Genomic DNA, 48332 nt, shown 5'->3' with positions numbered 1-48332 from the left:
GCCAGGTCGGGCTCGCGGCCGGCTCCGGCGCGGCTTCGGGCTCGTCCGTCGGGGCGGCGCCGCGCGAGGACCAGGCCGGCGCCGGCTCGAAGTCGGCGGGCTCGGGTTCGGCCTCCGGCACGGGCGGAAGCGCCGGCCCCTGGTCCAGCCGGCGGGTCAGCAGCAGCGGCGGCTCCTCGTCCGGCGCGGGGCCGAGCGGCCCGGTCGGCAGGCGGCGATAGGCGGGCCCGGACACCTCGCCGAGACCCTTCGGGCCGTCGAGCCGCATCGAGGCGGTAAGCTGCAGCGTGCCGGTCCGATCCGACCCGCCGCGGCCCGCACGCTCCTCCGCGTCCATATCTCGGATCGAGGCGAGGATCTTCGCCTCGGACGCGTCGCCGGCCTCGTTGTCCTGCATGTCGGTGCTCCCGCATGGCCTTTCGGCCGTCGCCGTCATCGTCGCCGTCCGCGCGCCGCGTCCCCGGCCGCCGGCACCCGGAGGGGGCGCGGGCGGCGGGGTCGGCCGGTCACGGCCGGTAGCGGCCGCCCCATTTCACCGAGTCGTCCTGATACCAGCCGTTCGGCACCCGCTCGACCTCGGCCGGATAGGCGTCGGGGTCGTAGCGGGCGACGTCGAGGCCCAGATGCGCGACGGTCAGCGCGCCGACCGAGGACAGCAGCGTGTAGCCGGCCACGTATTCGTCGCGCAGCGAGGAATAGAGGTCGGCCCGCGCCAGCTGCAGCTCCTGGTCCGCGTCCAGCACGTCGAGCGTGGTGCGCGCGCCCAGCGTCGCCTCCTCGCGCACGCCGTCGAAAGCGATCTGCGCGGCCTCGATCTGCTGGCGGGCGGCGGTGATCGAGATCCGCGACACCTCGAGCCCCGACCACGAGTTCGACACCTGCTGGCGCACCTGGCGGGCGATGGCGTGGATCAGCGCCTGGCGCTGCGCCAGCCTCGCCTGGGCTTCGCGCACCAGGGACGGATTGCGACCGCCCGACCAGAGCGGCACCGAGGCGCGCACGCCGATGGAGGCGGAGTTGCTGTCCGACGTCCCGCCGTCGATCAGCACCGAGCCGTCGGAATAGGCGACGTCGCCCTCCAGATCCACGGTCGGCAGCATCCCGCCCAGCGCGCGCTTCACTTCGTATTCGGCCTGGCGCACGTCGTAGCGCGCGGCGACCAGCAGCGGATGCTCGGCTTCGGCCAGCGCGATGGCCGCGGTCTCGCTCGCGGGCAGTTCGGGCAGCGGCGGCGGCGCGGCCAGATCCTCGGGCAGCTCGCCGACGGCGGCGAGATAGGCCTGCCGCGACCGCGCGAGCGCCCCGGTCTGGGCGGCGAGGGTGGAGCGCGCGGCCGCGAGCCGGGCCTCGGCCTGGCTGACATCGGTGCGGGTCACCTCGCCCACGTCGAAGCGGTCCCTTGCGGCGCGCAGCTGCTCGGAGATCACCCGCACGTTGGAGCGCGCCACGCCGACCAGCGCGATGTCGCGCCGCACGTCCTCATAGGCCGTCACCGCAGCCAGCAGCACGTCCTGCTCGGTCGAGGTCAACGAGGACACGCCCGACGACACCGCCGCCTGGGCCGAGCGGGAGCCGTTATAGGTGCGCCCGCCGTCATAGAGGTTCAGCGAGCCCGACACGCCGAGCGAGAACGGGTCGGTGTCGTCCCGGCTGCGCGGCCGCAGCGCGGAGCTGCGGCTGTCGGTGTTGCGAAATCCGTAGCTCGCGGTGGCGTTGGCCGCGCCGAGCCCGGCGCTGCGCTCCTGCACCTCGTCCTCGGTCAGCGCCTTCAGCCCGTAGCGTTCGGCCTGCAGGCTGGGGTTGTTGGCGTAGGCCTTGGCCATCGCGTCGGCCAGCGTCTCCGCGCCGGCCGGCGCAAGGCCGGCCACGAGCGCGCCGAGCGCCAGACCCAAAGTCGTGATTTTCATGCCGGTCATCCCGCCGATTTCAACGTCGTCCTGCCCGGAACCGGCCCCCCCGGACCGGCGCTCCGACCAGACCCTACCTGAGGCGCCCCTGCCCGGAAAGGTCAAACCGCCCCGGTGGGATGCGCGTCAAAGCGCGCTCAGAAATCGAAGGCCGGCGCCTTGGCGAAACCGGAGAGCACGGGGGCGGCGGCGTCGAACACCCGCCATGACGACAGGGCGCCGTTGGTCTTGGTCAGCACTTCGCAGCGGCCATAGGCGCCGGACATGCGGATCAGGACCAGGCGGCCGCCTTCGCGCAGCTGGTCGGCGATGGCGTCGGGGACGGTCTCGACCCCGCCCTCGATGAAGATGACGTTGTAGGGGGCGTGCTCGGGGGCGCCGGCCTCGAGCGGCGCGGTCACCACTTCGGCGTTGTGCACTTCCAGCTCGGTCAGCGCGGCGGAGGCGGCGCGGGCCATGTCCTCGTCGCACTCGACCGCGATCACCGCGGCGCCGAGTCGCGCCAGCACGGCGGTCGAATAGCCGAGCCCGCAGGCCACATCCAGCACCAGGTCGTCGGGTCCGATGCCGGAGGCCTCGATCATCTTGGCGAAGGTGCGCGGGTCGAGGATCACCCGGTCGGCGGCGAGACGCAGATGCTCGCCCGCATAGGCGACGGCGCGCAGGGCCACGGGCGCGAAGCGTTCGCGCGGGATCGAGAGCATCGCCTCGATGATCGGGTAGGAGGTGACGTCGGAGGGGCGCACCTGGTTGTCGACCATGGCGGTGCGGGCGGCTGCGAAATCGCTCATCGGGCTCTCCGATCCTGCGTTGAAGCTTGATCCGGGCCCCTCGCGGCCCCTTGACGACGCGATGCCACAAGACGGCGCGGCGCGCAATGCGGCGGGACGCGGGCGGGGGCGGTCGCGGGCGGCGGCACGGGGCGTTTCGGGTCCCGCGTCCGGCCCCCGCGCGCGCCCCCGTCGGCCCCCGCCGCCGGGCCTTGACCTGTTTGCGCGCACCCCCTAAACGCTGGCCCCGGATGGCGACGTGGCGGAGTGGTTACGCAGCGGATTGCAAATCCGTGCACGCCGGTTCGATTCCGGCCGTCGCCTCCAACACTTAGCCACATCGACCGGACGAGTTTTACAGGGTGTTTTACACCCTTTGTTCACGACTCGTCCCCTGCCCCGGCTCGCCGTGCCCCATCCAGCTTTTGCCGAATCCGGTCGGTAAGCTCGGGGGCCACGACGGCGTAGTGCTCGATCACCTGAGATGCGTATCTGAGGGACCATCCCATATGCGATGCGATCTCGCCGAGACTGAGATCACGGTTGAGCAATTTGGTGACCACGGTTCCCCGGGTGTCTTTCCACTGAAGTTCTTTCCTCAGCCCGGCCTCATCGATCCAGTCGCTCATATACTGAGAAGCCCGTTGCACGGTGAGCGGACGTCCGATTTCGCCTACCAAAACGAGCAGTCGATTTGCAGGGATATCATCCAAAACAAGACCCAGAGCTTTACTCACGGGTATTGATGCGGTGGCACCGCGTTTGGATGTCCGGATCATGATCCGGCGACCTTGGGGAGTAGCATCGACATGCTGGCGGGACAGTCTGACGATGTCACCGGGCCTCAACCCGGTCTCAAGCGAAACGGTCAGAATGCGCCGAGCGAGGGGTGGGGCGACCTTCATGAACGCCTCGATATCTTTGTCGGTCCAGATGATGTTCGCTCGGTTGGAATGATAGAGTTTCGCGATCCGCTCGCAGTAATGCGCATTGATCTCGCCATTCTCGCGAGCCCAGTTCAGGATTCTCACACCGACAGTGACGGCGTAGTCGGCCTGCTTGGGACTATGTCCCCAGTTGTTACGCCATTGCATGAAATCGCGTCGAGTGCGCTGATCCTCCCAAGCGCGAATGCTGAGTTCACCAAACTCCTCGACGAACCTCCCTGCCCATTTCCGGTAGTCCTCTCGGGTCCGCTCCCGTTTACTCGTGAACTCCGGACTTGATAGAAAGCGATCCACCATGGCCTCGGTCGTCGAAGCGTTGATGGGTTTGGCCTCCTTCACCGCATCCAAGGCTTCGCGATAGGAAAGATGGTAGGCTGGACTTCCAAGAGGAGAGTCGCCGCTCTTCCAGAAACGTGGTCCTCCACGGAACAGGTAGTGATACTCGACTCCCCGGGCGCGGACCCGGTGAACACCTTCAAGACGCACCACAACCACGTCCCGCCCTCCACTCGTCCAGAGATTTCCCGTCACCGACCGGGGCCTGTTGGGGTGGATCAAAAAATTCGACCCGGAACCCATCTTGGCTCATGTTGATGGCAGTCGGCCTCAGTCCGTTGTTCCGAAGAGCGTTCATCATGATGGAGACCGAATCCGCAAACAGTTTGGCTTGGTGCGCTGTCGGCAATGCTGGCGCTGGGCGACGGCTCATACTGACACCACCACCTTCGTGCACGAGCAGCGATCAATAGGACGAACAGCCCTCTCGCACGCAGTAACTCGTCGACTTAGTTGCGTGCCCGCGCGTGTAAGCTCCGCGTATTCCTTCAGTCTATAGAAGGAACATTTGGACCGCAGGAGCACGGACCATCGAACAAAAATCTGCATTTCAGACCCTGCATCATCAGGGTCCGGGGTTTCCACGCCCGGCACCAGTGACCGACGCGCACGACCAGGGTCGCCCGCATGCTGGCGAACGATTGCAAAAACTTAGCTTGCCCTGAACGTGGTTCGGCCCGGTATTGTTTCGGGCAAGGGGACGCCGCTAATCGGCGAGACATGGTGGCAGGGCTGTGTCGCTTCAAGGGAGTCGGCGAAAAAAATGCGCTGATGCAGGGACATGCGCCCCCACGCCCGGCACCGGCGCGACCTCAGCTATTCAGCATTGTCGCTGAGGTGACCATGAAGCCCGCCAGACTGGCTGAGAAGGCCGCTGAGGCCGATCCTGACCGGATGACGCATTCTCTCCACCTACCAGTCCATCGGGGTTCTGGAGGCCTCTCAGGAGGCCGGGCTTCCGGGGCTCGATCTGATCATCTGCAACGAGGCCCACCGGACCACCGGGGCCAAGCTGGCGGGTGTGGATGAATCGAACTTCGTGAAGATTCACCCCGATTCTACGGGTCAATACTTGAAAGCCTGAATCTTCACCCATCTACCGGTCCCGGAGGTGGGTGATGGTTCTTGTGTTTTTTCTGATTGCGGTCGGTGGTTTCCTCACCGGCCTTTCGTGTCGCAACCGATGGTCGGCGGTGATCTCTTCCGGGATAATCGCCTGCCTCATTCCTTTCGCAGTATGGTCAATCCTGACGCTGGTTGAATCCTTGATCGTCGACGTCGCGCCCCTGCTGCCGGATATTATCCCGCATCGTCCCGACATCACTGTGCTGGCCCTGTCCTCCGCCCCGCTGGCGGCCCTCTGGGCGGGAGGATGGATAAGAGACCGACGATCCCAGCTTCGCCTGCACCGGATCACCACGATGGACCCGCGGGGGTTCGTAGAGGAGATCGACAGGTTGGCCAATCACCCCGGACTGGCCGGACACGATTGGCTGGAGAACCGCTGGTCCAGGTGGACGCAGCAGCAAAAGCGAGCGTGGGTCTCGCGCCGCATGACCTCCCTCCGCGCTCTCCACCGCGAGAGCGCCGGGTTGGGCTTCTCTCGCCTCGGACGCAGGGCGGCGGATGGCTTAAGTGTATTTGATACGCCGCCGGAGCAGAAGTGATTGTAAGCCGTTCTCCTGGGCTCTGGGCCGGACGCCCTTATAGTCCCGTTGGCAGAATTTGCATCCCCACTACCGCCTCAAAGCCGCAGAGACATAGTCGGCATGCTGGGCCGGAGAGAAGCTTACCGCGGCACCGGGATCGGCCAGGAGACGTTCGACCTCCCGTCGGTATACCTGCACGACCAGGTCCGCGACCTTCTCGGGAGATGGTTTGACCCGCATGGTTCTGGCGGTCTCCAGCACCAGCAGGACCGCCTCATGCATCCGGTCCTGATCGACCATCCCGGGCATCCCGGTGAGTTGTCCTTCGAAGATATCCTGAATCTTGACCTGATATAGTCGGGCGAGCACCTCGATCCGATCCGCGGCGACGCCGGAGACCGCGGTTTCCATCCGGGAGAGCGATGCGGTCGAAATCCCCAGGTGCCGGGCCGCCTCGTCCAGCGACATGCCGCGAGCTTCCCTCGCCTTGCGAAGGGTGGAGGCGATCCGGGCTCTGGAGGGTGCGTCAGCCATGAGGGTCGGATTGCATAAAATGTAATTCTCCGCCAGCCCCGTCGGGGCATCGAGAAGAACCCGAAGGGGTTGACGAATCCTTACGAAAACCGCAATTCGCAAATCATGAAGCTAGGCGATTGGTTGCGGATGAATGGGGTTCCTGCGGTGCGCTTCGCCGAAAGCGTCGGCACGACGCCTGCCACCATCTCCCGCGTGGTGAACGGTCAGGTGGTGCCGCGACGGGCGTTGATGGCGGCGATCATCGAGGCCACCGACAGGCAGGTCACCGCGGGAGACCTTGTCGGGATCGGACCAACGTCAGGTGAGCGTGATCGAGGGGGGAAGGCGTGACGAACGCTTCGGAAGACGATCAGCCCGCGGGCTGCGTGCAGGGATGTTTCGCGATCATCGTGCTGCTGATGACCGGAGGGTCGCTGCTGGTCCTGGTATGGCTGCTGTTCGGGGGCATCGTCACCGGACTGATAAACATCGTGGCATATCCGGGATATGAATCCTGCCAGACGCAGGTCCGTGCCGGGTTGAGAGAACCCAGTTCGGGAGAATTCTCGTGGCCCCCTACGACCCGTGAGCACCGATCCGATCCGAACCGGTGGGCCTACATGTTCGAGGTCAGCGCCCGAAACGGGTTCGGAGGTCGGAATACCCGGACCATGACCTGTGAGATCGATGATACCGGCGAGACCATGCGGGTCTATGTGCAGTGGTAGCCGGGGGCGTGACCGACGAGTTCCATCACCTCTGATCAGCGTTCAGGAACGCACGAAGTCGCTGGACATCAAGGTGGCGCGGCAATCCGACCCCTAGCCAACGAAAAAGATTCAGGGTGCCGCCGTCGCCCCCGACGCCGGAGCTACCTATCTGCGGGGGAGAGACACGCTCATTTCCGCAGACAGGAGATTAATCATGGAAAAAAAGAAGAAGGGTGATCTATGCGTTACCCCGAACCTTCAGGCGATCTACGAGCAGAGGCTTTCAGCGACGGACGGAAAAGTCGAACGGGCCTTGGGTGTCCGCGGACCCTTCTCGGAATCGTTCAAGAACCTGATCAGAAGCGATTGCGAGGGGATTCTTCAGAGCGAGTTCCTTGTCAAAGACCTGAAGATGTTCAAGCTCACCCTCAATGCACTGAACCGCGACCCGCATCATAACCGAGCCCGCGACCTGAGCGAGATGTTCAGCGGCGATCCGGGGCGCTCCGGATACGATAGTATCCTCTGCCCCCTCGCCCGGCAGGTCCATGGGCTGAATCTCATGACCGGGGCCACCCGGTATTTCTTTCCGGAGGTTCGGAACCAACTCTATTTCCTCACGGTGGTAATGGACTTCGCCCCCGACCTGGAAACGCTGGCCAAGCAAATCGGTGACGCCCGTCTGTCGATGGAGAAGATCGGCGAGGCCATGACCAATAGCCGACGCGGCATCGTCATGTTCGGCACGTTCGAGCCCGACCTTCGTTCCGGGGAGGACTTCATAAAACGAAAAACACTCAGCAAGGCTGCCGGAGACCTCGGCTGGGTGGTGGACGATGCAGGTGGATGGGTGCTCAGCAGCCACCTCCTTGTTCGGGCCGTGGATGTGGCCCCACTGAAGGCGGCTCTTAAGAAAATCTTTCCAGCAAATGGCTGGCGGCGAGTTCATTTGAGGCCATTTGATAAAAACAAGACCGTTCTGGGGAACCTTTTGAAGCTGGTGAAATATGTGTCCAAGGCCAGCCCATCGATAGGTGCTCTCAATTCTGGAAAGGTGAAAATGGACCCAAGCAACCTTAATCGGAATCTCAGAACAACCGTTCTCGGTCCTCAGGTGCCGGTGTCGTCCATCCCCGATGAAATAGACCGCGATCATGCAATCCGTCAGTTGGCGATATTTCTCCACGATACCGGGTTTGATAAACTGACGTTTTCCTACGAGTCCGGGTATGCTCAGGAATGGTATACTCACGAGGAGACGTTAATGTTCCTGAATGAGGGATGGCTTGAGAACTTGCACGGCTACTGCAAGGTCGAAGTTCACCGCAGCGACGACACGCACGGACCGAAGCCACGGCGCGTCACTCGGGAGCTTACCTACAAGTCTGCGGACGTGCCCGAACCGACCCGCGTCTATGTAGGGACCTCCGTGGGTATCAGCTTGGCCATCTGACCCACATCACACGAGCATCACCCCGCCGGTGCCACATCCCGGCGGGCGGGACAGTGACGGTAGACGGTGGCCACGGAAACCCCCAAGACGGTGGCGACCTCGGTGGCCGGACGCCCATCCTCCAGCAGGTTCCGTGCCGCGGCGATCTTCTCTCCGGTCATCTTCACGGGACGACCCCCAACCCGTCCTCGTTTCCTGGCGGCGTCCAGCCCGACCCGGGTGCGTTCACGGATCAGGTCTCGTTCGAACTGCGCGATGGCACCGAACACATGGAACACAAGCCGTCCTCCGGGAGTGGAGGTGTCGATCTCCTCGGTCAGACTCCGGAGTCCGATCTGGCGATGGTCCAGGTCCGCGACCAGATTGGTCAGATGCGGCAGAGAGCGGGCCACCCGGTCCAGCTTGAAACAGACCAGCACATCCCCGGGGCGGGCATACTCGAGAGCCTCCCGGAGAACCGGACGATCCTCCCGTGCACCCGATGCGACCTCGGTGAAGACCTTGTCGCAACCAGCATGGTGAAGGGAATCCAACTGACCGTCCAGAGACTGTTCTCGAGTGGAAATCCGCGCGTAACCTACCAGCATGGCCACCCCTTCGATTCTCGAAACTCAACTTATTATACCAGGATCGACGATAAGTTTTGAGAGTATATTTTGAGAATGGATTGAGTTCACTGTCGGGTGTGCCCGATGGGTGCCGTTTTGATTATCGAAAACGACCGATATCGCTCCGTCACCCGGTGGCGGTCGCTGAAAGTGGTTGCCACACTGACGGCCCTTTATTAAGGCATTGGACTAGGCGGGGAGAGGTCTCAGATGTCACGTATTGTATCCTTCGTTAGCGAAAAGGGCGGCGTCGGCAAGACAACGGCATGCTATCACGTTGCGGTAGGGCTCAATCGCTACCACAAAAAGCGCGTTCTTGTTGTTGATGCTGACTACCAAAGGGGCGGCATCTCGGGACGCTTCTTCCCCGATGTCATCGAAAGCTTCGCAACTGGCGAAGTGGATGGCACAACATTGTTCCATAAATTTCAACAACTATACAGCGCCAGCACTCAAACACCTGCGGTAGATGTTCGCGTGTGGACGCGCGGTCACGCCAAAGTCGACGTAATACCGGCAGACCCGCGCCTCGCTACTGTGAGCGTCGACAAGCTGCCGAGCAGTAACAATATTCGCGACAACAACTTGAAACTTCTACAGCACTTAAGAACCATTCGAATGTCGCTGAACGCCCTTTCAGGGAACTATGACTACATTCTAATCGACAGTCATCCCGAGGTTTCCGACGTGTTGCGCGCTGTTATTTTTGCGTCTGACTATTGCGTCTCTCCAGTTAAGCTCGACCGACAGTCATCGATAGGCGTTGCGACCATTATTGGTGAGATTAACAACGTAAACGCGGACATCGAGATGATAAGAAGTGGCGTATCGGCCTTTGATTATTCGGACACGCAGTTCGCTGGTTCGATTGGCATGATGGCTCGTGAGTATGGTGAGGCCCTGAAACAATCAGAACAGACTGAATACAACAGGTTGCGACGCACTGGTGGTGTGTTTTCGAACTACATCACCGAGGGCGATGGGTTGAGGCAGGCGGCTGCCAGTCGAATTCCAGTATACGATGTAAACACAGCAAATGGCGAAAAGCAGGCAGGACAATTTCGTGCTCTCCTGCAAGAGTTTCTGGAGAAGTGCCCGTGACCTCCGAAGATGTAAAGAAGCTCGTCGAATGGTTAGGTTCCGAAGGGGCGATGGCGGGTCTTGAACGAAGCCAGCTTACAAATGCTGAGTTGATGGTCTTGGCGCGAGAGGCTGGCGTTGAGGTGGAGAAGAGAACTCCACGACGCCAAATTGTGGTTGAACTTGTAATGAGTGACATCAAAAGAATAGAGAAAGATACCGATTACTTGATCGGAATGTCTACCGATGAGTTGCAGCGTTACTTCTCGGACCGCCAAGTGTCAAGCAAAGAGATTATGGAACTTCTGCGCAGCTTGGAGATCGCCCCAACTGGAAAGGTTAGAGGCAAGATTGCTGATTATGCAGCGAGAGAGATCGGTGAGCTTGGGCTGTTTCAAAGGATCGCCAAGGGCGGAACAACCAAGCAATCCTCAGACAAGAAGTAGGTGTCGCAATCGTTTCTGACGCCGGTGCGAGTTTACACCGGGACTGTAAGCCATTGGCGCGGCTAGGGCTCATAGGGGTCGTTGTTTTCAAGATTATTCAATACTTCCACAGCTTTATGTCGGATTGCAAATCCGTGCACGCCGGTTCGATTCCGGCCGTCGCCTCCATCCCCCCGAGCCATTTTGGGTAGAGCCACCCTGGATCCCGTCGCCCGACGGATCGCCGCGCCCGCCTGCGCGGTGTTCGCGACTCATTCCGGGTCCTTATCATCGGCTCGCCGAGGCGTCCCAAGCGGAGTTGGGCGAATTTCGCCGGGTTTCGACCTATCGGGCGAGGGTGTGGGGCGCTTGCGGTTCTCCGTGCGGCCGGGAGCCCCGATCCGGCCGCGAGCCCCCAGCGCAGAGAACTTTTCGTTTTTCGTCAACCCTATGGCCGGCCCGCGTCGGCGCCGGCCGCCGACGCTGCGGCCCGCAGGCGCGGGCCTCATCGCAGTCAAACTGGGAAGGTCCCTTTATTATAAGGGTTTCAAAGATTTGCGTGCCGCTCGATCACATGCATACTGGTTCCCGATCCCCGGCGACGCCCCGCCGGCCCTCGACTCGGAGCGCCCCATGCAGACCTTCGAACCGACGCCGCCGACCTCGCAGCCGAATGACGGCCAGCCGACCCCGGGCCTGTTCGGCGCCCTGCTCGAAGCCCTGGTGCCCCCCCTGCCCCCGATCGACGCCGAGGACGATCCCGACCACAAGGCGCGCGAACTGGCCTTCTACGAGAGCCTGGCCTTCTCCGCCTCGATCTGAGCGGCCCACGTCGCCGCGCCGGCCGGCGCCCGCATTCCCGACCGGGTCCGCCGGGCAGGAACGGACGGCGCGGGGCAATCCTCACGGGCAATGCAGCCCCCTTCCGCGGACTAGACCTGCATTGGGGCGGCGCGCGCCCCGCGCGCCGCCGTCCCCGACCGGCGCGGCTCGGCGCGTGACCCGAGCCCGGTCCCTCGCGCGCGCCCCCTCCCCGGCGGTCCGAACTCCCGCAAATTTTCTTGACGTCCGCGTCGCGCGATGCGTCCATTTCGCATTGCAACATGCGCAGGACGTGCAGCGAGGGATCGACCATGGCGATGAGCGGATTGGGCACGGAGGCGCAGCTCAGGGATCCTGACTACATGCCGCCGCTGGCGAAGGCGGCGCCGCTGGGCGTGCAGCATGTGCTGTCGATGTTCGTCTCGAACGTCACGCCCGCCATCATCGTCGCGGGGGCCGCGGGCTTCGGCTTCGGCACGCCCGGCGTGGGCGAGCTGGTCTACATGATCCAGATGTCGATGCTTTTCGCCGGGGTCGCGACGCTCTTCCAGACCATCGGCTTCGGCCCCGTGGGCGCGCGCCTGCCCATCGTGCAGGGCACCTCCTTCGCCTTCCTGCCGGTGATGATCCCGCTGGTGGCGGGCAAGGGCGTCGACGCCATGGGGGTGATCGCCGGCGGCGTGCTGGCGGGGGGCCTGTTCCACGCATGCCTCGGCACGGTCATCGGCAGGCTGCGCTTCGCGCTCCCTCCGCTCGTCACCGGGCTGGTGGTGCTGATGATCGGCCTGGCCCTGGTCAAGGTCGGCATCCAGTACGCCGCCGGCGGCGTGCCCGCCATCGGCACGCCGGACTACGGCTCGCTCCGCAACTGGACGGTGGCGCTGGTCGTGGTCTTCGTCACGCTGGGGCTGAAGTTCTTCGCCCACGGGCTCGTCTCGCTCGGCGCGGTTCTGGTCGGGCTGATCGCGGGCTATGTCGTGGCGCTCGGCCTCGGCATGGTCAGCTTCGCCAATGTCGGGCGGGCCGGCTGGTTCATGGCGCCCGATCCGTTCCATTTCGGGCTCGACTTCACCACCTCGGCGATCATCGGCTTCTGCCTGATGGGCGTGGTCTCGGCGATCGAGACGGTCGGCGACGTCTCCGGCATCTGCAAGGGCGGCGCGGGGCGCGAGGCGACGACCAAGGAGATCTCGGGCGCCACCTACGCCGACGGTCTCGGCTCGGCCATCGCGGGCGCGTTCGGGGCGCTGCCCAACACCTCGTTCTCGCAGAATGTCGGCCTGATCGCGATCACCGGGGTGATGAGCCGGCATGTGGTGACCATGGGCGCGCTGTTTCTGATCGTCTGCGGACTGGTCCCCAAGGTGGGGGCGGTGATCTCCACCGTGCCGATCACCGTGCTGGGCGGCGGCGTCATCGTGATGTTCGGCATGGTCTGCGCCTCGGGCGTGTCGATGCTGGCGGACGTGAAATGGGATCGCCGCGCGATGGTGATCTTCGCCGTCGCGCTGTCGGTGGGGCTCGGGTTGCAGCTGGAACCCGACGCCCTGCAGCACCTGCCCGAGACGCCGCGGATCCTGCTCGCCACCGGCCTGCTGCCCGCGGCGCTGATCGCCATCGTGCTGAACCTGGTGCTGCCCACCCCGCTGACCGAGGACCAGACCGAGGAGATGTCGGGCGGCATGGCCGGTCGCGGCAACGCCTGAGGCCGGGTTTCGGGCCCGTCAGACGCCGCCGCGTCCCCGGACGCGGCGGCGTCTTCATGCGGGGCGCCATGGCCGGGGACGCCCGGCTCCCGACCCGACCCGACCCGGCCCGGCTCCGACCCTGACGCCGGAGGCCGCGCGCGACGCGGCTGGCGCACCGCCCGACCGACGCGCTACGCTGGCCGCCGAGGCCCCCGAAAACGGCCCGGCCCCCGAACGCCCCGAGACGAGGACGCCATGACCGCCGAACCCGCCCGACTGCACGACCTGCTCGCCCCCGCCCGCGCCCATGGCCGACCGGCCTTCATGGACGAGAGCGGGGCGCCGGTCGTCGCCGCCGCCTTCGACGCACGCGTCGCGGGAACCGCCCGCTGGCTGGCGGCCCAGGGGCTCGGGCCCGGGGATTGCATCGCGGTCTGGCTGGACAACGGGCTCGACTGGCCGGCGCTGCTCTTCGCCGCCGCGCGCGCCGGCATCCGGGTCGCGGCGGTCAACACCCGCTACAAGGCTTTCGAGCTGGAGCATATCCTCGCCCGATCCCACGCGCGCATGATCGTGCTGGGAGCCTGCGACCGGTCCGACCACCTCGCCATCCTCGCCGGCGCCGAGGCCGCGAAGCTCCCCGGGCTCACCGCCATCGCCGTGCGCGGAATCCTGCCCGACACCCCGCCCCTGCCCGGCCGCGCCGTCGTCGCCTTCGATCCGGAGCCGGCGGAGGCGGGCCCTGACGCGACCTCCGACCCCGACGCGCCCCTGATCTTCTTCACCACCTCCGGCACCACCTCCGCGCCCAAGCTGGTCACCCATTCCCAGCGCACGCTGGCGCTCCACGCCCATCGCTGCGCCGCGGCCTTCGGCTTCGACGCGCCCGGCGCGGGCTTCCTCGCCGCCATGCCGTTCTGCGGGGTGTTCGGGCTGTCGTCCTTCCTCGCCGCGGTCGCGGGCGGCGCCCCCGCCCACATGATGGCCCAGTTCGACGCAGCCGCCGCCGCCCGCATCATCCGCGAACACGCGCTGAGCCACATCTTCGGCTCCGACGAGATGTTCCGCCGCCTGATCGAGCTGGACGAGCCCGCCCTCGCCGCCGCCGCCTGCTGCGGCTTCGGATCCTTCACCCCCGGCCTCGGCGACATCCTGCGCGGCGCGGCCGAGCGCGGCGTGCCGCTGCGCGGGGTCTACGGCGCCTCAGAACTCCACGCCCTGTTCAGCATCCAGCCCATGTCCCAGCCGGTGGCCGAGCGGCTCAAGGGCGGCGGCGTCCCCGCGTCGGGCCCCCGCGCCGAGATCCGCGTCCGCGACCCCGAGACCGGCGCGCTGTTGCCGCAGGGGGAGACCGGCGAGCTGGAATTCCGCTGCGATACCTCGTTCCTCGGCTATTTCGAGAACCCGGAGGCGACGGCGAAGGCGGTTGATGCGGAGGGCTTCTACCGCTCCGGCGACATCGGCCATCTGCGAGCCGACGGCTCCTTCGTCTATGCGGCGCGCGGCGGCGACGCGATCCGGCTGTCGGGGTTCCTCGTCGATCCGGCCGAGATCGAGGAGGCGCTGCGCGGCGTCGCCGGCGTCGGCGACGCGCAAGTTGTGGGGATGGAGATCGGCGGCCGCCTGCGCCCCGTGGCCTTCGTGATCCCCGAAGGCCCGTTCGACGAGACCGCCGCCCTCGCCGAAGCCGCCGTCCGTCTCGCCCATTTCAAGGCGCCGGCGCGGCTCTTCCCCATCGACGCCTTCCCGGTGACGCAAAGCGCCAATGGCGTGAAGATCCGCAAATCCGAGCTGCGCGACATGGCCCGCGCCCGTCTCGCCGAGACCGCCGGAGCCTGAGCACGGCGCGTCCCGCGGCCGGCCCCACCCGGGTCGAATCCGTCGCGATCAACCCCAAGGCGATCCCGACATGGCGAGGTTGTGGTCGGATTTGGACCATGATACGTCCGCTGGGGGCTGGATAAGCGTGGCGTCGACGCCTATCTGGGCGGTGAGCCGCGGCGGCGCTCCGGTGAGAATGCGGCGCCCGACGCGGCTCGGGCGAATCGGCCCGATGCGGCCGGCCCGGCCTCGCCGCCTTCGCGCAGCACGCGCCGAAGCGGCAGCTGCGGAACGACGGCGAAGGAATGCGGACATGGCCCAACGCCTCTACCAGTTCGTGATCTGGACCTACGCGGCCGCCTATATCTTCGCGCTCAGCCTCTTCGTCATCGGCGCCTGGGGACTGATGGGGGCGGAGCGTGATCCGCTCGCGGGCGCGTACCTGATCCCGCTCGGCCTGCCCTGGACGCTGCTGTGGGAGAACGGCGAGGGGCCGCACGGGCCATGGCTCGCGCTCACCGCGCCGTTGGGCAACCTGCTGCTGATCGGCGCCGTGCGGCGCACATTCGCCGCAGGCTGAACGGCCGGCGCTCGCCCGCCGCTTCCCCGGCGGCGGCAGACCGGCGGAGCGGGCGCCCTGCCGCTCAGACCAGCGTCAGGCCCGCCACGAAGTCCCGCGCCGCCGCCGGCAGATCGCGCAGGTCGCGCGACTTGCGCAAACGCTCCAGCGCCGCGCGGCCCGCATCCATCTCAGCCACCGGCGCCGCCAGGCCGACCTTGCCGAGATCGGGGAAGAAGCCGCGCCGCCCCGCCCGCTCGCCCAGCCAGGCGTCGATCGGGGCGAAACGCTCCGCCATCAGCACGCGGTTCTGCGGCCCGAACATCTCGATCTCCCGCGCGCCGACATCGGTCAGCTTGTCGCCGACCTTGATCAGATGGTCGCGCAGCAGCCGGGAGCTGGTCTCGTCCAGCTCCGCATTCGCCCGCCGCGCCACTTCCATCAGCGCCGGATGCACCGAGGGATTGGCCGAGCGCACCTCTTCCAGCCCGTCAGGCAGCTCCACCCGCGCGCGGGCCGCGAAATCGGCGATCGAGCCGCCCGCGGCCAGCACGTCGGCGTAGTCGCGCAGGTCGAATTCGGCGTTGGGGAAGGCCGCGAACCAGGGCTCCAGCATCCGGCGATAGTCGAAATGGATGCCCTTCCAGTAGATGTCGAGCCCGCCCGCGCGCAGCGGCGGCAGCGTGTGACCGAATTTCAGGCGCTGGCCGTGCCAGGACACCAGATAGGTGTCGGGCCGGCGCAGGGTGCACAGGATCCGCACCCGTTTCGCGCCGGGCAGCGCGGTGGCGAGTTTCTCCAGCAGCGCCGGGTGATCGGCCCCGAAATTGGCGAAGACCTCCGAGCACAGCACCACGGCGCGCGGCTGCAGCGCCTCGACCTGGGTGCGGATGGCGCGGAACATCTGGGCGCTGTGCGGCAGCTTCGGATGCCAGGGCGGGATCGCCCGGCCCGAGTCGTCATGCATCAGCCGGAAAGCGAAGGCGTTATGCGGCTCGCGTTCGTTCAGACGCAGGGGCGCGCGCAGCTTCTTGGCCCCGATCGCCCCGCGCGGCGCCGGGCGCCCCGATGCGACCGCGGCGGCGAGGTTGGCCGCAAGGCCCTGCGCCTCCACCGAAGGATACAGGATCCCGGCCCGCGCCAGCGCCAGCCAGTTGCGCGCGAGGAACAGCTGCAGCGCCGACGAGCCGACCTTGTGGTGGCCCATGAACAGGATCAGGTCCATGCGCGCGCCTCCTCGCCGGCCGCGTCCGAAGCCGTGCGGCCGGTCATGCCGGCGCGCGCCGCTTCGCGGGGCGCCGGGCCTCGGCCGCGGCGTCCTCGGCCTGGGTCTCGTCGTCCTCGTCGTCGCCGTCCGACAGCACGCCGGCCGCGGTTTCCAGCTCGTCGATCCGCACGCGGGACCGGGCGGCTTCGCGCGCCATTTCGCGCAAGGCGCGGGCGACGGCGGTGCAACGGCGCAGCTCCTCCGCGCTCAGCAGCTTTTCAGGCGCGATCACCTGCGGCTTGTCCACCGCCTCCGCCGCCGCCCGGTCGAAGGCCTTCTGGAAATCATCGCCGCCGAAGAACTCCGCGTCGAGCGCGCGGGCGTCGTCGATGTAGTCGGCCCGCACCTCGGCCAGCAGCGCCCGGTCGAGCCGCAGCTTGTCGCCCCCGCCGGGGGCGGTCCCGCTCAGCTCCTGCAGCGCCCAGGACAGATGGCGCACCGCCTGCGAGGGCAGCTTGCCGCCGCGATGCATCGCCAGCACGAAGGCGAGATCGCGCGCGCCGAGCGAGGTGTTCGCCGCCGCCGTCTTGCCCACCGTCACCGGCGCCCCGTCGAGCGCGAGCTCAAGGAAATCGCGCACCACGTCGCCGCCCGCGAGCCGCGCGCGCACCATCGGCCGCACCGTGTAGCGGTCGCCGAACACGTCGCGCCAGCGTCGCAGCCTGGGGGCGTATTCGAACAGGCCCTTGGCGCGCGAACTGGCATGGAACGCCTTCAGGCTGCCCACCGCATGGCCCAGCTTGGCGCGTTCCTGAAAGCTCGACACCAGCCGCTCGGCATGGGGGCGCACATAGGCGACCACCCGCACATCCGCGGCGTAGTTCGGCAGACGGCGGCGCAGCACCCGCTCCAGCATCTCGGGGTCCGCGTATTCGAACCACTCCCCCGACACGATGGCGAGATCGGCGTCCGACGCATCGAGACGGGCGCCGAGCTTCTTGAACGACGCCGCCCGGCGCGCCTTCAGCCGCGGCTTGAAGAGCGTGGCCGCCAGCGCGCAGTGATGCAGCCGACCCGGCTCGACCGGATAGAGCACGGACCGCTCGGGGCTCTCGAAGGCGCCCGCCTGAAGCACGGTCTGGATCGAGGTGCTGCCGGTCTTGCAGTCGCCCACATGCAGGCAGAGACGTTTGGTCACGGAGCTCCTCGCGCTTCGAGCCGGGACCGGGGGCATGGCCCTGCGGTCCGGTGGGACGGATGCGGGCGACGCGCAGCCTCGTCCACTCGCCACGTGCTAGGCCATTGCGGGCCACGTCTCAACCATGCTCGCACGCGCGCCGCGTCAACAGGCGGGTGGGGGCGACGAGATCTCGCGGGCGGGCGCGGCGAAATCCGGGCGCGGAAGCGGCGAAACCCCGGCTCGGAGATTGGTCCAGGCCGAAACCAGCGCGTTTCGGGGCGACGCGGGCCGGGCGCGGGGCGCGCAGGGCTTGCCGCGTCCCGACGCTTCGGACTACGAGACGCAGGGCGTGCCGAACGTGCGCCGGGACGTTTCGGCGCGGCGCAAGACCCACGAACAGGCGAGACCCATGGATCAGACCTCTTCCGACGCCGTCGCCGCCGATGCGCCTTCCGCCGCCGCGGAGGGGTCGGGAACGGTCGAGATCCTCGTCCAGCGCCTGCTCGCCCCCGAAGCCGGGATCAATTCGCAGCCGCGCCTCTTCCATCGCGGCGTCGGCGGGGCCGGCTGGGATGCGGCGGAGGGCGGCTACTTCATCCGCCCCGACGCCCGCCTGCGCTTCGACAGTTGGTTCAACGCCTTCCCGGCCTCGGGCTACGATCTCGGCCCCGGCGACCGGGTGGTGCTGCGCCTGCGCGGCCGCGGCGCGGGGATGCTGCGGGTCGGCATGACCCGGCTCGACCGCGACGACGAGCTGCTGGTCACGCGGTCCTTCGATCTGCGGGCCGGCGAGCCGCTGGAGATCGAACTGCCGCGCCTGGTCGACCCCGGGCTCGTGCATTTCCGCATCGTCGCCAGGCGCGCCGTGATCCTGCGCGAGGCCGACTGGCTGGTCCGCGCCCCCGCCGCGCGCGTTCGCGACGTGCATGTCGCCGCGGTGATCACCACCTTCCGGCGCGACGCGGAGGTCCAGGCCTCCTGCGCCCGGCTCGACGCCTACATGAAGGCCAATCCGGACGTGGCCGAGCGGTTTTCGCTGACGGTCGTGGACAATGGCGGCGCGACGGACGCCGTGCCCTTCGACGGCGCGCGGGTCATCAAGAACCGCAATCTCGGCGGGGCCGGGGGGTTCACCCGGGGGTTGCTGGAGGCGAAGGACGGCGGGCGCGCCACCCATGTCCTCTTCATGGACGACGACGCCGAGTTCTTCGCCGAGAACCTGCGCCGCACCATCGCCGCCCTGCGCCTCGCCCGCGACCCGCGCGCGGCGATCGCGGGCGCGATGATCCCGGCCAAGGAACGCTGGAAGATCTGGGAGAACACGGCGCTTTTCGACAAGCTCTGCGTTCCGCTGCAGAAGGACGTGAACCTGCGCCGGTTCGAGCAGGTGGTCGGCACGACCCGGCCGCTGGGTCAGCTCGAGAACCGCTATGCCGGTTGGTGGTATTTCTGCTTTCCGCTCGCCCAGGTCGAAAAGCTGCCCTTCCCGTTCTTCGTGCGCGGCGACGACGTGTTCTTCAGCCTCGCCAATGACTTCGACATCCGCACCCTGACCGGCGTCGCCTCGCACCAGGACGATTTCGTCTCCAAGCGCAGCCCGCTGACCGCCTATCTCGACAGCCGCTACCACGTCATGCAGATGCTGCTGCACAAGTCGCTCCCCGACGATGACAAGACCCTGCGCAACCAGCTGTGGTTCCTGTTCCGGCAGTGGAACGAGAGCTACCATTACGGCTCGGCCGCCGCAGTGATCCAGGCGATCGAGGACGTGACCCGCGGGCCCGAATTCTGGGACGAGGACCCCGAGATGGTCGCCAAGCGCGCCCAGATCAAGGCGCTGGCGCCGCTGGAAAGCGACGTGCGCCCGATGCGCTGGCGCCGGGCGCGGGTGACCCCGGTGAGCGAGAAGAAGCACACGTCGGGCATCTGGAAACTCATCCGCAAGCTGACCGATAACGGCCATCGCGCGCCGGATTTCATGTTCCACACAAAGCTCGCCCTGTTCCCGCTGGAGGGCAGGTTCCGCACCAACCAGGTGTTCCTGCGGCGCGAGGCGCTGGTGGTGGATCCGAAATCCGGCCTCGGCTATCGGCTGAAGCGCGACCCGGCGCGGTTCTACGCGAACAACGCGAAATTCGAGACCGCTTTCGCCGCTTTCGTCGCGCGCCTGCCGGCGCTGCGCGAGGCGTTCGGGCGCGAAGATCTGCCGCTGATCGCCGAATCCGCCTGGCGCAAGCGTCTGGGCATGGATGCGCCGCAGGACTAGGGTCTGGCCCCATAAGCGGGATTCCCCTGACGGCGCAGATTTGATTCAACCTCCGAGAGGAGGAGGTTTCGATGCGCCGCCATGAACTGAGCGACCGGGAATGGGCGATCATCCAGCCGCTGCTGCCGCAGAAGTCGCGCGGCGTGCCGCGGGTGGACGACCGTCGGGTGATCAACGGCATCCTGTGGAGGTTCCGCGCCGGAACGCCGTGGCGGGACGTGCCCGAGCGCTACGGCCCGCGCACCACGCTCTGCAACCGCTTCACGCGGTGGCGTGCGGCCGGGGTCTGGGACAGCATTCTGGAAGCGATCTCAGAGGCCTGTGACGGCGACATCGTGATGATCGACAGCTCCTGCGTCCGCGTCCACCAGCACGGGGCCGCGGAAAAAAGGGGGGGTCGGACGACCGCGACCATGGTTGCATGGGACATTCCCGTGGCGGGCTGACGACGAAGATCCACGCCCTGGTCGACGCAGAAGGCCGCCCCATCCGCCTGAAGCTGACGCCAGGCCAGGCGGGCGACGCGCCGGTGGGAACCGAGTTCGTCGCTGATCCGGACCCCGGCGCGACCCTGATCGCCGACCGCGCCTACGACACCAACCCGATCCGCGACGGCGCGAAAGCCCGAGGCGTCTGGGCGAACATCCCGCCCCGCGTGATCCGCAAGGATGCTTTCAGCTTCAGCCCATGGGTCTATCGCCAGCGGAACCTGGTCGAGCGCTTCTTCAACCAGATCAAGCAGTTCCGTGGGCTGGCCACGCGATACGACCGAAGACCCGAAAACTATCTCGCAGCCCTCAAGCTCGCGGCCGTCCGAATCTGGATCGCGTCGATATGAGTCCGCTCCTTAGGCCGGCGCGGGCGGCTCAGAGCTTCCCGGCCTCCGCCAGCCGCTTGCGCCGGCGGACCCGCTTGCGCCAGCCGAGATCGCCCCATGCGGCCTCTTCGCGCACTTCGCCGACCTTGCGGCCGGCCTGGCGCCCGGCTTCGGGGCCGAGCCGCGCAGGACGGGTCCGCACCAGCCCGGCGGCCTTCTGCGCCTCGCCCATCCGGCCCAGCATCTCCAGCACGATCCGGCGCAGGGCCCGACCGGTCTCGGGGTCGAGCCGGTCGGTCGCGGTCTCGGGCCAGGCCGACACGTCATCGGAAAAGCGCAGCGGCGCGCCGTCGGGCCCGCGCCATTCGGCGAGCCGGGCGTTGGCGGGCTCGCAACGGGCGAGCAAGGCCGCCGCCTCCGCGCGCGCGGGCGCGAGCGGCGGGCTGTCCTGAGGCGCCGCAGCGGCGATCTGGCGACGTTCGCGCGCGCCCAGCCCCGCCTCGCGCGCCTCGAGCGTCATCAGCGCTTTTGCGGAACAGATCCCGCGACGCGGGCGCAGCGGCGGCTCGGGGCCGAAAGCCTCCGCAGGCGTTCCGGCGAGCGCGGCCAGCACGGCGCCGAGCCGCGGCGCTTTCGCCGGCTCGGGCGCATCGCGCGGATCGATCATCGCCTGCACCGCATCCGCCCCGAAAGCGTCGCGCCACATGGCAAGCCGGGCGGCATGGTCGAGCCGGGCGGCGATCTCGGGTCGCCAGCTCGGCAGCGCCCGCGGCTCGGTCCCCCAGGCCCGCGCCGCCGGGGTCAGCGCGCGCGGGGCCGAGGCCGGCCCCCGCTGCGCCACCAGCATCCGGTCCTGGCGCGGCAGGCAGGCGACGATGTCCACCCGGTCATGGACCTCGCGCAGTCCCTTGGCGAACGCGGCGATCACCGCCGGATCGTCCAGCCACCACAACCGCTCGCTCGACCCGATGTTCATCTCGGCCCGCGGCGCGCAGAGCGCCAGCGCCCGGCGCAGGCCGAGCCGCGCGCGGAACCCCGCGCCCTGCCCTTCCAGAGCCACCATCGCGTCGAGATTGGGCCGTCCGCCCACCAGATCGGAGGCGTCGAGCCAGGCGACGCCGGCCCGTTCCAGCGCCTCCGCCCTTCGCGCGATGCGGAGCTGGAGGGGCGCGGCCCCGGCGGCGGGCGCGCCGATATGCAAGATGAGACGGGTCATGAACCGGCGTTCCCCTGAGCGTCGCGGACGGATCCGCGGGCGAGGTCCGAGTGACATGGCCCGCCCGACGCTGTCAATCTCACGGCCTGGCCCGGCGCGCCGCGCTCGCGCGCCTGCGACCTGGCCCCTCGGTTGCCGCCCGCCGGCGCCGCTGCTAGGGTTCGCGCGCCTGTCCAGGGGGCGGGGATCGGCATATCGCACGGGCGGCGGGAACGGGGATCCATGGGACGCATCTGTCTGGTCGGCGCAGGTTTCTCGGGCGCCGTGATCGCGCGGCAGCTGGCCGAGGCGGGGCTGCCCTGCCTGGTCATCGACGAGCGCGACCACCCCGCCGGCAACTGCCATACCGAGCGCGACCCCCAGACCGGCGTGCTGGTCCACCGCTACGGCCCCCACATTTTCCACACCGGCGACGAACGGGTCTGGGATTATGTGAACCGCTTCGGCGAATTCATGCCCTTCGTGAACCGGGTGAAGACCACGGTGGGGGGCGCCGTCTACCTGCTGCCCGTCAACCTGCACACCATCAACCAGTTCTTTGGGAAGACCTTCTCGCCGGCCGAGGCGAAGGCGTTCATCGAGTCCCGCGCCTCGATGGAGATCGAAGACCCCCAGAGCTTCGAAGAACAGGCCCTGCGTTTCGTCGGGCCCGAGCTTTATAAGGCGTTCTTCCACGGTTACACGCTCAAGCAATGGGGGATGGAGCCGACGCATCTGCCGGCCTCGATCCTCAAGCGCCTGCCGCTGCGCTTCAACTATGACGACAACTACTTCAACCATCCCCATCAGGGCATGCCCCGCCACGGCTACACCCCGATTGTCGAGGCGATCCTCGACCATCCGCTGATCGAAACCCGGCTGGGCGCCCGGTGGGAGGACCAGTCCGAGGCCTTCGACCACGTGTTCTACTCCGGCCCGCTGGACCGCTGGTTCGGCTACGATCTAGGCCGGCTCGGCTACCGGACCCTGGATTTCGAGGCGGAGCGCGCGACCGGCGACTACCAGGGCTGCGCGGTGATGAATTACGGCGACCCCGACGTGCCGTTCACCCGGATCTCGGAGCACAAGCACTTCGCCCCATGGGAGAGCCACGAAGACACCATCGTGTTCCGCGAATATTCGCGCCTCTGCGGGCCCGAGGACATCCCCTATTACCCGATCCGCCTGCTCGACGAGAAGAAGCTGCTGACCCAATACGAGGAGCGCGCCGCGGCGCTCGACGGCGTCACGTTCGTGGGCCGGCTCGGCACCTATCAATACCTCGACATGGACGTGACCATCGGCCGGGCGCTCGACGCGGCGCAAGCGTTTCTGGAGCGGCGGCGCGCCGCCTGAGCGGCGCCGCGCGCGATGGAGCCGCTGCACACCCTGCGCGACGTGCTCGACCCCGCCGGTCCGGGGCCGGACGCGCTGTGGCTGAAGGGGCGCGCCGGGGCGTTCCCGCTGGAGCTTGCGCCCGGCGAGGCCGTGTCGACCGACACCTGGTTCAACGCCTTTCCGCTCGCCTGGTGGCGCGCCCATGCCGTCCCCGATCCGCTGGTCTTCGCGTGGCGGGGGGCGGGGCCGCTGAGCGTCTCGATCTTTTCGGCGCCCCCGCTTGGCGGCCCGCCCGCGCTGATCGCTCAGGCCGAGGGCGAGGGAGACGGCCGTCTCACCCTGCCTGAACCCGCCGAACCCGGGCGCCTTTGGGCCGAGATTTCGGCCCGCGGCCCCGCCCGGCTCGATGGCGCGCGCTGGGCGACGGCCGTTCCGCCGCCCGGCCCCTCCGGGCGCCTGACCGTCGGCCTCTGCGCCTTCGGACGCGAGCCGGCGATGGCCGCGCTGACCGCCGCGCTGGCGGACTGCGCAGAGCCGAGCCTCGCCCGGGTCCTCGTGGTCAACCAGGGCCCCGATTTCGCCGACCCCGCCCTGCGCGAGACGCTGGCGGCGCCTCTCTTCCAGGTGCATTCGCAACCCAATCTCGGCGGCGCCGGCGGCTTCGCCCGCGGCCTTGCCGAAGCGCTGGCGGCCGAGCCCGGGCCGGGTCATCACCTGATGATGGACGACGACATACTTCTTGATGCGCGGATGATCCCGCGGCTGGCGCAGACGCTTGCGCGGCTGAAAAACCCGGCTTCGGTAGGCGGCGCGATGCTCGACGCACGCAGGCCGGGGCGAATGCACGAGGCGGGGGCGGTGATCGGCCGCTTCGGGGTGGTGCGCCCGGTGGGCCATGACGCGGATCTGGCCGAGGCGCCGGCCGCGCTGCTCTCCGGCGCCGCCCCGGTGGATTTCAACGGCTGGTGGTTCTTCGCCATCCCGCGCGACGCCGCGCGCCGCGCCGGTCCCCCGGTTCCGGTGTTCCTGCGCGGCGACGACGCCGATTATGCGCGTCGCCTCGCCGCCGCCGGCGCGCCGACCTGCACGCCTCCGGGCCTCGGCGTCTGGCATGAACCGTTCTACGCCAAGGCCACCAGCTGGCAGCATTATTACGACCTGCGCAACCGCCTCGGCTGGTGCGCGGCGCATGGCGGGGCGGGGGGGATGCCAGGGCCGCTGGATCTGGCCGAGCGCCTGCTGACCCCTGCGCTGTCGGGCGACCCCGCCTGCGCCGCCTGGCGGATGGCGGCGCTGCGCGATTTCCTGGAGGGGCCGACGATCCTGGCCCGCCCCGCCGACGCGGTGCATGAGGCGGTGCTGGCGGAGGGCGCGGGGTTTGCGCCCGAGGTCGTCGGAACGCCCCCTCCCCTCCCCCGCCTCGCGCCGCCGCGCCCCGCGACCACCGCCGCCCATGCCGCCGGTTTCGCCCGGGCGTTGGGGGCGGCGCTGGTCGGGCTGGCCCGCGCGCCCTCGCCCGCCCCCTTCGCGGTCATCGCGGAGCGTTCGGCCGCCCCCGGCGCGGTGCAGATGCTGGCCCATATCCGCGCCGGGCGCGAGGACGCCTGGTTCCGTCTGCATCGCCCCCGCTCCGGGCTCGCCCTGCGCCAGAGCGGGCGGGCGCTGGCGCTGGTCGCCCGCTACGCCCTTCAACGCGCCGCGGCGGGGCGCGCCTGGGCCGAGGGTCTCGACGCCGCACGAACGCCCGAAGCCTGGGCCGCACGCTTCGCCGCGCCCCGCCCGGGCGCCCCCCGCGCGCTGGTCATTCTGCGGATCGGGGCGGAGCACCGCGTCTCCGGCTGGGCCAAGACGCCCCGGGCCGCGCGGGACTGGGATCTGGTGCTCGCGCCCTATCAGGATCTTCCCGACCTCGCCGAGTTCGAGCCGGACGCGGTGTTCCCGGAGCCCGGCGGCAAATGGGACGCCCTGCACCGGGTGCTGAGCGCGAACCCCGGGCTGATTGACCGCGCCCCCCTGATCTGGCTGCCCGACGACGACATCGAGGCCGATGAGACGACCGTCTCACGCCTGTTCCGGCTGGCGGGCGAAGCCGGCCTCGCCCTCTGCCAACCCGCGCTGACGCCCGACAGCCAGATCTCGCATTTCATCACGGTGCGGAACCCGCTGACCCGCATTCGCCGCACCGATTTCGTCGAGCTGATGGCTCCGCTGATGAGCCCCGCCGTCCTGCGCGCCGCCCTGCCCGAGATGGCGGGACGCCCGGCCGCCAAGGGGCTCGATTTCGTCTGGCAGGATTTCGCGATGCCGGGCGCGGTGGGGATCGTGGACGCGGCCCCGGTCGCCCATCGTCGACCCATCGGCAAGCACCTCGCGGGGCGAGCGAAGGCGGCCGGGCTCGACATCGACGCCGAGCGGGAGGTCTGGATCGAGGCGCGATTGGGAAAATGGCGCCGCCCGCTCGCCACCGGGCCGGGAGGGCGCGTCGGCGCCTTCGTCACCGCTCTGGCGGGGCTGGCGCTCAGCCCTGGCGCCTGGCGTCGCCGCCACGCGCTGCGCATCGCGAAACATCTGCGCGCGCAGCTGTTGGAGCCCTCGGCCCGGCGAAAAACCCCGCCGGGCTGAGGGCGGCGCTCACTTGAACGCGGGCTCCGAGGTCCAGTCGAAGAAGGCCGGCATGTCGGTCGGCGGGACCTTGGAATAGACCGGCGCGCGCTTCTCGCCGAACGAGGTCACGCCCTCCTTCCCGTCCTCCATCGACATCTGGAAGATCGCGCGGCTGTCGAGCTGGTGCGCCTCCATCGGGTGCGAAGCCCCCGCCATCCGCCACAGGAGCTGCCGGTTGACCGCGACCGAGACCGGCGAGACCCCATCGATATAGCGCCGGGCGGTGGCCCGCGCAGTCGCCATCAGCTCCTCGGGCTCCACCACCTTGGTGGCGTATCCGCCGCGCAGAAGCGCCTCGGCGGACAGAATTTCGCCCGACATCGCCCAGTCGAGCGCGGTGGACATGCCCACGAGGCGGGGCAGGAACCAGGACGAGCAGGCCTCCATGCACACCCCGATCTTGGCGAAGACGAAGCCGATGCGGGCCTTCGACGACACGATCCGCGCGTCCATCGCCAGCGGCATGGTGGCGCCGATGCCCACGCCGACGCCGTTGATCGCGGCGATCACCGGCTTGGTCATGCGGAAGATGCGCAGCGTGATGGTGCCGCCGGTGTCGCGGATCTTCGCCGCCTCCGGCCCCGTCGGGTCGACGCTCTCGTCCAGCCCGAAGACGTTGCCGCCCGTGGAAAGATCCATGCCGGCGCAGAAGGCCCGGCCCTCGCCGGTGAAGATCACGGCGCGGACCTCCGGGTCCGCGTCGGCGCGGTCCAGCGTGGCGAGGATCTCGGCCGCCATCTCCACCGTGAAGGCGTTCAGCCGGTCGGGCCGGTCGAGGGTGACGGTGGCGATGGCGTCTTCGACGTCGTAGCGCAGGGTCGTGTAGGTCATGCGTTTCTCTCCCGGGCGGCCGCATCCGGGGCCGCGTCGGGGGCGGAGCCTAGGGCGCCGGGCGGGCCGAGGCGAGGGGGCGGCGCGCGCGCCTCTGGCCGTTCCCGGTCGCGGCCTGAGGTCGCGCGCAAGACGACGGCGCTCCACGGCCCGCGCCGTCCCTTGCGGCGCGAACCGTCGCCTCGCATCGGCGGCATGCCGTTTCGACCGAGCGTCCGCAGGGTGCGACGCTATTCCGAGGAATTCAGTCGGTTTTCACTTGGCGAATGTCGGGACCCACGCCATGTTGAAGGAATGCTCGTTCCAGTCGCCCGGAACGGGACTCTTCGCTCGACGGAACGGGAAACCGCCCTATGATCGTGTGTCACTGCGCCCGGATACGCTCCTCGGACATCCAGGCGGCCGTCGCCTGGATGCGCGCGGCCGACCCGCATGGCCTGATCACGCCGGGCAAGGTTTACCGCGCGCTGGGCAAGCGCCCCGAATGCGGCGGATGCGCCGCCTTGTTCGTGGGGGTCCTGCGCGCCGACGAAAACACCGGGGTGCCGCCCGTGCTTCGCGGGCTTCGCAAACCCGAGAAACGGAGACGGACATGAAGGGCGACCCCAAGGTCATCGACTACCTCAACAAGGGCTTGCGCAGCGAGCTCACCGCGGTCAGCCAGTACTGGCTCCATTTCCGGCTTCAGGCCGACTGGGGCGTGGGCAAGCTCGCCGCCAAGTCCCGCGCCGAGTCGATCGAGGAAATGCACCACGCCGACAAGTTCATCGACCGGATCCTGTTCCTGGGCGGCCATCCCAACCTGCAAGTCCTTGATCCGCTTCGCATCGGCGAGACGGTGAAGGAGACGCTGGAATGCGATCTGGCCGCCGAGCACGAGGCCCGCGCGCTCTATGCCGAAGCCCGCAGCTATTGCGAGAGCGTCGGCGATTTCGTGTCGAAGAACCTGTTCGAGACGCTGATGGCGGACGAGGAAGGTCATATCGACTACCTCGAAACCCAGCTCGACCTGCTGGGCCGGATCGGCGCGGAGAAGTACGAGCAGCTCAACGCCGAGAGCGCCGACCAGGTCGACTGACCCGTTTGGAATGCCAGGAGACCGGGCCCGGGGCGGAGACGCTCCGGGCCTTTTTCGTGCGGATTCGAGGGGGGTGACATGCGTGCACCGGGCGTGCGCCGGGCGTATGCCAGGTGAAAGAGTCAGGCATTGGCGCGCTTGACCGGGGGGCGGGCGCGGGTTCCTGTCGTCAGGATTGGTTCAGGGCGACGGGGGCGGCGCGGTGCTGGAGATCGAATACGGGCGGAAGGCGTGGGAGAGGAATCCCAACGCCGCCTATGCGGAGGCGCTGCGCCGCATCCGCCTGACCCGCGACGCGACGGACCGACAGGACCGCGAGACGATCTGGTTCAGCGACCTCGGCGCGCTGAAGGCGATCCCGCCGGGACTGGGGGAGATCGAGGGCCTGGTCGGGGTCGAGGTGGGAGCCGCCACAACGCCGGACGGCAAACACCACACCCCACGCCAGACCATCGCCTCGCTGGCGCCGCTGGCGGAGGCGACCGGTCTTCGCCGGCTCAACCTTCGCAAAACCGGCGCCAAGGATCTTTCGCCGCTGGCGCGCCTGACCAAGCTGCTCGACCTGAATCTTGGAGTTAACGAAGCGCTGTCAGACATCGCGCCCCTCGCCGCATGCGTCGGGCTGCAGAGCCTCCACCTCAGCGGCACGCAGGTCGCGGACATCGCACCCCTCGCCGCATGCGTCGGGCTGCAGAGGCTCGTCCTCAGCGACACGCAGGTCGCGGACATCGCACCTCTCGCCGCATGCGTTGGACTGCAGAGCCTCGACCTCTGGGGCACGCAGGTCGTGGACATCGCGCCCCTCGCGGCATGTGGCGCGCTGCAGGTCCTCCTACTCAATGAAACGAAGGTCTTGAACCTCGCGCCCCTCGCTACATGCGTCAGGCTGCAGTCGCTCTCCCTCAGCGACACGCAGGCCGCGGACATCGCGCCCCTCGCCGCATGCGTCGGACTGCAGAGCCTCAACCTCTTCAACACGCAGGTCGCGGACATCGCGCCCCTCGCCGCATGCGTCGGGCTGCAGAGCCTCTACCTCGGCTGCACGCAGGTCGCGGACATTGCTCCGCTTTTGAGGATCAGCCACTTTGCAGGCGGGACGGCCAAGGCGCTAGGCATCGAAGGAACCCCGGCGGCGGAGGGCGATCCGGAGCTGGGCCTGATCTCGCAGAAATCGCCTGAGGTTCAGGCGCGGGAGGTGATCGAGTGGTTGCGGGGGCGGGCGGAGGAGCGTGGGGAAGACGCGGACTCGGAGATTGAGAAACGCTTCGCCGAAGCGAGCCGGGTCGATCTTCGCCTGCGAGAAGGCGTGGATGGCAGGCGGCTCATCGCCGTCGACCGGCTCGGTCCCGGTGGGGCGGGCCAAGTCGACCCACAGGCGCAGGCGCAGCGGCTTGACGGGCTGCGGGTCAGCGTCGACGACCTGCTTGAGGATGCGGCGGACGCCGCGGCTTCGGGGCAGGTGCCGGACGAGTTCCTCAAGGCCCTGCGCCGCTACCGAGCGCGGCTCGACCATGCGCCGGTGAACCTGTTCGAGCTGGAGCCGCCGATCCGTCGGCTCGACAGCGCGCTGCGCTCCTCCGACCGGGGGGAGTTCGACCAGATGATGCGGCCGGGATTCATCGGCGGGCTGGAAGCGCTGGTCACGCATCATGACGACGTGAAACCCTACTTCGAGCCGCCCGGAGAGCTGGAGCGTCGCCGCGACGCCGCCCTGCCCCCGGTCCGCGCCGACGCAGACCTCGAAGCGCTGCGCGAGACGGTGGAGGACCTGCGCGAGAAGATGCGCGCGCTGGAAGACGCGAAGATCGCCGACGGATCGCTCGCCGATGTCGCCGATGCGGCGATTGAGGAGATCGACGCGGAGAAGGAGCGTCCCGGCGAGGCCCAGAGCCGGGGGCGCCGCATCATGCGTGGACTCATTGGGATGGCCGCGCGGCTTACCGGTCTCGCCCGCGTCGTTAAGGAAGGCCAGATCGTTTGGAAGGCGGGCAAGGACTTCTTCGAGTCGGAGGAATGGGAGGCCATCCGCGAAGTTCTGCAAAAGGCGCTCGGGAAGTCCGCCGACCTGCTCGCCGATGCGCTCGACCCGCCGGAGGCGTTTGCGGAAGACGACGATCCCGAGCTCTGACGCCCCTGCGTCCCCCCGCCCCTCGACACCGGGCCCGCTCCGCGGCAAACCTCAGGTCGTGTGCGGAACGACGAGGGGACCCGATATGGACCGTCAGGCGATCACCGATATCTTCACCAGACTCGCGCTCGAAGCGGGTGAGGCGATCCTGGAGGTCTACGCCTCGCCCGATTTCGACGTGAAATCGAAATCCGACGAAAGCCCCGTCACCGAAGCCGACGAGCGCGCCGACGCGCTGATCTCGGCCGGGCTGCGCAAGGCGTTCCCGGACCTCGCGCTGGTGACCGAGGAGCAGGCGGCGACGCATGGGCAGACCGTGTCCACGTTCCTCATCGTCGATCCGCTCGACGGGACCAAGGAATTCGTGCAGCGCCGCGGCGAGTTCACCGTGAACATCGCGCTGGTCGAGGACGGCGTGCCGACCGCGGGGGTGGTCTATGCGCCGGTGCTCGGCCGGCTGTTCCGGACCCTGCCCGAGGGCGGCGCCGAGGAGATGAAGCCGGACGGGACCGGGCGGACGCCGCTCAAGGTCTCGACCCCCGACAACGCCGCGCTGCGGGTCGTGGCGTCGAAATCGCACCGGGATGCGGCGACGGACGCCTATATCTCGCGCTATCAGGTGGCGGATTTCCTGTCGGCGGGCTCGTCCCTGAAATTCTGCCTGCTGGCGGCGGGGGAGGCGGATCTCTACCCGCGGCTCGGCCGCACGATGGAATGGGACACGGCCGCCGGCGACGCGGTGCTGCGGGCGGCGGGCGGCGAAGTGCATGCGTGGGAGGGGGGGGCGCTGAAATACGGCAAGCCCGGCTTCGGCAACCCGCATTTCATCTGCTTCGCCCCCGGCGTCGAGCTGAAGGACGCGTGAACCCCATGCGCGCCGCCCCCAAAGCCGCCATCGTCATCCCCGCCCGCTACAAGTCCTCGCGTTTCCCCGGCAAGCCGCTGCAGGCGCTGAGGGGGGCGGACGGGGTCTCCAAATCCCTGATCCAGCGGGCCTGGGAGGCCGGGATGGCGGCGCAGGGGTTTTCGGAGGTGGTGGTGGCCACCGATGACGACCGCATCCGCGAGGCGGCGGAGGGGTTCGGCGCGACGGTGGTGATGACGCCGGAGAGCTGCCGGAACGGAACGGAGCGCTGCGCCGCCGCCCTGCCCCGGCTGACCACCGACCCCGATGTGGTGGTGAACCTGCAGGGCGACGCGCCTCTGACCCCGCCCTGGTTCCTCGAGGCGCTGCGCGACGCCATGGTCGACCCCGCCTTCGACGTGGCGACCCCGGTGCTGCGCTGCGACGTGGAGGCCCATGCCGCCTTCATGGAGGACCGCGCCGCAGGGCGGGTCGGGGGGACCACGGCGGTGTTCGACCGCACGGGCCGCGCGCTTTATTTCTCCAAGGAGGTGATCCCCTATACGGGCCGGACCTTCGCGGAGACGGAAACGTGCCCGGTGTTCCACCATGTCGGGGTCTACGCCTACCGGCCAAGCGCGCTCGCCGCCTATGCCGGCTGGCCCGAGGGCGGGCTGGAGAAATGGGAGGGGCTCGAGCAGCTGCGCTTCCTCGAAAACGGCGTGGCGCTGAAATGCGTCGAGGTCGACGCGCGCGGCCGGGTGTTCTGGGAGGTCAACAACCCCCAGGATGTGGTCCGGGTCGAATCCGCCATGGAACGCGCCGGCATCGTGTGAGATGATCGTATCCGTTTCGGCGACGACCGCCCGCGAGGGAGGGGTGGACGAAACGTCCTGGCGGGCGCGGCGACGCATCGCGCCCGGAAAGGCTGGTTCCGGCACGGATAGTCACGGATCGGTCATGCGCGCCCGTCAATAACGACAGGCGCGCCGCGGCGCTCTTCGAGGAGCGATCGCGAGGGACCTGGCGCAACACCAAGCCACGCCCCGAGGCGCGCTTTTCGCGCCGGGGCCGAAGAGGATAGAATGGGCAACAAAGTCACCAAGGCGATCTTCCCGGTCGCGGGGCTGGGCACCCGGTTCCTGCCCGCCACCAAGGCGATCCCCAAGGAGGTGCTGCCGCTGGTCGACCGCCCGCTGATCCAGTACGCGATCGACGAGGCCCGCGCCGCCGGCATCAAGGAATTCATCTTCGTCACCTCCCGCGGGAAATCGGCGCTGGAGGACTATTTCGACCTCGCCCCCGAGCTGGAGCGGGCGCTGGAGGAGAAGGGCAAGACCGACCTGCTGGCCGAAGTGCGCAAGGCCAACATGGACTCGGGCGCCATCGCCTATGTGCGCCAGACCGAGGCGCTCGGTCTCGGCCACGCCGTGTGGTGCGCCCGCCGCCTGATCGGCGACGACGAGCCGGTGGCGGTGCTGCTGGCCGACGACGTGATCTCGTCCGAAGTGCCCTGCCTCGAGCAGATGATGGACGCCTACGAAGAGACCGGCGGCGCCATGGTCGCCACGATGGAAGTGCCGCTGGCCGACGTCTCGTCCTATGGCGTGCTCGACGTGGGCGAGGACATGGGCCGGCTGGTCAAGGCCAAGGGCATGGTCGAGAAGCCGAAGACCACGCCGCCCTCGAACCTCGCGGTGATCGGGCGCTACATCCTGCCGCCGTCGGTGTTCACCACGCTCAACGACGGCCAGAAGGGCGCGGGCGGAGAGATCCAGCTGACCGACGCCATCGCCCGCGAGATCAAGGAAGGCCGCGACGTCTACGGCTACCGCTTCCAGGGGCGGCGCTTCGACTGCGGCTCCAAATCCGGGTTCCTGAAGGCGACGGTGGCCTTCGGTCTGGCGCGGCCCGATCTGGGCCACGAATTCGCCGACTACCTCCGCGACACCGTGGCGGTGATGCGGGCGGCCGAGTAACTTCAACTTTCACGTGCGATAGACGGGACTCATGGCGAGAATTCTGGTCACCGGCGGCGCCGGTTACATTGGCGCGCATGGCTGCAAGGCCCTGCGCGCCGCGGGTCACGAGCCCGTCGTGTTCGACAATTTCCGGACCGGCTGGCGGCAGGCGGTGAAGTTCGGGGAGGTGATCGAGGGCGATCTGCTCGACCTCGACGGGCTGCGCGCCGCCTTCGCGCAGGCGAAGCCCGAGGCGGTGATGCATTTCGCGGCGCTGTCCAATGTCGGCGAATCGATGGCGGACCCCGAGCTCTACTGGCGCAACAATGTCGGCGGGTCGCTGAACCTGCTGACCGCGATGCGCGACGCGGGCGTGGGGTCCATCGTGTTCTCCTCGACCGCCGCCACTTATGGCGAACCCGACGAGGACCCGATCACCGAGACCGCGCGCCAGGCCCCGATCAACCCCTATGGCGCGTCGAAACTGGCGGTGGAGAAGATGCTCGACGATTTCGAGGTCGCGCATGGCATCCGCTCCATCGCCTTCCGCTATTTCAATGTGGCGGGGGCGGATCCGGACCGAGAGGTGGGCGAGCATCACGTGCCCGAGACGCATCTGGTGCCCAATGTGCTGGATTCGGTGGCCGGGGCCCGCGATGCGCTGACCATCAACGGCACGGATTATCCCACGCCGGACGGCACCTGCATCCGCGACTACGTGCATGTCATGGACCTGGTCGACGCCCATGTGCTGGGGACCGAGTGGCTGCTGGCGGGGCGTGAGAGCCTGCGGCTGAACCTCGGCACCGGGACCGGGTTCTCGGTGCGCGAAGTGGTCGACGCGGCCTCCGCCGTGGTCGGCGAGACGGTGCCGATGAACTACGGGCCGCGGCGGGCGGGCGACCCCGCGCGGCTGGTCTGCGACGGGACCCGGGCGCGCGAAGTGCTGGGCTGGCGGCCGGAACGCTCGGTGATGGCGCAGATGATCGGCGACGCCTGGGGATGGCGGCAGACCGGGCGCTACGCCCGCTGAGCCGGGGGGAGCGTCGTGGGAGCGTCGGGGGGGCGTTGACACCGCGCCCCGATCGCCGGAGCGTGAACGGCCCGCCTGTTTTCCCCGAGCCAGCACCGTTGAGCCCCTCCGCATGATTTTCCTCCGATGACGGGCGCGCGATGACGGGCGCCCCGCTTCGCCGTCTGCTGGACCTGACGCGCACGGTGGCGCGGGCCGGCCGGCTGATCCCCGGGGCCATCGACCGGGCGGAACGCGCCTGGGCCGCACGGCTGGCGGGCGAAGACGGGGCGCGGTTCCTGGTCTCGGCCGGGCCGCGTCACGCGCTGCTCGACGGGGCGGGGGCGAGCGCGCTGATCGCGGCGCTGGACGGGGGGGCCGAGCTGCCGCCCGCCGATCTGCGCGGGGCGTTCTCGCCATGGCGGACCGAACGGCAGCGGCGGGCGGACAGCCTGGCTCGGCGGCTGTCGCTCGCGCAGGGCGAGGATCTGGCCGGGCTGCTGGGGACCGAGCGCGGGCCGTTCCTGTATCTGAACGTGGCGCAGGCGCAGCTCGACGCGACGCGGCTGAAGGCGCTGCGGGCGGGCGGCGTCGGGCGGGCGGTGGCGCTATGTCACGACCTGGTGGCGCTGGACCGGCCGGAGCTGGCGCGGCCGAGCGAACCGACCCGGCTGATGTCCTTCCTCGCCGCCGCCGGCATGTGCGACGGACTGCTGCACGCGACGCCCGAGACCGCGGCCATCGCGGCCGGTCATCTGGAATCCCCGCCGCCGTCGCGCATCGCGCCGCTTGGCCTCACCCCCCTGCCCGCCCCCGGCCCCGGCGCGGCGGAGCGGGCGGAGACGCGCGGCGGCTTCGTGATGCTCGGGGCCATCGAGCCGCGGCGCAACCATCTCTCGATGCTGTGGATATGGCAGCGGCTCTGGCAGGAGCTGGGCGAGGGGGCGGCGCCGCGGCTGTTCATCCTCGGGCGACGCGCGTCGGAATCGGAGGCGGTGGTCGACATCCTCGACCGCGCCCCGATGTCCGGACGGCTGGTGTTCGAACGCGGCGAGCTCGGCGACGCCCAGGTGGCGGAGCGGCTGGCCGGGGCCTGCGCCCTGCTCGCGCCCAGCTTCGCGGAAGGCTCGGGCCTCGCGGTGCCCGAAGCGCTGGCGCTCGGCTGCCCGGTGATCGCCGCCGATATCCCCGCGCTGCGCGCCGTCGGCGGGGCGGCGGCCGACTATATCGACCCGCTCGACCTGCCCGAATGGTTCGAGACCCTGCTCGCCTACGCCCATCCGACGCCGGGCGGTCCGGACCCGCGCGCGGCGCAGCTGGGGCGGATCGCGGCATGGTCGCCGCGCGCCTGGTCCACGCATTTCGACGAGGCCGAGGCGCTTTTTTCCGAAATCAAGGCTTGAAGCCGAGAATGCCGTGATTCCGTCACGCGCGTATCACGGCGGATGGGGTTTCTGGTCTGCGAAGGCGAGGTCGTGCCAGGTTCGCGTGGGGAAACCGCGGACACGGAAGAAAAGCGGCCCGCCAGTCCGGGGTCCCTTGTTCAGGGGGTCCGGGCGCCCCTCCTTCGCCTGCAGCGCGTCGCGCGCGGGCGGGCGCGTCGACGTCGGTGCGGATGGGGGCGAGAGGGGCCGGGCTGGGGAGCTCGGCCCCTTCTGCGTTTCAGGTCAGGCGCCTGCCGGTCTCGACCCGGCGACGAGCGCGGCGAAGCGGTCGGCATGGGCCGGGGCGAGGCCCAGATGCAGCTCCGGCGCCAGCGCGGCGGTCCAGTCGATGCCGGCGGCTTCGGGCTCGGTGGCCAGCGCTGCGGAGAGCGTGGTTCCGGCTTCCATCGCGGCCTTGCAGGCCCGCGCGACCGCTTCCTGGGCCGCGGGGCGGGGCCGGCCTTCGGCGACGAGGCGAAACGTGGCGGCCTCGGCCAGGATCAGCCCGCCGCCCGCCAGCAGGTTGGCCCGCATCCGGGCGGGGTCGGGGCGCAGGTCGGAGGCGAGCGCCAGCGCGTGACGGGTGGCGGCGGCCGCGGTGAGGCAGAGCTGCGGCAGCGCCAGCCATTCCTGCAGCCAGGCGGCTCCGTCGCGCTCATGCCCCGCCAACACCGCCTGCTGCACGGCCGAGGACAGGGGCGCCGCGTGGCGGCCGAGCGCGACGAGCGTTTCGGCCGCCACCGGATTGGCCTTGTTGGGCAGGGTGGAGGACCCCCCGGCGATCCCCGCTTCAAGCTCGCCGACCTCGGACTGGCCGAGCAGGGTCAGGTCGAGCCCGAATTTCCCGAGCGAGGCGGTGAGGATGCCGAGCTGGGCGGCGAGCTCGGCGATGCTGTCGCGCGCGGCATGCCAGGGCAGATCGGGGGCATGGAGGCCGAGTTCCTCGGCCAGCCGCGGCGGCACGGCGGCGGCGTCCGGGCCCATCGCGGCGAGCGTGCCCGCGGCCCCGGCGAGCGAGACCTGGAGGAGGCGGGGCCGAAGCTCGGCGAGGCGGGTCCGCGCCCGCAGCAGCGGCCCGCCCCATATGGCGATCCGGGCGCCGAACGTGGTGGGGGCGGCGGCCTGGCCGCGGGTGCGGGCGGCCATCGGCAGGTCGCGCCACTGGCGGGCGGCGGGGGCGAGGGCCGCGAGGATGGCGACCAGGCGCGCGTCGATCAGGTCGAGATAGGCGCGCAGGCGCAGCACCAGCGCGGTGTCGACGATGTCCTGGCTGGTGGCGCCGAAATGCAGCCAGGCGGCGTGTTCGGGGGCGCCCATCGCGGCCCGGAACGCAGCGACGAAGGCGGGGACCGGCACGCCCGCGGCGGCGGTCCCGGCCGCCAGCGCGGCGGGGTCGATGACCAGCTCGCGCGCGGCGCGGTGGATGGCGGCGGCGGCGGTCTCTGGGATCAGGCCGAGCGCGCCCTGGGCCCGGGCCAGCGCGCCTTCGACCAGCATCATGGCGCGGATTTCGGCGGGGGCGGAGAACAGGCGCGCGGCGTCGGGGTCGGACACGAGATCGCGTAGGATCGGGCTGTCGAAGGGGGTGGCGGACATCGCGGGCTCCGTTCGGCGGGGCGGCTGGGCCGCTGGCCGGCGGGACCATGCGGCGCCGCCGCGACGGGCGCAACCGAGGGCGCGGGGCGCGGGCGGGGCCGGTCCGGACGATGTCCGCATGTCCGCCTCACTGCGCGGAAGCCGTGCGATGGCGCGGATCTTGGAGGATCTTCTGGCAGGAGGCCGGTTTCGCGATCCGACGGTCTGGTCCGGCTGGGGGCTCCAGCGAGACGATCAGCCTGCAGCCGCGGCCCTCGACGCGACGTTCAGGAGCGCCGGCCGGCCCGCTCGCCCGCGGCCCGGGTCAGGCGGCGCTGCGGCGGGGCGCGGGGGCAAGCTGGAAGCGGCTGGCCAGATCCTCGGCGCGGCCCATCAGGCTGCTGAGTTCGGCGGTGGCGGCGGCGGTGCGCTCCGCCGCCTCGGCATTGGCCTGGGTGTCGCCGTCGAGCTCGCGGATCACCGCGGTGGTTTCGGAGACCGAGGCCGAAAGCTGGGCGTTTTCGCGGCTGATCTCGCCGATGGCGACGGCGAGGCGGGAGACCACCTCGCGGATGCCGTTCAGCGCCTCGCCGGTGGCTTCGCCGAGCTGGACGCCCTGCCCGACCTTGTGGTTCGAGTCCTTGATCAGGTTGGCGATGTCCTTGGCCGCCTCCGATGAGCGCTGGGCCAGCGTGCGCACCTCGGCCGCCACCACCGCGAAGCCCTTGCCGGCCTCCCCGGCGCGGGCCGCCTCAACCGCGGCGTTCAGCGCCAGCAGGTTGGTCTGGAAGGCGATGGAATCGATGACGCCGACGATCTCGGACATGCGCTGGGCGCTTTTCTGGATCGCGCCGATGGCCTCGATGGAGCGATTGACCACCTCGTGGCTCGATTCGGTGCGCTGTTCGGCGAGGCGGGCGTCGTTGGCGGCCTCGCCGGAGCGGGCGGCGGTGTTGGCGACGCGGCCGGTCATCTCCTCGGTCGCGGCGGAGGTCTCCTCCAGCGCCGCGGCCTGCGATTCGGCGCGGGCGGCGAGTTGCCGGCTCTCGTCCGCAAGGCCCCGCGCGCCTTCGCCGGCCTGGGCGGCGAGCGACTGAACTTCGCGGATCATATCGGCCAGACGCTCGGCCGCGCGGTCGGCATCGGCGGCGAGCGTGGCGTAGGCGCCCTGCCAGCCGCCCTTCATCCGCCGCGAAAGATCGCCTTCGGCCAGCGCCGAAAGCGCGGCGCCGGTCTCCTCCACCACCTCCTGCACCACCGCCACCAGCCGGTTCACGTCGCCGGCGAGCCGGTCGAGCGACACCTCCCCGTGGCGGTCGGGCAGGCGGCCATCGAGGCGGCCGCCGGCCACGGCCTCCGCCATCTCGGCAAGGCGGGCGTTCAGGGCGGAGGCGGCGTCGGCGCGCCGACGCGTCTCGTCCGCCAGGCTTTTGGCGGTCGCCTCCATCTCCCGCTGGCGGATGAGGGCGGTCCGGAAATCGCCGAGCGCGTCGCGCAGCACCCCGACCTCGTCGCGCGAGCGCCAGGACGGCGGCGGCGCGGCGAGATCGCCCGACGCGAGCCGCCGCATCACCCCCGACAGCTCCTCCAGCCGCGCCCCGATCGCGCGTTGCAGCCAGCGCCAGGCGATCACCGCCACCCCCAGGAAGGCCAGCGACGCGACCATCGGCAGCGCCACGGCGTAGCGCTCGTTCTCGCGCAGCCGCTCCAGCCCCGCATCCATCGCCACATGAACGATCTCCTCCGCCTCGTCGGCCCGTTCGAAGAAGGCGGCGTAGCTGGCGTCGAAGGCGAGCTCCGCCTTTTCGCGCGCCGCGGCGGCGGCGCGCGCGGCGTCGCGCCGGGCGCCGGCGAGCGCCGAGAACCGGGCGAGATCGGCGAGAAGCGGAATCGACGCCTCCGCGAAGGCCGGAGCGCGGTCGGCGGCGGCGCGGATCGCGGCGGCGGCGGCGTCGAACGCGCCGAGGGCCTGGCCGAAATCCTCGTTCGCGTCGCCGCCGAGCACCTCTTCCACCAACAGATGGCCATGGGAGATCAGCTGGCGGGCCTCGCCCACCAGGCGCTGCGCGATCGCATCGTCGGGCGCCCGCGCGGCGGCGGCGGCGGCGGCGTCCTCGAGCCGGTCGTAGAGCTGGTCGAATTCTTCGTCGGCCCCGGTGCCCACGCCCTGGGCCGCGGCGAGCAGCGCATGCCGGGCGCGCGCGGCGGCGGCGAAAGCGTCGAGCTCTTTCAACACATCCTCGATCCGGGCGCGCACCTGGGGATCCCGGGAGGCGATGTAGACCCCCTCGTCATTCGCGGCGCCGTCGAGGATGGCGCGGGCGTAGAAGCGGCTTTCGCCCAGCAGGGCCAGCACGTCGGAGAAATCCTCCGCCGCGTCGCCGGCCATGATCTCCTCCATCTTCAGGTGGGCCTCGGCGGCGGCGAGCTTGATCTCCATCGCCGCGTCGCCCAGCGGCGCGAGGCGTTCGCCCACCTCCAGCCCGCTGTCGGCCCCGCGCATCGCGGCGTATATCCCCCCTGCCTGGAACACGCCCATCACCAAGGCGAGCGCCGCGAAGACGAGCAGGAATTTGCGGCCGGCGGGGAGATCGTCGAGCGTCATGGGGCGGCCTCGTGACTGGCTTGCGGCGGGATCGCCCTTACCTAGCCGCCCCATGGATAAGAAAGGCCTAAGAAAGGCCGTCCTCTCAGATGTCGAAGAAAACCGTCTCCCCTTCGCCCTGCAGGCGGATGTCGAAGCGGTAGGCGCCCGGCCCCTCCTTCATCGCGACGAGGGTGGCGACGCGCGACGGCGGTTCGAGGCGGGCGAGCACCGGATCCTCGGCGTTGGCCGAGGATTCGTCGGGGAAATACATGCGGGTATGCAGCCCGATATTGATGCCCCGCGCCACGATCCAGAAAGTGACATGCGGCGCCATCATCCGCCCGTCCTTGAACGGCACGCGGCCGGGGCGCAACGTCTCGAACATCCATTCGCCGGTGTCGCCGTCGGCCGCGGCGCGTCCGAAGCCGCCGAAGGCCGGGTCGGAGACGCCGCGCGGCTCGCCGATGCCGGGATGAAGCCCGCCGGCGTCGGCCTGCCAGATCTCCACCAGCGCGTCGCGCACCACGGACCCCGCCCCGTCCCAGACGGCGCCGCGGATCGTGATGCGCTCGCCCTGGACGCCGGGGTCGAGCAGGACGCGGCCGAGATCCTCGGGATACACCCCCTCGATCCCGCTGAAATTGGGGGTGAGGCCGATATGCACATAGGGGCCGGCGGTCTGGGAGGGGGTCTCCTTGAAGTCGCCGGCGAGGTCGTTGGGCAGGTCGTGGCGCAGGCGGCTCATGTCAAAGTCCCTCCATCCGGTTTTCGAACAGGGTCGAGCGGCGTCCGCGCAGCACGATGTCGAAGCGGTAGCAGAGCGCGTCCATGGGGATGGCGTGGCGCAGGTCGAGCGGCGCGATCAGCCGCTCCACCGCCTCCCGGCTGGGGATGGTCTGCACGATGGGGCATTTCCAGATCAGGGGATCGCCCTCGAAATACATCTGGGTGATCAGGCGCTGGCCGAAGCCGTGGCCGAAGAGCGAGAAGTGGATATGCGCGGGGCGCCAGTCGTTCGGGCCGTTGGGCCAGGGATAGGGGCCGGGCTGGATGGTGCGGAAGCGGTACCAGCCGGTCTCGTCGGTCAGGCAGCGCCCGCAGCCGCCGAAATCGGGATCGAGCGGCGCGAGATAGGATTCCTTCTTGTGGCGGTAGCGGCCCCCGGCATTGGCCTGCCACACCTCCACCAGCGCGCCGGGGACCGGGCGGCCGTTCTCGTCCAGCACCCTTCCGTGGACGATGATCCGCGGGCCGATCGGCGTATGGCCGGGACGGGCGAAGTTGAGGGTGAGGTCGTCGTCCTGCGGCCCGATCTGGTCATGGCCGAACACCGGGCCGGTCAGCTCCGAAAGGGTGGAGTCGAGCGCCACCAGCGGGCGGGACGGGGACCGGAGCACCGAGGTCTTGTAGCCCGGATCGAGCGGCCTTGGGTGCCATCCCGTCCGGTCCCGCGTGAAGAAGGCCCCCTCCGGGTGGGCCATGTCGCTTTCGAATTCCATCGCCGCCTCCTGCGCGATCCTCCCCTTCGGCCCCCGCGGCGCGGGCGCCCCGCCGGGCTCCCCCCCCGACGGTTTCGTTTCGGCGCGGCGGTCAGCCGGCCGGGTCGGGCCTGTCGGGATCCTCGCGTTCGGCGAAGATCTTCTTGGCGATGCGAAAGGCGGAATTGGCCGCCGGCACGCCGGCGTAGACCGCCACGTGAAGCAGCGCCTCGCGCACGTCCTCGGGGCTGGCCCCGGTGTTGAGCGTGGCGCGGGTGTGAAGCGCGAATTCCTCCTCCCGCCCCAGCCCCGCCAGCAGCGCCACTGTGATCAGCGAACGTTCACGAAGGGTTAACTGCTCGCCCGACCAGACCGTTCCCCAGGCGCCCTCGGTGATGAAATCCACGAAGGGTTTGTCGAAAGCTGTCGCGGTTCCCTGGCTGCGGTCGACATGGGCGTCGCCCAGCACCTTCCGGCGGGTGGCCTCGCCGGCGGCGCGGCGGGAGAGGGCGTCTTCGCTCATCGTCCGATCTCCGACAGAAAGGCGGTCAGCATGGCCGCGCAGGCGCTGGGGTGCTCGATGCAGGGCAGATGCCCGGCCTCGCGCACCAGTTCGAAGCGGGCCCCGGCGATCAGGTCGGCGGTGGCCTCGACCACGGCCGGGGGGGTGGAGAGGTCCTCGTCCCCGCAGATCGCCAGCACCGGCAGGCTGAGGCGGGCCGCCGCCTCACGCAGGTCGGCGTCGCGCAGCGCCCGGCAGCAGGCGAGATAGCCGCGCGCCTCGGTCCGCGCGAGCATGGCGCGCCAGGCGGCGAGCTCGGTCTTGCGGCTGGCCTGGAAGCCGGCGGAGAACCAGCGCGCGATCACCCCGTCGGCGATGGCGGGCAGGCCCTCGGCCTCCACCTGGGCGATGCGGGCCTCCCAGGCGATCGGCTCGCCGATGCGCGCGGCGGTGTCCATCAGCACCAGGGCGCCGACGAGATCGGGGCGCCGCGCCGCCAGCGACTGCGCCGCCATCCCCCCGATCGACAGCCCCACCACCACGGCGCGCTTCACCTCGAGCTGATCGAGCAGGCCCGCGAGGTCGTCGGCCAGATCCTCCACCGTGCAGGCGTCGGACGGCGCCTCCGACAGGCCATGGCCGCGGGCGTCGTAGCGGATCAGGCGCAGGCCGGCGCCCAGCCGCGCGATCATCCCGTCCCAGATCCGGAAATCCGTGCCCAGCGAGTTGGAGAACACCACCGGGGTCCCTTCCCGGTCGCCCTCGTCGGCATAGTGGAGCGCGAGCCCGTTGACGCGGCGCACCTGCATGGCGGTCCTCCTCCCCTGGCCGTCGCGCCGCCGCCGGATGCGGGATGGCCTCTGCGGGCCGGCCGCGACGGGATCACGAAGTTGTATCCAGCCCGGAGCCTCCCGCCAAGCCGATCCGGGGGCGCGGCTCTGGTCAGTGGCGCGCAACGGGCTAGTTGCGGGAGGACAACGAAGAGGAGGCCGCCGAATGGCCGCGAAAGACATTGACGGACGAACCGGACAGGTGAGGGCGATCACGCGCGCCGTGTCGGTGATGCGGGTGCTCTCCGAAAGCCCCGAGGGACTGACCCTTTCGGAAACCGCGCAACGCGCCTCGCTCGCGGCCTCCACCGCCCACCGGATCCTGACCACTCTGGAGAGCGAGCGCTTCGTGCGCTTCGACGCGGGCTCCGGATCCTGGCAGGTGGGGGTGGCGGCGTTCACCGTCGGGGCGGCCTTCGCGCGGACCCGCGACGTGATCGTGATGGCGCGCCCCTACATGCGCCGGCTGATGGAGACGACGGGGGAGACGGCGAACATCTTCCTCGAATCGGGCGGCGAGATCGTGTGCATGGCCCAGGTGGAGAGCCGCCACGCGATGCGCGCGATGACCCGGGTCGGCGGGCGCACCAAGATGCACTGGTCGGGGGCGGGCAAGGCGATGCTGGCCCATATGCGCCCCGAGCACGCGCGCCGCGTGATCGAGGAGCACGGCCTGCCCCGCGCCACGCCCCGCACCCTGACCGAGCCCGAGCAGCTGGCCGAGGCGCTGGAGCGCGCCCGCCGCGACGGCGTGGCGGTGGACGACGAGGAGCATGCCGAGGGCCTGCGCTGCATCGGCGCGGCGGTGCTGACCGAGACCGGGATCCCGGCCGCCGCGATCTCGGTGTCGGGCCCCAAGAGCCGGATCGGCGACGAGCGTCTGCTGCTGCTGCGCGACCTCGTCGCCCGGGTGGTGGGCGAAGTGACCCGCGAATACGGCGGCCGCCCCTCGGGAAGTTGAGCCGAGAGGCGGCCGGCTGAAGGGGCGGCGCGGGCGCCCGGCCCGTCCGTCTCGCAGCTGCGCCCCCGGATCGCGTCGACGACGGCGCCCGGAGGGTCGGCGGTCGGCGCGGCGGAACGGCTAATTCCGTCGCAGACCAACGAAAACGTCTCCCCCCACTGGACGCGCCCCGAGACCCTTGCTATACGCCGGTCCGCCGACAAGGTGCGGGCTGATCCGGCGTAGCTCAGTGGTAGAGCATCGGACTGTTAATCCGCTGGTCGTAGGTTCGAATCCTACCGCCGGAGCCATCCCGCCCTCGGTTTTCCCCATATCTTCAGGGGGTTAGTGACCTCCTAGGGTCTCTCTTGGTAACACAAGAGGTGACACGGTGACGGTCGCGATCCTCCGCCTCGGGCGTCTGGTCGTGAGCGTTTCCTATCTGTTCCAGAAGACGCCGGGCGGGAACTACCACTATCGCCGCCGCATTCCCGAGGCCGTCCGCAAGCACATCCCGAAGCCGCGCAACGGCATCCTGATGAAGTCGCTCGGCACGCGCGATCCGGTGAAGGCCGCGCAACTGGCGGTGATCGAGAACCGCAAGCAGGAAGCCTATTGGGCCTCGCTTGAAGGGACGACCGTCCAGGACAGCCACGAGACCGAACTGGCGGCGCTGGCCATGCTCGCCCGCTTCAATCTCAATCCCGGCGATATCGATCTCTACAGCGAGGCTGGCATCACGCCTGATGCGTTCGAGGAAGAGCTTGAGACGGCGCTTGCGAATGAAGGCCATGAACGGGGAACGCCCCTGCCCGGCCCGGTCCACAACTTCTTCCCCCGGTCGAGGCGAAAGCCTGGATGCTCTATGCCGGGATCGCTCAACCGTCGCTGCCGACCTTCTCAGCGGCCACGGCCTTCTACAAAGCGTTCAAGTCGATCACCAAGAAGGCCGAGATCCTCGAATGCGACCGGATCTGCGCCAAGGTCGTCGAGGCGCTGGGCGACAAACCCCTGGACACCTACACCCGTGACGACGCGAACCGCTTGGTGAAGACGTGGATCGAGGACGGGTTGTCGGCGAGTTCCGTGCAACGCTACCTCAACCGCCTCAGGGCCATCGTGAACACGACGCGGACGGAGAAGACGCTGACGTTCCCGAATGTGTTCGAGAAGCTGCGCATCCCCAAGACGCCCGACCGGGAGACCAAGCGCGTCCCCTTCAACGACTCCGAACTTGAGAGGATCAGGGAAGGTTGCCGCCTTGCCGATGACGAACGACGCTGGATCATCGCCCTCCTGATGGACACCGGGGCGCGCCTTGCCGAGATTGTCGGCCTGCGTCGCCAGGATGTCGTTCAGACCGGCGACGTCCCCCACATCGTGATCGTCAACCATGAGGGACGCTCGACCAAGACAAAGCAATCGGAGCGCAAGATTCCGCTTGTGGGCATGGCTCTGTGGGGAGCCGAACGGGCGATGCGCGCCGGGAACGGAGAGGCCCTGTTCCCGAGCTACGTGGACGCCCAAGGGCAGACGAATGCCGATGCTGCCTCTGCGGCCCTCATCAAGTGGCTACGGGGCCCTGTGGGCATCTCCGGGGCTGGCAAGACGCTCCATAGCTTGCGCCATGCGATGCGGGACCGGATGCGGGCGGCAGGCGTTCCAGAGGACGTGCAGAACCAGCTTGGCGGTTGGGCCGGGAGCGGGTCAGTGGGGAGCCGATACGGGGAATGGGGGCTGCTGAAGGTGCTGCACGAGCATATGAACAAGACGTCGGAGGTGGCGCGAGAGTAGCCAGCCACGTACTGTCTCAATGGTAGCAGCAGGAGGCACCTCAGCGCCGTCGTGAGGCGAAAGACAGACAATTGCACCATGCGCGATACACAAATAGCCGTCACCCGAAAGACAACGTTCCGAGCATCTCAGCGCAGACGTCAAAACCGCACATGCTAGGGCGAGAAGCCGCGGAATGTATGCGAAGCAGAGCTACCAGCCACACCAGCCCTTGCAGAAATTATTTTTCTATTCAAGATGGATCGGCACCTCTCAGAAGTGCTTTGAACCCTCGCCGAGCCGATAGGCTGTAGAACGAAAAACCGCGCAGGGTATTGGCGACTAAATTGTCGGCACCCTAAATTAACTGGAAAAAAAATGGCGTCGAGTATACGAATTTCCGAGCTCTCGATCTCAGAGATACTCGAAAATCTCAAAGCAAGACGATGGAAAGTTCCGCGATTTCAGCGCGAGTTTGTTTGGGATACTTCTGCAGTTGCTGGCCTGGCAACATCTGTAATTGACGGCTATCCAATAGGTATGGTGACGCTCTGGGAGCAGCCATCAGATTCCCACATTGAGCTTGAGCCACTGTCTATTGACGATTGGGACAGTCAAACCAAAACCAAAGTGGTCAAAGAGTTTGGGAAGCCTGAGTCTAGCCCGTCTCAAGTGCTGGCAATTCTGGATGGCCGGCAAAGAAGCACTGCCCTCGCGATGGCGTTCGCAGGCTTTTCGCCTAGCTTCGGCGGCAATAAGTATGCGGGGCGATATTTTTTAAATGCATCATTAAGCGATCCGCTAGAAAGAGTAATATTCAAAAAGAAAAGTGTAGTCCAGAAGGAAGGCCTTACAAATCTTGACGCCTGTATTGCCAAAGGCTATTTTCCACTTGCTAGTTTCGATAAAGATCAAACCATACTCCAACAGTGGTATGGATACATTCAGAAACTAAAAGATGAGTCTATTTATCCGGAAGGCGAGTACCCGAATCCTGATGAGATCGAACGTCGGGACAAGATTTTGCAACAAGCCTTTGAGGGAATTACAGAAACTAAGCTCGGCGCTTGCACCGTTCCACAGAGGTACGATCTAGGCCAGATATGCGAAATATTTGAGACACTTAACCTTACTGGAATGAAAGTATCAACAGTTGATTTGATTAACTCCTGGTTGCTACGCGATACGGATGACAAGCTACATCTTAGAGATTGGATGGATGACCTTTCGCAGCTTGATGGGGCCATCGGCTGGGCAGTGCCAAAGAAGAGGCCTGAGCTTATCGCTCAAATTTCAACAGCCTGCTTCGTCGCACTAACCGACCTACCCACGAAACCGGGCTCCAGGCGCGTCGCCGGTGCCTCTCAGTCAAAAAAAATATCATCGGTAAAATCTTCTGATCTTCTGGCCACGCCAGTAGAGCATTGGGTACATCTGGTTGAACATACAGAGGAGTTTGCCAAATTCATCGGCGACTTTCAGAAAGTTGTCGCGGGCGGATCGTTCGGATACCTACAATGTCCATACCCAATTTCTTCAGGAATTTACGTGGGTCTCAGATGGCACAAACGCTTCGACCCGGAAAGCACGCATGGGAGTTGGTCCGTGCGCGATCTGGACGATCTTTATCGAGCATTTTTTTGGCGGAACGCCTTGTCAACGCGCTATGATCAGGGCTTTTTGAGTCAAATGGGAACGGATATGAACCTTTTGAAGTCAATTCTTGGCTCAAAAGGAAATTTTCAGAGCAAAGATGACTGGATCGCTTTTGCCGATCAACAACTTAGTCGTGAGATTAATCCGTCAGAAGTTAGATCTCATCCAGAGTTGGTAGACCTCCTGACCAATGGTCGACCAGGTGGCGCTTTGCAGTCTGCTCTACTTCTTCCAATGGTGGCGGCAGCGACTGAGGACTTCATGGGCAGTCAGCTTGTCGGTGAAGATGATAACCATGTTGAGCTTCATCATATTTACCCAAAGCGCTGGTGTCGTGAAAACGCGTCAGGCGAATACTTAGACATCCTTGGGAAAAACTTTGAAGGGAGGAATTACGTCGATTCTATCGCCAACCTCATGCCGATTTCTAGGCTAGTAAATAATGACTGGAAATCCAAAAGTCCGTCTACATACCTTTTAGAAAAGGCTGTTGAATTTTCTGGGCCATCAGAAAATTCTTTATTAGATGTATTTATTGATCAATATGGCTTCCAATGTCTGCAGTCAGGTCTGGCTGGAATAGAGCCATTCTGGAACCATAGGGCTGATTTGATAGCGCAAAAACTTATCAGCCTAACTAAGCTAGCGTAATGCCTTCCTTGGAGTTCTTAGAGGTCATATTACAAGCCCACCAAAATGGGCTCGAAACTACTATTAATGATCTTCGCAGGCTTCCAGAATTCTCCGACTTGGGAGCAATGGTCGCCTGTAGCGAAATACAAAAGGCGTTGGAAGAAAAAGGCCTTGAGTTGAACCCATCGGTGACTGAGGGTGAGCTTGAGCAGTCGCGGGTTGTATCTAGAATAAAAACTCAAGAGAAGTTTAAGTTGGCACTAGAGGAAGCGCTAGGCTCCGACGAGGGGCAGGAGGTAGAATTCAAGGAGTCACTCTATTTAAAAAAGAGAGTTTTTGGAAATGAACAAATTCCAAGGGAACACTGGGTTTCAGAAGACCTGATCTTTGAATGCATTAAGACCATCTGTGCATTTCTGAATTCGGATGGAGGAACGCTTTTGATTGGGGTGAGCGATCAGCGCGAGGTTTGTGGCATCGAGTGTGAGCTCGAATTCATTCCGGGTCGACCATCTAATTTAGACAAATGGGAACTGTTTTTTTCCTCTTGCTTAGATAAGTATATCTATGACTTCAGAAGTTGTATTGGCCATATTTCTAGAAAACTTATCGCCAAATCTGGCCAGACTGTTTGCGTTGTCCTCGTGAGGCCTAGACGGCAAGGGATAACCGTATGCAAGCGACCGACTCAGATGGACGATGAAATCGTTTTTGTCCGAAATGGAAATGGGAGCGCGCAGATCAAGGCGAGGGCTATTGAAGCCTTGATTAGAAGTAGGGTAGACTAATGTCTAAATTATTTTTGGATCGCTGATCTTATTGTACCTGCGATTTGCTGGGCGGAAGTTTAAACTTTGTCGCCACCTGTGAGACTATCAGGAATGCAGCGCAGCTTCGGAAAAGTGGAGTTGTAGGTAGCTGTGCGCCAGCGCCTCGCCCACCGTCAGTTGCGGCTCCAGACCGAGTTTAGCACCGTAGGTAGGCGGGGCCAAAGCTAATCCACACTGCTATCCGCCGACAACGGGCGGTCTCAACCGGTCGTCGCAACACCCTGCTGATGGAGGTTGCGATGGCGAGGAGAAAGAGACGCTCGGACAAGTCAGGGCGCGCGAAGCTATGCTC

At 67.7% G+C, this 48332-nt stretch carries 40 protein-coding genes, 3 tRNA genes and 3 pseudogenes; 30 read left to right on the top strand and 16 right to left on the bottom strand.

Annotated elements, in window-relative coordinates:
• The 3 genes and pseudogenes from ACTB72_RS04890 to ACTB72_RS04880 all read right to left on the bottom strand — a co-directional run.
• Positions 1-397, bottom strand: a pseudogene (locus ACTB72_RS04890) (hypothetical protein); the annotation flags it as partial.
• A gap of 109 nt (positions 398-506) precedes the next feature.
• Positions 507-1907 (bottom strand): TolC family outer membrane protein, encoded by a 1401-nt coding sequence (locus ACTB72_RS04885; RefSeq protein ID WP_463035861.1) that lies wholly within the window; start codon positions 1905-1907, stop codon positions 507-509.
• Between the two features lie 137 nt (positions 1908-2044).
• Entirely contained in the window at positions 2045-2698 is a 654-nt protein-coding gene (locus ACTB72_RS04880) for a protein-L-isoaspartate O-methyltransferase family protein (RefSeq protein ID WP_463035860.1), read from the bottom strand.
• Positions 2699-2930: 232 nt separating this feature from the next.
• Here ACTB72_RS04880 and ACTB72_RS04875 point away from each other — a divergent pair.
• Positions 2931-3004: transfer RNA gene (locus ACTB72_RS04875), tRNA-Cys, on the top strand.
• Between the two features lie 53 nt (positions 3005-3057).
• Here the strand turns inward: ACTB72_RS04875 and ACTB72_RS04870 are convergent.
• Positions 3058-4119, bottom strand: a complete 1062-nt coding sequence (locus ACTB72_RS04870; RefSeq protein WP_463035859.1) for a tyrosine-type recombinase/integrase — start codon at positions 4117-4119, stop codon at positions 3058-3060.
• 959 nt (positions 4120-5078) lie between these two features.
• On the opposite strand from ACTB72_RS04870, the gene ACTB72_RS04865 reads away from it, so the two are divergent.
• The gene (locus tag ACTB72_RS04865) at positions 5079-5627 is read left to right on the top strand and encodes a hypothetical protein (protein ID WP_463035858.1); all 549 of its coding nucleotides are present in this window, start codon (positions 5079-5081) and stop codon (positions 5625-5627) included.
• Between the two features lie 69 nt (positions 5628-5696).
• Here the strand turns inward: ACTB72_RS04865 and ACTB72_RS04860 are convergent, their stop codons facing one another.
• A complete protein-coding gene (locus ACTB72_RS04860; RefSeq protein WP_463035857.1) occupies positions 5697-6143 on the bottom strand; it encodes a helix-turn-helix domain-containing protein in 447 nt (148 codons plus the stop codon).
• Between the two features lie 69 nt (positions 6144-6212).
• Between ACTB72_RS04860 and ACTB72_RS04855 the strand changes: the two genes are divergently transcribed.
• The 3 genes from ACTB72_RS04855 (at position 6213) to ACTB72_RS04845 (ending at position 8288) form a co-directional block, all read left to right on the top strand.
• A complete protein-coding gene (locus tag ACTB72_RS04855) occupies positions 6213-6476 on the top strand; it encodes a hypothetical protein (protein WP_463035856.1) in 264 nt (87 codons plus the stop codon).
• Positions 6473-6853 carry a hypothetical protein gene (locus tag ACTB72_RS04850; protein ID WP_463035855.1) on the top strand — a complete coding sequence of 127 codons (381 nt, stop codon included), beginning with the start codon at positions 6473-6475 and terminating at the stop codon, positions 6851-6853. The genes ACTB72_RS04855 and ACTB72_RS04850 overlap by 4 nt, the downstream gene beginning before the upstream one ends.
• A gap of 196 nt (positions 6854-7049) precedes the next feature.
• A complete protein-coding gene (locus ACTB72_RS04845; protein ID WP_463035854.1) occupies positions 7050-8288 on the top strand; it encodes a hypothetical protein in 1239 nt (412 codons plus the stop codon).
• Positions 8289-8305: 17 nt separating this feature from the next.
• Here the strand turns inward: ACTB72_RS04845 and ACTB72_RS04840 are convergent, their stop codons facing one another.
• On the bottom strand, positions 8306-8875 hold the full coding sequence (locus tag ACTB72_RS04840; protein WP_463035853.1) for a recombinase family protein: 570 nt from the start codon (positions 8873-8875) through the stop codon (positions 8306-8308).
• 231 nt (positions 8876-9106) lie between these two features.
• Here ACTB72_RS04840 and ACTB72_RS04835 point away from each other — a divergent pair, with 231 nt between their 5' ends.
• From ACTB72_RS04835 to ACTB72_RS04805, 7 genes are all read left to right on the top strand, one after another.
• Positions 9107-9997, top strand: a complete 891-nt coding sequence (locus ACTB72_RS04835; protein ID WP_463035852.1) for a ParA family protein — start codon at positions 9107-9109, stop codon at positions 9995-9997.
• Positions 9994-10422 (top strand): hypothetical protein, encoded by a 429-nt coding sequence (locus ACTB72_RS04830; RefSeq protein WP_463035851.1) that lies wholly within the window; start codon positions 9994-9996, stop codon positions 10420-10422. Before ACTB72_RS04835 ends, ACTB72_RS04830 begins: the two co-directional genes overlap by 4 nt.
• A 74-nt stretch (positions 10423-10496) precedes the next feature.
• Positions 10497-10590 (top strand) — tRNA-Ser (locus ACTB72_RS04825).
• A gap of 444 nt (positions 10591-11034) precedes the next feature.
• The gene (locus tag ACTB72_RS04820; protein WP_463035850.1) at positions 11035-11223 is read left to right on the top strand and encodes a hypothetical protein; all 189 of its coding nucleotides are present in this window, start codon (positions 11035-11037) and stop codon (positions 11221-11223) included.
• Positions 11224-11534: 311 nt separating this feature from the next.
• A complete protein-coding gene (locus ACTB72_RS04815; RefSeq protein WP_463035849.1) occupies positions 11535-12929 on the top strand; it encodes a uracil-xanthine permease family protein in 1395 nt (464 codons plus the stop codon).
• Between the two features lie 237 nt (positions 12930-13166).
• The gene (locus ACTB72_RS04810; RefSeq protein ID WP_463035848.1) at positions 13167-14750 is read left to right on the top strand and encodes an AMP-binding protein; all 1584 of its coding nucleotides are present in this window, start codon (positions 13167-13169) and stop codon (positions 14748-14750) included.
• A gap of 295 nt (positions 14751-15045) precedes the next feature.
• Entirely contained in the window at positions 15046-15312 is a 267-nt protein-coding gene (locus tag ACTB72_RS04805; RefSeq protein WP_463035847.1) for a hypothetical protein, read from the top strand.
• A 64-nt stretch (positions 15313-15376) separates the two neighbouring features.
• Here ACTB72_RS04805 and ACTB72_RS04800 read toward each other — a convergent pair whose 3' ends face one another.
• Positions 15377-16516: a hypothetical protein gene (locus ACTB72_RS04800; RefSeq protein WP_463035846.1), complete on the bottom strand. Its 1140-nt coding sequence runs from the start codon at positions 16514-16516 to the stop codon at positions 15377-15379.
• 43 nt (positions 16517-16559) lie between these two features.
• Positions 16560-17696 (bottom strand): hypothetical protein, encoded by a 1137-nt coding sequence (locus tag ACTB72_RS04795; protein ID WP_463035845.1) that lies wholly within the window; start codon positions 17694-17696, stop codon positions 16560-16562.
• A 292-nt stretch (positions 17697-17988) separates the two neighbouring features.
• Between ACTB72_RS04795 and ACTB72_RS04790 the strand changes: the two genes are divergently transcribed.
• Positions 17989-19944, top strand: a complete 1956-nt coding sequence (locus ACTB72_RS04790) for a hypothetical protein (RefSeq protein ID WP_463035844.1) — start codon at positions 17989-17991, stop codon at positions 19942-19944.
• A gap of 71 nt (positions 19945-20015) precedes the next feature.
• A pseudogene (locus ACTB72_RS04785) lies at positions 20016-20782 on the top strand (IS5 family transposase).
• A gap of 28 nt (positions 20783-20810) precedes the next feature.
• Here the strand turns inward: ACTB72_RS04785 and ACTB72_RS04780 are convergent.
• Positions 20811-21977 carry a hypothetical protein gene (locus tag ACTB72_RS04780; RefSeq protein ID WP_463035843.1) on the bottom strand — a complete coding sequence of 389 codons (1167 nt, stop codon included), beginning with the start codon at positions 21975-21977 and terminating at the stop codon, positions 20811-20813.
• Between the two features lie 222 nt (positions 21978-22199).
• Between ACTB72_RS04780 and ACTB72_RS04775 the strand changes: the two genes are divergently transcribed.
• On the top strand, positions 22200-23312 hold the full coding sequence (locus ACTB72_RS04775) for a UDP-galactopyranose/dTDP-fucopyranose mutase family protein (protein ID WP_463035842.1): 1113 nt from the start codon (positions 22200-22202) through the stop codon (positions 23310-23312).
• A gap of 15 nt (positions 23313-23327) precedes the next feature.
• Positions 23328-25916 (top strand): glycosyltransferase, encoded by a 2589-nt coding sequence (locus ACTB72_RS04770; RefSeq protein ID WP_463035841.1) that lies wholly within the window; start codon positions 23328-23330, stop codon positions 25914-25916.
• Between the two features lie 9 nt (positions 25917-25925).
• Here ACTB72_RS04770 and ACTB72_RS04765 read toward each other — a convergent pair whose 3' ends face one another.
• Positions 25926-26789 carry a crotonase/enoyl-CoA hydratase family protein gene (locus tag ACTB72_RS04765; protein ID WP_463035840.1) on the bottom strand — a complete coding sequence of 288 codons (864 nt, stop codon included), beginning with the start codon at positions 26787-26789 and terminating at the stop codon, positions 25926-25928.
• A 413-nt stretch (positions 26790-27202) separates the two neighbouring features.
• Here ACTB72_RS04765 and ACTB72_RS04760 point away from each other — a divergent pair, with 413 nt between their 5' ends.
• From ACTB72_RS04760 to ACTB72_RS04725, 8 genes are all read left to right on the top strand, one after another.
• Positions 27203-27385: a (2Fe-2S)-binding protein gene (locus ACTB72_RS04760; protein WP_463035839.1), complete on the top strand. Its 183-nt coding sequence runs from the start codon at positions 27203-27205 to the stop codon at positions 27383-27385.
• Positions 27382-27867: a bacterioferritin gene (gene bfr / locus ACTB72_RS04755; protein ID WP_463035838.1), complete on the top strand. Its 486-nt coding sequence runs from the start codon at positions 27382-27384 to the stop codon at positions 27865-27867. Before ACTB72_RS04760 ends, bfr begins: the two co-directional genes overlap by 4 nt.
• 202 nt (positions 27868-28069) lie before the next feature.
• Positions 28070-29995, top strand: a complete 1926-nt coding sequence (locus tag ACTB72_RS04750; protein ID WP_463035837.1) for a leucine-rich repeat domain-containing protein — start codon at positions 28070-28072, stop codon at positions 29993-29995.
• 85 nt (positions 29996-30080) lie between these two features.
• On the top strand, positions 30081-30860 hold the full coding sequence (gene cysQ / locus ACTB72_RS04745; RefSeq protein ID WP_463035836.1) for a 3'(2'),5'-bisphosphate nucleotidase CysQ: 780 nt from the start codon (positions 30081-30083) through the stop codon (positions 30858-30860).
• Positions 30861-30865: 5 nt separating this feature from the next.
• Entirely contained in the window at positions 30866-31675 is an 810-nt protein-coding gene (locus ACTB72_RS04740) for a 3-deoxy-manno-octulosonate cytidylyltransferase (protein WP_463035835.1), read from the top strand.
• Between the two features lie 249 nt (positions 31676-31924).
• Positions 31925-32818: a UTP--glucose-1-phosphate uridylyltransferase GalU gene (galU, locus tag ACTB72_RS04735; RefSeq protein ID WP_463035834.1), complete on the top strand. Its 894-nt coding sequence runs from the start codon at positions 31925-31927 to the stop codon at positions 32816-32818.
• Between the two features lie 31 nt (positions 32819-32849).
• Positions 32850-33833 carry a UDP-glucose 4-epimerase GalE gene (galE, locus tag ACTB72_RS04730; protein WP_463035833.1) on the top strand — a complete coding sequence of 328 codons (984 nt, stop codon included), beginning with the start codon at positions 32850-32852 and terminating at the stop codon, positions 33831-33833.
• Between the two features lie 140 nt (positions 33834-33973).
• Entirely contained in the window at positions 33974-35215 is a 1242-nt protein-coding gene (locus ACTB72_RS04725) for a glycosyltransferase (RefSeq protein WP_463035832.1), read from the top strand.
• A gap of 264 nt (positions 35216-35479) precedes the next feature.
• Here ACTB72_RS04725 and ACTB72_RS04720 read toward each other — a convergent pair whose 3' ends face one another.
• From ACTB72_RS04720 to pcaD, 6 genes are all read right to left on the bottom strand, one after another.
• The gene (locus ACTB72_RS04720) at positions 35480-36832 is read right to left on the bottom strand and encodes a lyase family protein (protein ID WP_463035831.1); all 1353 of its coding nucleotides are present in this window, start codon (positions 36830-36832) and stop codon (positions 35480-35482) included.
• A 304-nt stretch (positions 36833-37136) separates the two neighbouring features.
• Positions 37137-39416, bottom strand: a complete 2280-nt coding sequence (locus ACTB72_RS04715) for a methyl-accepting chemotaxis protein (protein WP_463035830.1) — start codon at positions 39414-39416, stop codon at positions 37137-37139.
• A gap of 85 nt (positions 39417-39501) precedes the next feature.
• The gene (gene pcaG / locus ACTB72_RS04710; protein WP_463035829.1) at positions 39502-40143 is read right to left on the bottom strand and encodes a protocatechuate 3,4-dioxygenase subunit alpha; all 642 of its coding nucleotides are present in this window, start codon (positions 40141-40143) and stop codon (positions 39502-39504) included.
• Between the two features lies 1 nt (position 40144).
• Entirely contained in the window at positions 40145-40879 is a 735-nt protein-coding gene (pcaH, locus tag ACTB72_RS04705; RefSeq protein ID WP_463035862.1) for a protocatechuate 3,4-dioxygenase subunit beta, read from the bottom strand.
• A 109-nt stretch (positions 40880-40988) separates the two neighbouring features.
• Positions 40989-41399: a 4-carboxymuconolactone decarboxylase gene (gene pcaC / locus ACTB72_RS04700; protein WP_463035828.1), complete on the bottom strand. Its 411-nt coding sequence runs from the start codon at positions 41397-41399 to the stop codon at positions 40989-40991.
• Positions 41396-42187 (bottom strand): 3-oxoadipate enol-lactonase, encoded by a 792-nt coding sequence (gene pcaD, locus ACTB72_RS04695; protein WP_463035827.1) that lies wholly within the window; start codon positions 42185-42187, stop codon positions 41396-41398. The genes pcaC and pcaD overlap by 4 nt, the downstream gene beginning before the upstream one ends.
• A gap of 187 nt (positions 42188-42374) precedes the next feature.
• Here pcaD and ACTB72_RS04690 point away from each other — a divergent pair, with 187 nt between their 5' ends.
• From ACTB72_RS04690 to ACTB72_RS04665, 6 genes and pseudogenes are all read left to right on the top strand, one after another.
• The gene (locus ACTB72_RS04690; protein WP_463035826.1) at positions 42375-43169 is read left to right on the top strand and encodes an IclR family transcriptional regulator; all 795 of its coding nucleotides are present in this window, start codon (positions 42375-42377) and stop codon (positions 43167-43169) included.
• Positions 43170-43384: 215 nt separating this feature from the next.
• Positions 43385-43459: transfer RNA gene (locus ACTB72_RS04685), tRNA-Asn, on the top strand.
• 80 nt (positions 43460-43539) lie between these two features.
• Positions 43540-43719 (top strand): annotated as a pseudogene (locus ACTB72_RS04680) (DUF6538 domain-containing protein); the annotation flags it as partial.
• Between the two features lie 287 nt (positions 43720-44006).
• Positions 44007-44942: a tyrosine-type recombinase/integrase gene (locus ACTB72_RS04675; RefSeq protein ID WP_463035825.1), complete on the top strand. Its 936-nt coding sequence runs from the start codon at positions 44007-44009 to the stop codon at positions 44940-44942.
• A 357-nt stretch (positions 44943-45299) separates the two neighbouring features.
• A complete protein-coding gene (locus ACTB72_RS04670) occupies positions 45300-47228 on the top strand; it encodes a DUF262 domain-containing protein (protein ID WP_463035824.1) in 1929 nt (642 codons plus the stop codon).
• Positions 47228-47998 (top strand): AlbA family DNA-binding domain-containing protein, encoded by a 771-nt coding sequence (locus ACTB72_RS04665; protein ID WP_463035823.1) that lies wholly within the window; start codon positions 47228-47230, stop codon positions 47996-47998. The genes ACTB72_RS04670 and ACTB72_RS04665 overlap by 1 nt, the downstream gene beginning before the upstream one ends.
• Positions 47999-48332 lie beyond the last annotated feature (334 nt).

This window comes from Albimonas sp., from assembly GCF_055129145.1.
Note: the sequence above shows the minus strand (reverse complement) of the source record. Positions and strands in the feature narration are given on the sequence as shown.

Excerpts from the sequence above, each read along its gene's own strand:
- ACTB72_RS04885 (WP_463035861.1), bottom strand. The coding sequence starts at position 1,907 with ATGAAAATCACGACTTTGGGTCTGGCGCTCGGCGCGCTCGTGGCCGGC.
- ACTB72_RS04880 (WP_463035860.1), bottom strand. The coding sequence starts at position 2,698 with ATGAGCGATTTCGCAGCCGCCCGCACCGCCATGGTCGACAACCAGGTG.
- ACTB72_RS04865 (WP_463035858.1), top strand. The coding sequence starts at position 5,079 with ATGGTTCTTGTGTTTTTTCTGATTGCGGTCGGTGGTTTCCTCACCGGC.
- ACTB72_RS04860 (WP_463035857.1), bottom strand. The coding sequence starts at position 6,143 with ATGGCTGACGCACCCTCCAGAGCCCGGATCGCCTCCACCCTTCGCAAG.
- ACTB72_RS04845 (WP_463035854.1), top strand. The coding sequence starts at position 7,050 with ATGGAAAAAAAGAAGAAGGGTGATCTATGCGTTACCCCGAACCTTCAG.
- ACTB72_RS04840 (WP_463035853.1), bottom strand. The coding sequence starts at position 8,875 with ATGCTGGTAGGTTACGCGCGGATTTCCACTCGAGAACAGTCTCTGGAC.
- ACTB72_RS04835 (WP_463035852.1), top strand. The coding sequence starts at position 9,107 with ATGTCACGTATTGTATCCTTCGTTAGCGAAAAGGGCGGCGTCGGCAAG.
- ACTB72_RS04820 (WP_463035850.1), top strand. The coding sequence starts at position 11,035 with ATGCAGACCTTCGAACCGACGCCGCCGACCTCGCAGCCGAATGACGGC.
- ACTB72_RS04815 (WP_463035849.1), top strand. The coding sequence starts at position 11,535 with ATGGCGATGAGCGGATTGGGCACGGAGGCGCAGCTCAGGGATCCTGAC.
- ACTB72_RS04810 (WP_463035848.1), top strand. The coding sequence starts at position 13,167 with ATGACCGCCGAACCCGCCCGACTGCACGACCTGCTCGCCCCCGCCCGC.
- ACTB72_RS04805 (WP_463035847.1), top strand. The coding sequence starts at position 15,046 with ATGGCCCAACGCCTCTACCAGTTCGTGATCTGGACCTACGCGGCCGCC.
- ACTB72_RS04800 (WP_463035846.1), bottom strand. The coding sequence starts at position 16,516 with ATGGACCTGATCCTGTTCATGGGCCACCACAAGGTCGGCTCGTCGGCG.
- ACTB72_RS04780 (WP_463035843.1), bottom strand. The coding sequence starts at position 21,977 with ATGACCCGTCTCATCTTGCATATCGGCGCGCCCGCCGCCGGGGCCGCG.
- ACTB72_RS04775 (WP_463035842.1), top strand. The coding sequence starts at position 22,200 with ATGGGACGCATCTGTCTGGTCGGCGCAGGTTTCTCGGGCGCCGTGATC.
- ACTB72_RS04770 (WP_463035841.1), top strand. The coding sequence starts at position 23,328 with ATGGAGCCGCTGCACACCCTGCGCGACGTGCTCGACCCCGCCGGTCCG.
- ACTB72_RS04765 (WP_463035840.1), bottom strand. The coding sequence starts at position 26,789 with ATGACCTACACGACCCTGCGCTACGACGTCGAAGACGCCATCGCCACC.
- ACTB72_RS04760 (WP_463035839.1), top strand. The coding sequence starts at position 27,203 with ATGCGCGCGGCCGACCCGCATGGCCTGATCACGCCGGGCAAGGTTTAC.
- bfr (WP_463035838.1), top strand. The coding sequence starts at position 27,382 with ATGAAGGGCGACCCCAAGGTCATCGACTACCTCAACAAGGGCTTGCGC.
- cysQ (WP_463035836.1), top strand. The coding sequence starts at position 30,081 with ATGGACCGTCAGGCGATCACCGATATCTTCACCAGACTCGCGCTCGAA.
- ACTB72_RS04740 (WP_463035835.1), top strand. The coding sequence starts at position 30,866 with ATGCGCGCCGCCCCCAAAGCCGCCATCGTCATCCCCGCCCGCTACAAG.
- galU (WP_463035834.1), top strand. The coding sequence starts at position 31,925 with ATGGGCAACAAAGTCACCAAGGCGATCTTCCCGGTCGCGGGGCTGGGC.
- galE (WP_463035833.1), top strand. The coding sequence starts at position 32,850 with ATGGCGAGAATTCTGGTCACCGGCGGCGCCGGTTACATTGGCGCGCAT.
- ACTB72_RS04725 (WP_463035832.1), top strand. The coding sequence starts at position 33,974 with ATGACGGGCGCCCCGCTTCGCCGTCTGCTGGACCTGACGCGCACGGTG.
- ACTB72_RS04720 (WP_463035831.1), bottom strand. The coding sequence starts at position 36,832 with ATGTCCGCCACCCCCTTCGACAGCCCGATCCTACGCGATCTCGTGTCC.
- ACTB72_RS04715 (WP_463035830.1), bottom strand. The coding sequence starts at position 39,416 with ATGACGCTCGACGATCTCCCCGCCGGCCGCAAATTCCTGCTCGTCTTC.
- pcaG (WP_463035829.1), bottom strand. The coding sequence starts at position 40,143 with ATGAGCCGCCTGCGCCACGACCTGCCCAACGACCTCGCCGGCGACTTC.
- pcaH (WP_463035862.1), bottom strand. The coding sequence starts at position 40,879 with ATGGCCCACCCGGAGGGGGCCTTCTTCACGCGGGACCGGACGGGATGG.
- pcaC (WP_463035828.1), bottom strand. The coding sequence starts at position 41,399 with ATGAGCGAAGACGCCCTCTCCCGCCGCGCCGCCGGCGAGGCCACCCGC.
- pcaD (WP_463035827.1), bottom strand. The coding sequence starts at position 42,187 with ATGCAGGTGCGCCGCGTCAACGGGCTCGCGCTCCACTATGCCGACGAG.
- ACTB72_RS04690 (WP_463035826.1), top strand. The coding sequence starts at position 42,375 with ATGGCCGCGAAAGACATTGACGGACGAACCGGACAGGTGAGGGCGATC.
- ACTB72_RS04675 (WP_463035825.1), top strand. The coding sequence starts at position 44,007 with ATGCTCTATGCCGGGATCGCTCAACCGTCGCTGCCGACCTTCTCAGCG.
- ACTB72_RS04670 (WP_463035824.1), top strand. The coding sequence starts at position 45,300 with ATGGCGTCGAGTATACGAATTTCCGAGCTCTCGATCTCAGAGATACTC.
- ACTB72_RS04665 (WP_463035823.1), top strand. The coding sequence starts at position 47,228 with ATGCCTTCCTTGGAGTTCTTAGAGGTCATATTACAAGCCCACCAAAAT.